This window comes from Mucilaginibacter sediminis, assembly GCF_051903035.1.
GTDB lineage: Bacteria > Bacteroidota > Bacteroidia > Sphingobacteriales > Sphingobacteriaceae > Mucilaginibacter.
Map to the genome: position 1 here is coordinate 2,996,753 of NZ_CP170602.1, position 57,671 is coordinate 3,054,423.

The 57,671-nt window shown below is 42.5% G+C and carries 52 protein-coding genes (2 of these 52 running past the window's edge); 20 read left to right on the forward strand and 32 right to left on the reverse strand.

Annotated features, from left to right (window positions below):
* Positions 1-437: the 5' portion of an autotransporter outer membrane beta-barrel domain-containing protein gene (locus tag ACFGVS_RS11870; RefSeq protein WP_439698774.1), read on the reverse strand. Its footprint begins 232 nt before the window's first position; 437 of the gene's 669 nt are visible here — the first part of the coding sequence; it begins with the start codon at positions 435-437; its stop codon lies off the left edge, out of view.
* Between the two features lie 137 nt (positions 438-574).
* On the reverse strand, positions 575-1,402 hold the full coding sequence (locus ACFGVS_RS11875; RefSeq protein WP_439698775.1) for an N-acetylmuramoyl-L-alanine amidase family protein: 828 nt from the start codon (positions 1,400-1,402) through the stop codon (positions 575-577).
* A 234-nt stretch (positions 1,403-1,636) separates the two neighbouring features.
* On the opposite strand from ACFGVS_RS11875, the gene ACFGVS_RS11880 reads away from it, so the two are divergent.
* The 7 genes from ACFGVS_RS11880 (at position 1,637) to ACFGVS_RS11910 (ending at position 10,079) form a co-directional block, all read left to right on the forward strand.
* A complete protein-coding gene (locus ACFGVS_RS11880; RefSeq protein ID WP_439698776.1) occupies positions 1,637-2,464 on the forward strand; it encodes an alpha/beta fold hydrolase in 828 nt (275 codons plus the stop codon).
* A 121-nt stretch (positions 2,465-2,585) separates the two neighbouring features.
* The gene (locus tag ACFGVS_RS11885) at positions 2,586-3,050 is read left to right on the forward strand and encodes a mobile mystery protein A (protein WP_274212253.1); all 465 of its coding nucleotides are present in this window, start codon (positions 2,586-2,588) and stop codon (positions 3,048-3,050) included.
* Positions 3,041-3,637, forward strand: coding sequence for a mobile mystery protein B (locus ACFGVS_RS11890; protein ID WP_439698777.1), 597 nt, complete (start codon positions 3,041-3,043; stop codon positions 3,635-3,637). The genes ACFGVS_RS11885 and ACFGVS_RS11890 overlap by 10 nt, the downstream gene beginning before the upstream one ends.
* Before the next feature lie 221 nt (positions 3,638-3,858).
* Positions 3,859-4,938 carry an L-rhamnose/proton symporter RhaT gene (gene rhaT / locus ACFGVS_RS11895; RefSeq protein ID WP_439698778.1) on the forward strand — a complete coding sequence of 360 codons (1,080 nt, stop codon included), beginning with the start codon at positions 3,859-3,861 and terminating at the stop codon, positions 4,936-4,938.
* Between the two features lie 159 nt (positions 4,939-5,097).
* The gene (locus ACFGVS_RS11900; protein WP_439698779.1) at positions 5,098-7,218 is read left to right on the forward strand and encodes a bifunctional aldolase/short-chain dehydrogenase; all 2,121 of its coding nucleotides are present in this window, start codon (positions 5,098-5,100) and stop codon (positions 7,216-7,218) included.
* A 193-nt stretch (positions 7,219-7,411) separates the two neighbouring features.
* On the forward strand, positions 7,412-8,686 hold the full coding sequence (locus tag ACFGVS_RS11905) for a sugar isomerase (protein WP_439698780.1): 1,275 nt from the start codon (positions 7,412-7,414) through the stop codon (positions 8,684-8,686).
* A 1-nt stretch (position 8,687) separates the two neighbouring features.
* A complete protein-coding gene (locus tag ACFGVS_RS11910; RefSeq protein WP_439698781.1) occupies positions 8,688-10,079 on the forward strand; it encodes an FGGY-family carbohydrate kinase in 1,392 nt (463 codons plus the stop codon).
* Positions 10,080-10,403: 324 nt separating this feature from the next.
* Here ACFGVS_RS11910 and ACFGVS_RS11915 read toward each other — a convergent pair whose 3' ends face one another.
* The 6 genes from ACFGVS_RS11915 to ACFGVS_RS11940 form a co-directional block, all read right to left on the reverse strand.
* On the reverse strand, positions 10,404-11,258 hold the full coding sequence (locus ACFGVS_RS11915; RefSeq protein WP_439698782.1) for an alpha/beta fold hydrolase: 855 nt from the start codon (positions 11,256-11,258) through the stop codon (positions 10,404-10,406).
* Positions 11,259-11,354: 96 nt separating this feature from the next.
* On the reverse strand, positions 11,355-12,197 hold the full coding sequence (locus tag ACFGVS_RS11920; RefSeq protein WP_439698783.1) for a ThuA domain-containing protein: 843 nt from the start codon (positions 12,195-12,197) through the stop codon (positions 11,355-11,357).
* Between the two features lie 505 nt (positions 12,198-12,702).
* A complete protein-coding gene (locus ACFGVS_RS11925) occupies positions 12,703-12,921 on the reverse strand; it encodes a hypothetical protein (protein WP_090651090.1) in 219 nt (72 codons plus the stop codon).
* A gap of 106 nt (positions 12,922-13,027) precedes the next feature.
* Positions 13,028-13,300 carry a YciI family protein gene (locus ACFGVS_RS11930; RefSeq protein WP_439698784.1) on the reverse strand — a complete coding sequence of 91 codons (273 nt, stop codon included), beginning with the start codon at positions 13,298-13,300 and terminating at the stop codon, positions 13,028-13,030.
* 21 nt (positions 13,301-13,321) lie between these two features.
* Entirely contained in the window at positions 13,322-13,693 is a 372-nt protein-coding gene (locus ACFGVS_RS11935; protein WP_439698785.1) for a VOC family protein, read from the reverse strand.
* Between the two features lie 49 nt (positions 13,694-13,742).
* On the reverse strand, positions 13,743-14,333 hold the full coding sequence (locus tag ACFGVS_RS11940) for a TetR/AcrR family transcriptional regulator (RefSeq protein ID WP_090651093.1): 591 nt from the start codon (positions 14,331-14,333) through the stop codon (positions 13,743-13,745).
* A 94-nt stretch (positions 14,334-14,427) separates the two neighbouring features.
* Here ACFGVS_RS11940 and ACFGVS_RS11945 point away from each other — a divergent pair, with 94 nt between their 5' ends.
* Positions 14,428-14,760, forward strand: a complete 333-nt coding sequence (locus ACFGVS_RS11945; protein ID WP_090651094.1) for a YnfA family protein — start codon at positions 14,428-14,430, stop codon at positions 14,758-14,760.
* Positions 14,761-15,405: 645 nt separating this feature from the next.
* Positions 15,406-17,640, forward strand: coding sequence for a tetratricopeptide repeat protein (locus ACFGVS_RS11950; RefSeq protein ID WP_439698786.1), 2,235 nt, complete (start codon positions 15,406-15,408; stop codon positions 17,638-17,640).
* Between the two features lie 117 nt (positions 17,641-17,757).
* Here the strand turns inward: ACFGVS_RS11950 and ACFGVS_RS11955 are convergent, their stop codons facing one another.
* A complete protein-coding gene (locus ACFGVS_RS11955; RefSeq protein WP_439698787.1) occupies positions 17,758-18,261 on the reverse strand; it encodes a lipocalin-like domain-containing protein in 504 nt (167 codons plus the stop codon).
* A gap of 151 nt (positions 18,262-18,412) precedes the next feature.
* Between ACFGVS_RS11955 and ACFGVS_RS11960 the strand changes: the two genes are divergently transcribed.
* Positions 18,413-19,252 (forward strand): AraC family transcriptional regulator, encoded by an 840-nt coding sequence (locus ACFGVS_RS11960; protein WP_439698788.1) that lies wholly within the window; start codon positions 18,413-18,415, stop codon positions 19,250-19,252.
* A 173-nt stretch (positions 19,253-19,425) separates the two neighbouring features.
* Here ACFGVS_RS11960 and ACFGVS_RS11965 read toward each other — a convergent pair whose 3' ends face one another.
* Complete coding sequence (locus tag ACFGVS_RS11965; RefSeq protein WP_090651098.1) at positions 19,426-19,788, reverse strand: helix-turn-helix domain-containing protein; 363 nt, start codon at positions 19,786-19,788, stop codon at positions 19,426-19,428.
* Positions 19,789-19,984: 196 nt separating this feature from the next.
* The gene (locus tag ACFGVS_RS11970; protein WP_439698789.1) at positions 19,985-20,296 is read right to left on the reverse strand and encodes a hypothetical protein; all 312 of its coding nucleotides are present in this window, start codon (positions 20,294-20,296) and stop codon (positions 19,985-19,987) included.
* 247 nt (positions 20,297-20,543) lie between these two features.
* Here ACFGVS_RS11970 and ACFGVS_RS11975 point away from each other — a divergent pair, with 247 nt between their 5' ends.
* A complete protein-coding gene (locus ACFGVS_RS11975) occupies positions 20,544-20,882 on the forward strand; it encodes a hypothetical protein (protein ID WP_090651100.1) in 339 nt (112 codons plus the stop codon).
* Between the two features lie 206 nt (positions 20,883-21,088).
* Here the strand turns inward: ACFGVS_RS11975 and ACFGVS_RS11980 are convergent, their stop codons facing one another.
* Positions 21,089-21,499 (reverse strand): hypothetical protein, encoded by a 411-nt coding sequence (locus ACFGVS_RS11980; RefSeq protein WP_439698790.1) that lies wholly within the window; start codon positions 21,497-21,499, stop codon positions 21,089-21,091.
* Between the two features lie 108 nt (positions 21,500-21,607).
* Complete coding sequence (locus ACFGVS_RS11985; RefSeq protein ID WP_274212236.1) at positions 21,608-21,802, reverse strand: hypothetical protein; 195 nt, start codon at positions 21,800-21,802, stop codon at positions 21,608-21,610.
* A gap of 192 nt (positions 21,803-21,994) precedes the next feature.
* Between ACFGVS_RS11985 and ACFGVS_RS11990 the strand changes: the two genes are divergently transcribed.
* Positions 21,995-22,696 (forward strand): S24 family peptidase, encoded by a 702-nt coding sequence (locus ACFGVS_RS11990; RefSeq protein WP_439698791.1) that lies wholly within the window; start codon positions 21,995-21,997, stop codon positions 22,694-22,696.
* A gap of 46 nt (positions 22,697-22,742) precedes the next feature.
* Here the strand turns inward: ACFGVS_RS11990 and ACFGVS_RS11995 are convergent, their stop codons facing one another.
* Positions 22,743-23,039, reverse strand: coding sequence for a hypothetical protein (locus ACFGVS_RS11995; RefSeq protein WP_274212234.1), 297 nt, complete (start codon positions 23,037-23,039; stop codon positions 22,743-22,745).
* A gap of 480 nt (positions 23,040-23,519) precedes the next feature.
* Between ACFGVS_RS11995 and ACFGVS_RS12000 the strand changes: the two genes are divergently transcribed.
* Positions 23,520-24,023 (forward strand): GNAT family N-acetyltransferase, encoded by a 504-nt coding sequence (locus ACFGVS_RS12000; protein WP_439698792.1) that lies wholly within the window; start codon positions 23,520-23,522, stop codon positions 24,021-24,023.
* Between the two features lie 241 nt (positions 24,024-24,264).
* Positions 24,265-24,609 (forward strand): hypothetical protein, encoded by a 345-nt coding sequence (locus tag ACFGVS_RS12005; RefSeq protein WP_439698793.1) that lies wholly within the window; start codon positions 24,265-24,267, stop codon positions 24,607-24,609.
* A gap of 68 nt (positions 24,610-24,677) precedes the next feature.
* On the opposite strand, the gene ACFGVS_RS12010 is transcribed toward ACFGVS_RS12005, so the two are convergent.
* From ACFGVS_RS12010 to ACFGVS_RS12035, 6 genes are all read right to left on the reverse strand, one after another.
* Positions 24,678-28,250 carry a gliding motility-associated C-terminal domain-containing protein gene (locus ACFGVS_RS12010; RefSeq protein WP_439698794.1) on the reverse strand — a complete coding sequence of 1,191 codons (3,573 nt, stop codon included), beginning with the start codon at positions 28,248-28,250 and terminating at the stop codon, positions 24,678-24,680.
* A gap of 281 nt (positions 28,251-28,531) precedes the next feature.
* Entirely contained in the window at positions 28,532-28,834 is a 303-nt protein-coding gene (locus ACFGVS_RS12015) for an RNA recognition motif domain-containing protein (protein WP_090651108.1), read from the reverse strand.
* Positions 28,835-28,989: 155 nt separating this feature from the next.
* Positions 28,990-29,583, reverse strand: a complete 594-nt coding sequence (locus ACFGVS_RS12020; protein WP_439698795.1) for a hypothetical protein — start codon at positions 29,581-29,583, stop codon at positions 28,990-28,992.
* Between the two features lie 193 nt (positions 29,584-29,776).
* On the reverse strand, positions 29,777-31,027 hold the full coding sequence (locus ACFGVS_RS12025) for a hypothetical protein (RefSeq protein ID WP_439698796.1): 1,251 nt from the start codon (positions 31,025-31,027) through the stop codon (positions 29,777-29,779).
* A 90-nt stretch (positions 31,028-31,117) separates the two neighbouring features.
* Positions 31,118-31,582: an RES family NAD+ phosphorylase gene (locus ACFGVS_RS12030; RefSeq protein WP_439698797.1), complete on the reverse strand. Its 465-nt coding sequence runs from the start codon at positions 31,580-31,582 to the stop codon at positions 31,118-31,120.
* Between the two features lie 134 nt (positions 31,583-31,716).
* Positions 31,717-32,220, reverse strand: coding sequence for an antitoxin Xre/MbcA/ParS toxin-binding domain-containing protein (locus tag ACFGVS_RS12035; protein ID WP_439698798.1), 504 nt, complete (start codon positions 32,218-32,220; stop codon positions 31,717-31,719).
* Positions 32,221-32,510: 290 nt separating this feature from the next.
* On the opposite strand from ACFGVS_RS12035, the gene ACFGVS_RS12040 reads away from it, so the two are divergent.
* From ACFGVS_RS12040 to ACFGVS_RS12050, 3 genes are all read left to right on the forward strand, one after another.
* Positions 32,511-32,969 (forward strand): hypothetical protein, encoded by a 459-nt coding sequence (locus ACFGVS_RS12040; protein WP_439698799.1) that lies wholly within the window; start codon positions 32,511-32,513, stop codon positions 32,967-32,969.
* Positions 32,970-33,114: 145 nt separating this feature from the next.
* Positions 33,115-34,371, forward strand: a complete 1,257-nt coding sequence (locus ACFGVS_RS12045) for a PBSX family phage terminase large subunit (protein WP_439698800.1) — start codon at positions 33,115-33,117, stop codon at positions 34,369-34,371.
* A 100-nt stretch (positions 34,372-34,471) separates the two neighbouring features.
* The gene (locus ACFGVS_RS12050) at positions 34,472-35,098 is read left to right on the forward strand and encodes a hypothetical protein (RefSeq protein WP_439698801.1); all 627 of its coding nucleotides are present in this window, start codon (positions 34,472-34,474) and stop codon (positions 35,096-35,098) included.
* A 77-nt stretch (positions 35,099-35,175) separates the two neighbouring features.
* On the opposite strand, the gene ACFGVS_RS12055 is transcribed toward ACFGVS_RS12050, so the two are convergent.
* The 8 genes from ACFGVS_RS12055 to ACFGVS_RS12090 form a co-directional block, all read right to left on the reverse strand.
* A complete protein-coding gene (locus tag ACFGVS_RS12055; protein WP_439698802.1) occupies positions 35,176-36,249 on the reverse strand; it encodes a glycoside hydrolase family 76 protein in 1,074 nt (357 codons plus the stop codon).
* A gap of 61 nt (positions 36,250-36,310) precedes the next feature.
* The gene (locus ACFGVS_RS12060) at positions 36,311-37,471 is read right to left on the reverse strand and encodes a glycoside hydrolase family 76 protein (RefSeq protein WP_090651134.1); all 1,161 of its coding nucleotides are present in this window, start codon (positions 37,469-37,471) and stop codon (positions 36,311-36,313) included.
* Positions 37,472-37,533: 62 nt separating this feature from the next.
* Positions 37,534-38,670 carry a SusE domain-containing protein gene (locus ACFGVS_RS12065; RefSeq protein WP_439698803.1) on the reverse strand — a complete coding sequence of 379 codons (1,137 nt, stop codon included), beginning with the start codon at positions 38,668-38,670 and terminating at the stop codon, positions 37,534-37,536.
* 41 nt (positions 38,671-38,711) lie between these two features.
* Positions 38,712-40,343 carry a RagB/SusD family nutrient uptake outer membrane protein gene (locus tag ACFGVS_RS12070; RefSeq protein WP_439698804.1) on the reverse strand — a complete coding sequence of 544 codons (1,632 nt, stop codon included), beginning with the start codon at positions 40,341-40,343 and terminating at the stop codon, positions 38,712-38,714.
* 10 nt (positions 40,344-40,353) lie between these two features.
* Positions 40,354-43,692, reverse strand: coding sequence for a TonB-dependent receptor (locus ACFGVS_RS12075; protein ID WP_439698805.1), 3,339 nt, complete (start codon positions 43,690-43,692; stop codon positions 40,354-40,356).
* Between the two features lie 259 nt (positions 43,693-43,951).
* Positions 43,952-44,908 carry a FecR family protein gene (locus tag ACFGVS_RS12080; protein ID WP_439698806.1) on the reverse strand — a complete coding sequence of 319 codons (957 nt, stop codon included), beginning with the start codon at positions 44,906-44,908 and terminating at the stop codon, positions 43,952-43,954.
* A gap of 128 nt (positions 44,909-45,036) precedes the next feature.
* Positions 45,037-46,752 (reverse strand): hypothetical protein, encoded by a 1,716-nt coding sequence (locus tag ACFGVS_RS12085; RefSeq protein WP_439698807.1) that lies wholly within the window; start codon positions 46,750-46,752, stop codon positions 45,037-45,039.
* 433 nt (positions 46,753-47,185) lie between these two features.
* Positions 47,186-47,815, reverse strand: a complete 630-nt coding sequence (locus tag ACFGVS_RS12090; protein ID WP_439698808.1) for an RNA polymerase sigma-70 factor — start codon at positions 47,813-47,815, stop codon at positions 47,186-47,188.
* A 120-nt stretch (positions 47,816-47,935) separates the two neighbouring features.
* Here ACFGVS_RS12090 and ACFGVS_RS12095 point away from each other — a divergent pair, with 120 nt between their 5' ends.
* Positions 47,936-49,240 carry a hypothetical protein gene (locus tag ACFGVS_RS12095; RefSeq protein WP_439698809.1) on the forward strand — a complete coding sequence of 435 codons (1,305 nt, stop codon included), beginning with the start codon at positions 47,936-47,938 and terminating at the stop codon, positions 49,238-49,240.
* 69 nt (positions 49,241-49,309) lie between these two features.
* On the opposite strand, the gene ACFGVS_RS12100 is transcribed toward ACFGVS_RS12095, so the two are convergent.
* The 4 genes from ACFGVS_RS12100 to ACFGVS_RS12115 form a co-directional block, all read right to left on the reverse strand.
* Positions 49,310-51,847: a phosphocholine-specific phospholipase C gene (locus ACFGVS_RS12100; protein WP_439698810.1), complete on the reverse strand. Its 2,538-nt coding sequence runs from the start codon at positions 51,845-51,847 to the stop codon at positions 49,310-49,312.
* A 131-nt stretch (positions 51,848-51,978) separates the two neighbouring features.
* A complete protein-coding gene (locus ACFGVS_RS12105) occupies positions 51,979-53,142 on the reverse strand; it encodes a TIGR03364 family FAD-dependent oxidoreductase (protein WP_439698811.1) in 1,164 nt (387 codons plus the stop codon).
* Positions 53,139-54,476, reverse strand: coding sequence for a DUF5690 family protein (locus ACFGVS_RS12110; protein ID WP_439698812.1), 1,338 nt, complete (start codon positions 54,474-54,476; stop codon positions 53,139-53,141). Before ACFGVS_RS12110 ends, ACFGVS_RS12105 begins: the two co-directional genes overlap by 4 nt.
* Positions 54,477-54,617: 141 nt before the next feature.
* Positions 54,618-55,196 carry a helix-turn-helix domain-containing protein gene (locus tag ACFGVS_RS12115; RefSeq protein ID WP_439698813.1) on the reverse strand — a complete coding sequence of 193 codons (579 nt, stop codon included), beginning with the start codon at positions 55,194-55,196 and terminating at the stop codon, positions 54,618-54,620.
* Between the two features lie 268 nt (positions 55,197-55,464).
* On the opposite strand from ACFGVS_RS12115, the gene ACFGVS_RS12120 reads away from it, so the two are divergent.
* Both ACFGVS_RS12120 and ACFGVS_RS12125 read left to right on the forward strand, forming a co-directional pair.
* Positions 55,465-56,049 carry a phosphonate degradation HD-domain oxygenase gene (locus ACFGVS_RS12120; protein WP_090651146.1) on the forward strand — a complete coding sequence of 195 codons (585 nt, stop codon included), beginning with the start codon at positions 55,465-55,467 and terminating at the stop codon, positions 56,047-56,049.
* Between the two features lie 180 nt (positions 56,050-56,229).
* On the forward strand, positions 56,230-57,671 hold the 5' end (the start) of the coding sequence (locus tag ACFGVS_RS12125; protein ID WP_439698814.1) for a SusC/RagA family TonB-linked outer membrane protein. The gene runs 1,837 nt beyond the window's last position; the window shows 1,442 of its 3,279 coding nt (coding positions 1-1,442); the start codon lies at positions 56,230-56,232; its stop codon lies beyond the right edge, outside the window.

Below are 57,671 nucleotides of genomic sequence, written 5' to 3' on the forward strand. Positions count from 1 at the left end.
GCAGCACCGGGATAATCGTAGGTATATTTTACATTGTATCGGCTATAGCCCAGGTATGGGCCTGCGCGTAAACCTAATTTGTCACCGTACATAAAGTACTTTCTGATAAATATCTGGGCGCCGTAATCATACTGATGGTGTGTTGACGGCGAACTGAATTCGCCATTGTCGACACTTAAATGATCATAGCTCAAATTGGCCCCTATATCCAGTTTATCGGCAATAAAATAGCTGTAATTGGGCCCTATACCAAAATTATTGTACTTGTTTTTGGTATTACTTGAGGTGCCGGTAGATGGATTGACGCTTACATTACTCGATTTTTGAGTGTTGAAAATCAAATTCACACCTAATGTTTGCGAACCTTTTTCGGTTTGAGCTTTTGAAATTTGAAAAGCCAGTAAAAATGCAGGGATTAAAAGAAGTACTTTTTTCATATTGTAATAATAGTTTATTGAGCATTTGAAACGGCTTTTATTTGCCTATATTTTGCCAATACAGCTATTATTAAATAAATATTTTTCGCGATAATATAAAATTATAACCTGCGTTTAAATTGATTCTGTTGCCAAAGTTACCTTCCCTCCAGGCTATCCCTGTACTCCTTAAGCGCCTTTAAAATCGAGGTAGCAATTGTGAACTGCCCGTCTTTTGAGTTCAGGTATTCTTCGTCGGCCGGATTATTGATAAAGCCTGTTTCAACCAGCACCGCCGGCATACCGCTTTGGGCCAGTACCAGTACACCCTGTTCCTTTACGCCAAAGGTATGGCGGCCATCTGCTTTTTTAACCTGGTGAATAATCATATCGCCAAAATGAATACTTTGCTTACGGTACTTTTGCTGAAAAGCGTTCAGCACAATGGTATTCACCACATTATCTTCGCCGTAACCATTGTATTTGTTTTTGTAGTCATCTTCAATAAAAATGGAAGCGTTCTCGCGCAATGCCTCACGCTGTTCCTGGCTGCGGTGAAAACCATAAACCAATACCAGGGTACCGTGCTCTTTGGCTCTTTTTTGGGGCGATGAATTACAATGGATAGAAATAAACAGGTTACCGTGGTTGCTGTTGGCTATTTCGGTGCGCCGGTGCAACTCAATAAAGGTATCTGTACTGCGGGTCATGATGGTTTTAACACCAAGCATTTCGTTATTTACCAAATCGCGCAGTTTTTTGGCTATGCTAAGGGCAATATCTTTTTCTTTTGAAGTAGCGCCATGCGCACCGGGGTCTTTACCCCCATGGCCGGCATCAATGATAAGTGTTTTAAACTTAAAGTGATTTGTAACCGGTTTTGATGCGCCGCCTTCTTGCCCGTATAAACTGTTAACAGAAAGTAAACCGAAGAAAAAACAAGCAAATACAAGTATACGCGTACTTTTTAGGTAGATGGAAAACATGAAGAATTTTGTATATAGGTACTTTAAATATTTTAACTATAAATGCCATAATTAAGATATTGTTTGGCGTACTTAGTTTAAATGTATGTTTAATTAAATTCCGCAAAGGTAGTATTAGTTAACATTTTAACGTTATTTGGGTTCAAAAAATGCCAAAATCACAAAGCGACAAGGAATGCAATAGATATCATGTTTAATTTTTATATTTATGTTTTACTAATTACCATTTGATATATGCCATTTAAAAAATTGTTGTTTGCCTTGTTCGTTTTCATCTTTTTTGTACAAACCAGTTATAGCCAGGAAAAACAAATACCTTATGGCGACAATGCATTGGTGGGCAAATATTACAACATACGTGGCATAAAGCTGTACACCGAAACATATGGCAGTGGCAAACCCTTGCTAATGATACATGGCAACGGCGATAAAATGAGCGCTTTCAAAAACAACATCCCATATTTTGCAAAAAAATATAAAGTTATAGCGGTTGATAGCCGTGCGCACGGCAAATCAACCGATGCAGCCGATTCGTTGAGTTTTGAGCAGATGGCCGATGATTTTGCTGCCCTGCTGGATGCGATGCATATCGATTCGGCTTACGTGGTTGGCTGGAGCGACGGCGGCATTAACGCGCTGGAACTTGCTATGCGCCATCCTGGTAAAGTTATAAAACTGGCGTCGACAGGTGCAAACCTTTGGCCCGATTCAACCGGGTTAATACCCAGCCTATGGAAAGATATGCAGAAAAACTACGCGGCACATAAAAATGAGGTTTGGAAAACTGCTAAAGAAAAAAACGACTGGAAAATATTCATGCTGGATTATGACCAGCCGAACATCAAATTAACCGAACTACACAAAATCAAATGCCCTTCGCTTATTATAGGCGGCGACCACGACCTTATCCCGGTTGAGCATACGGTAATCATTTCCCAAAATATCCCGAAATCCTATTTATGGATTGTACCCAACTCAGGTCATCCTACGCTACAGGAGCACGCAGATGATTTTAATAAACTGGTTGATGACTTTTTTGAACAGTCTTTTAATAAACGATAAAAATCAATTTTAAAAATATCAGCCTTAAGGCTGATAAATAATTATTTTTTTTAAGTCTATAGTCTGAAATAAGTTTGTTTATTTCAGACTATAGACTTAACTTTGTTTGGTAGTAAAGCGTATGAAAAACAAAAAACAACAGTTGGTTATTGAACAAATGGATAAAAAGCTTATCGTTTTTAAATCAGTTGAGAATGTTATTATACCGTCAAAAGGCTGGTTAAATGCTGTGCGGGTTTCCCTTAAAATGACTTTACAGCAATTGGGCAATCGTTTAAATATTACGGCACAAAGCGCAAATGACCTGGAAATGCGGGAAGCCCTGGGCACTATAAGCTTAAACCGCCTGCGGGAGGCTGCTAATGCTTTAGACATGAAATTGGTATATGGGATAATACCCAAGGATGGCTCTATCGAATTGATGATTGAAAAACGAGCTAAGGAACTTGCCAAAAAGATTGTGCTGCGAACATCTAATTCAATGAAACTGGAAGACCAGGAAAATTCGGGAGAAAGGATAGAGAAAGCTATAAACGAGAAAGCAGAAGAAATCAAAGCAGAGTTGCCCAAATATTTATGGGAATAAATTTCGAATACGAGGATGGGCAAACCCCTTTGGACGAAGAGGAAAAAGAGGGCTTGCTCATTACTACCATCACTACACGCGCAGAACTGGATGAGTTTGAGCAATTGAACATTCAAAAAGCTGTAGAGTGGACCTTAATCCGGAAATTCAAATCGGATAAAGTGTTAACGGAGGGGTTTATTAAAGAACTACATTACCGGATGTTTGGGGATACCTGGGCATGGGCAGGCAAATTCAGAAACACAAATAAAAACCTGGGAGTGGATTACTTTAAAGTGGGCGTAGAGCTTAGAAATCTATTAGATGACACAAGATTCTGGGTAGATAAAGCAATTTATCCACCAAACGAAATAGCCATCCGCTTTAAACATCGAATAGTTAGCATTCACTGTTTTGCAAACGGCAACGGCAGACATTCCAGATTATTAGGCGACATTATAATTGAACACCTTTTTAAGCTGCCGGTGTATTCATGGGGAAGTTCAAACCTAATAAAAGCAGACCAGAGTAGAAAATTTTACCTAACTGCCATAAGAGCCGCCGATAAAGGTGATATTGAACCGCTTATACGGTTTGCACGTTCTTAAGTCAATACCATTCTCCCAACTTCATTGAGGAAAGCATTAAAAAATTGATTTCGCGCCAAGATGCCAGGACGCTAAGATAAAACAAGCAAATCACTTTGCGTCTCTGCGTCTTTGCGCGAAAATCCTCTACATTGCCGCCCCGCCTAACTCATGACAGTCCATGACAGTTCCCGGATTACTATTGCCTACATTAGCTTTACCAATTTAAACCAGTTAAGAGTATGCAAATTATTTTTGGAGTTTTTTTCCATTTTATCGGCGGGTTCGCTTCGGGGAGTTTTTATATTCCCTACAAAAAAATTAAGGGCTGGGCCTGGGAAAGCTACTGGATAGTGGGTGGCATTTTTTCCTGGTTTATAGTTCCGCCGCTGGCCGCATGGTTAACCATACCCGGCTTTGCCAATATCATTAGCCATACCAGCACATCCGTTATCGGGTGGACTTACTTAATGGGCTTACTATGGGGCATTGGAGGGCTCACTTATGGCTTAGGGGTTCGATACCTTGGGGTATCACTGGGCAGTACTATTATATTGGGCCTTTGTTCGGTATTCGGCGCTTTAATACCATCAGTATATTATGACCTGGTTCCAAAAGCGGGCAAGGATACGTTTAGCATGATGCTGCATAACCAATGGGGGCAGCTTGTACTATTAGGCATATTGCTATGCGTTGCAGGTATAATTATATGCGGTAAAGCCGGCATGATGAAGGAGAAAGAGCTATCGTCCGATAAAACCATCGCCAACGAAAACAAAGACTACCGTTTTGGGCTGGGTATCCTGGTAGCTGTAGTATCGGGGGTGTTAAGCGCTTGCTTTAACTTTGGCATCGAAGCGGGTAAATCAATGGCCGATACCGCAAACCACCTTTGGCAGGCCGGGCATCCCGGGCAAGGTAACTTTCTGTACCAAAACAATGTAACGTACATTATTATATTATGGGGTGGTTTAACCACCAACTTTATCTGGTGCATGGTGCTAAACGCCCGCAACAAAACGTTTGGTAATTATACCGATAAAAAAACGCCGCTGCTTAAAAACTACCTGTTTGCGGCATTGGCCGGCACCACCTGGTTTTTACAGTTCTTTTTTTACGGTATGGGCGAAAGCAAAATGGGCAACGGGGCCAGTTCCTGGATTTTACACATGGCCTTCATTATCCTTATAGCCAACACCTGGGGCCTGATGCTGAAAGAATGGAAAGGCGTTAGCAAAAAAGCCTTTACCACGGTTATAGCCGGCATAGCGGTAATTATATTATCTGTGCTTGTGGTAGGCTACGGTAACTCGTTAAAATAATGACTGAATTAGTGAGTTAGTGAATTAGTGAGTTGAACGGCAACGCGGCTTTATCAATAATTGTTAAACAGTAAACATTCACTAACTCACTAATTCAATAAATCACTAACTCAATAATTCAACAATTCACTAATTCGATAATTCAATAATTAAATACATATGTCTGTCAAAACAACACAATTTAAGCACGTAAGCTACCTGTGGGATGATGCCAAAGCAGCCGAGCTCGCCGGCGACGAGGTAGCATTATTAATATACCGATCCAACTTATTAGGTGCCGATTTGCGGCTAACTAACTATGGGGGAGGCAACACTTCATGCAAAGTAATCTCCAAAGACCCTTTAACCGGCAATGATGTTGAAGTAATGTGGATTAAAGGATCGGGCGGCGACATTGGCACGTTGAAAAAAAGCGGTTTGGCAGCCCTCTATGTCGACCGGCTGCGCAGCCTTAAAAATGTGTACCGCGGTGTGGCGTATGAAGACGAAATGGTTGAATTGTTTAACCATTGCATTTACGACCTTGCCTCCAAAGCCCCCTCTATAGATACTCCCTTGCACGGCTTTTTACCCTTCGCGCATATCGACCACCTGCACCCCGACGCGGCTATTGCAATCGCGGCAGCAAAAGATGGTAAAAAAATAACGCAGGAACTTTTTGGCGGCACCATAGGCTGGGTAGAGTGGAAAAAACCAGGCTTTGAGCTGGGCCTGCAATTAAAACAATGCCTTGATGAAAATCCCGGCATCCGTGGCATCATGTTAGGTTCGCACGGTTTATTTACCTGGGGCGATACGGCTTATGAAAGCTACGTGAACACATTAGAAGTAATTGAGCGTTGTGCCGAATACCTGGAAGAAAACTATGGCAAAAAAGCCCCTGTTTTTGGTGGTCAAAAAATTGAAAGCCTGGACGAAGCCGGCCGAAAAAAGCAGGCTGCCGCTATTGCCCCTATCCTGCGCGGTTTTTGCTCGAGCGAACGTCACATGGTGGGTCATTTTACCGATGATGCCCGCGTGCTGGAGTTTATCAACTCCAATGATCTTGACCGTTTGGCGCCTTTAGGCACCAGCTGCCCTGACCACTTTTTGCGTACAAAGATTAGTCCGCTGGTATTGGATCTTACACCGGGCGAAGATTTGAGCGACGTTAAAGCTTTACAGGAGCGCCTGACACCTGCGTTTGAAGCCTACCGCCAAATGTATACCGATTATTACAACACCTGCAAGCACCAAAACAGTCCTGCTATCAGGGATACCAACCCGGTAATTATCCTGTATCCGGGTGTTGGCCTATTCTCTTTCTCGAAAGATAAACAAACCGCCCGTGTCGCTGCTGAGTTTTATACCAACGCCATCAATGTAATGAAGGGCGCCGAGGCGATATCAGAATATACTTCGCTGCCTCGCCAGGAAGCATTTGACATTGAATACTGGTTGTTGGAAGAAGCCAAGCTACAACGCATGCCAAAACCAAAGGCTTTATCGGGCAAAATCGCCTTAATAACCGGCAGTGCCGGCGGTATAGGCAAAGCCATAGCCAAAAAATTTGTTGACGAAGGCGCGGTTGTGATACTGAACGACATGAACGCCGAACGTTTGGAAAGTGCAGGCGAAGAATTTAAAAAACTGTACGGCAAAGACTCGTTTGCCACTGCTGTGCTTGACGTTACCAACAGCGAACAAATTGATTCGGCTTTAGCAGTTGCCGCCCTGGCTTTTGGCGGGGTGGATATTGTGATCAACAACGCCGGCCTGTCTATTTCAAAATCTATTGCCGATCATACCGATAAGGATTGGGACTTATTGTACGATGTTTTGGTAAAAGGCCAGTTCTTTATTACCCAGGCCGCCGTAGCCACCATGAAAAAGCAAGCTATTGGTGGTGATATCATCAACATTGTGAGCAAAAACGCCTTGGTAAGCGGACCAAACAACGCAGGCTATGGCTCTGCCAAGGCTGCGCAACTACACCTGAGCCGCTTAAACGCTGCTGAGTTAGGCACCGATCACATTCGTGTAAACGTAGTTAACCCGGATGCAGTTATCAGTGATAGCAACATCTGGGCTGGCGGCTGGGCCGAGGGACGTGCAAAAGCTTACGGCATCACCGTAGCCGAACTGCCTGCCTACTACGCTAAACGTACCTTATTAAACGAGGTAATTTTACCAGCGGATATTGCCAACGCCTGCTTCGCCTTTACCGGCGGCCTGCTCAACAAATCAACCGGCAACGTGTTGAATGTTGATGGTGGGGTGGCAATGGCGTTTGTTCGTTAAGCAAATGGTTCATAGATCATGGTTCATGGTCTTTAGAGAACTATGTCATTGCGAGCGATAGCGTGGCAACCTCGTCGCCAAATGCATTCCGGCCATGCAATCGGCACATGTATGGCTACGAGGTTGCTTCGTCGTTCCTCCTCGCAATGACATAGTTTAGTTTACAAGAGAAGAAAATTATAACCGATAAACAATGCAATTAGAGAAGAGCATAATCGAAGAATATAATCATCAGCACAAAACAGCGCACCAACGCAAATTTGATTTTATTGCTGCTGATGTAACCGAATTGGATACAATCCTGAAAAAACTGGTTGATTTTAACATAGCTATCCCAAGCTGGGCTTTAGGTACCGGTGGTACACGCTTTGGCCGTTTCTCTGGCGGTGGCGAACCACGCAGCCTGGAAGAAAAAATTGAAGATGTGGGTTTAATTCATGCATTAAACCGCAGCAGCAATTCAATTTCACTGCACATTCCCTGGGATATCCCTAAAAATGCGGATGCTATAAAAGCACACGCTGCACAGCTGGGGCTGCATTTTGATGCGGTTAACTCCAATACTTTCCAGGACCAGGCAACGCAGGAGCTGAGCTATAAATATGGCTCGCTACACCACGTAGATAAAGCCGTGCGTAAGCAAGCCATTGCCCACAATATCGAAGTTATTAAGTATGGTGTCGAGTTGGATTCAAAAGCTTTATCGGTTTGGTTATCTGACGGATCGAATTTCCCGGGGCAACTAAACATGCGTGGCGCTTTTGAGCGTACGCTGGAAAGTTTACAGGAAATTTATGAAGCCCTGCCAGCCGATTGGAAGGTTTGGGTTGAATACAAACCATACGAGCCCAATTTTTATTCAACTACCATTGGCGATTGGGGCCAATCCTACCTGCTGTCGTCCAAATTAGGCAGCAAGGCACAAACCCTGGTCGATTTGGGGCACCATTTGGGCAGCACCAATATTGAGCAAATTGTTTCTTTATTGCTGATGGAAGGTAAGCTGGCCGGTTTCCACTTTAACGACTCTAAATATGGCGACGATGACCTTACCGTCGGCAGCATCAATCCATACCAGTTGTTCCTGATATTTAACGAACTGGTAGAGGGTATGGATGCCCGCGGCATGAACCATGCAACAGCCATTGGCTGGATGATTGATGCATCGCATAACGTGAAAGACCCTATCGAGGATCTGATCCAATCGGTAGAAGCCATTAAAATTGCCTACGCACAGGCCTTATTAGTTGATGTAACTGCGCTAAAACAAGCCCAGCAAGATAATGATGTAGTTAAAGCGCAGGAAATATTGCAGCATGCTTACCGTACTGATGTACGCTCGTTATTAGCTGAGGCTCGTTTACGCGCCGGCGGAGCTTTGGATCCTCTTGCCTTGTACAGGGCACAGGCGGTACGTAGCCAATTGATTAAAGAACGCGGGGCAAAAGCTGTATCAACCGGATTATAATATGGCGCAAATACCTGTTATAGCTGTTTTTGATGTGGGTAAAACCAACAAGAAGCTGTTCCTGTTCGATGAAAACTACAAGATAGTTTTTGAACGCACAGCCCGCTTCACCGAAACCCACGACGAAGATGGCGACCCATGCGAAAATCTCGATAGCCTGCGCCTATCAGTATTTGATTCGCTGCGCGAGATTTTCAAGCATAAAGAATTTGACCTGAAGGCGGTTAACTTTTCTACCTACGGCGCAAGCTTTGTTTATGTAGATGAAGATGGCACCCCGCTAACCCCATTGTATAATTACCTTAAACCATATCCGCCAGAGTTGAGCAGGCAGTTTTACCAAACCTATGGCGATGAAGCCCGGTTTGCGCGTGAAACTGCCTCGCCGGTTTTGGGCAACCTCAACTCGGGTTTGCAATTGTACCGGCTTAAATACCAGCAACCGGAGGTCTTTAAAAAAATTAAGTACGCCCTGCACCTGCCCCAATACATGAGCTACCTGTTAAGCGGCCAAATGGTTACCGATTTAACCAGCATAGGCTGCCATACTGCCCTTTGGGATTTTGCTGCAAATGACTACCACAAATGGGTAAAAGATGAGGCCGTACTGCCTAAAATGGCACCACTAAAGCCTGCTGATAGTGTACTGCCATCAGTATTTCCGGGTACTACTTTTTGTGTGGGTGTTGGCCTGCATGATAGCTCGGCGGCGCTTATCCCCTACCTGGTAAGTTTTAACATGCCCTTTGTGCTCATATCAACCGGCACATGGTCTATTAGTTTAAACCCATTTAACCAAACACCCCTTACGGCTGATGAGCTAAAAAACGACTGCCTTAACTACCTGCAATACAAAGGCAACCCGGTAAAAGCATCGCGCCTGTTTACAGGGTACGAATATGAACAACAGGTAAAACGAATAGCAGATCACTTTAACCGTGATGTTATTATTTACCGTACCATTAATTACGATACAGCGATTGCAGCAAAGCTAAACCTGCGTAACAATGCCTTAACGAACAGCAAGCAAGATGGAGAACTGCAAAAGTCGGTTTTTGAACAGCGGGATTTAAATGATTTTGCCGATGATATTGAAGCCTATCACCAATTGATGATAGATATTGTTAACCAGCAAAGCATATCAACTAACTACGTACTGCAAGGCTGTAAAGTGCAAAGGATTTTTGTAGATGGCGGTTTTAGTAAAAACAGCGTATTCATGCACCTGCTGGCGCTGGCCTACCCCCAACTGGAGGTTTACGCCGCATCAATGGCCCAGGCTACCGCTGTTGGCACGGCTTTGGCTATCCATTCATGCTGGAATAGTAAAACGCTGCCGCATGATTTGATTGAGCTGAAGTATTATTCGGGTGTGCAAAATGAAGTTGCTTAGAAAAGAATCAAGAGGTTAGAATCAAGACAAACAATTTTTTTTACCTCCGTGCCTGTCATTCCGAGGAATGAAGTATCTATTATACATCGTGCATCCTCCGATTGCAAGTTTGTGAATAGATGCTTAGTTTCTACGTATGACATACCAATTTCCCTGTCATCCTGAGGTACGAAGGATCTATTAGCTGTGCGCAACCGATAGAAAAATTCGCGAATAGATGCTTCGTACCTCAGCATGACAGTCCTTTATTTTTGAATGTAATTTCCCCTTCAGAATTTCGCGAAATTTTACAACTCAGCGTGACAAGTGGAGGGAATGTTGTTTTTAAATCTCTTTCACCAATTCAACAATATCCCCCACAACCCCGGCATCTTTAATAATCCTTTCGTGCCCAAGTCCAAAATATTCGTGCGTAACAATATCCGGGTTAAAGGTCAAAAACTCCTGCAGATAATCATATGGCGATACTTTATCTTCCTTATCAAAAGCCAGCCAATGTTTTAGCGCCCCGGTTATGTGCTTATTGTTGATATCAAAGTAAGAAGCATCCAGTTCAAAAAGTTCCCTAAAACTTTCAAAAAACTTTTCCTGTGCCGATACCGGTACTTCGGCGGCATTCATGGTGGCTTTAAAGTTTTCTTTTAGTTTAATTAACGGGGCAATGCTGATCTGCAGGGCTGGTTTAATATTAGTTTCGTTTATGGCTATAACATTGGCCATAGCGCCCAACGAATGGCCTATCATAACATCCGGTGCGCCATATCGGCTAATAATAGCCTCGGCAGCTTTTGCAAATAATATCAGGTTGGATAGTTCTCCTTCCGAACTGCCATTGCCCGGCGCATCAAAGACGATGATCTGGATATCGTCAATTGCTTTTAACCCGGCTATCACCTCATCAAAATCAATGGCCTTTGAACCCCAGCCATGGGTTATCAAAACCTTTTTACTACCGTTGCCCCAAATAAAACCATTAAAGTTTAATACCAATTTTGCAAAATGCGGATCATCAACCGGCAATGTAAACTTTTGGGCTTCATCTAACAATTGCTGTTGCTGTAACCTTGGCGACATTTTGGGCGAATAGCAGATGAGTTGCCAAAGCATTTCGGTTAAATTAACATCTTCTTTATTTTCTAAAGCGAGGATGTGGCGGTGCAATAGTTTTAGTTTTTTCATGAAGTGGGTAGCATGCTCAGAAAGCGAATGTAATAAAAGTGCTGCGGTGATCAGCGTCCTGAAAAGGTTAAACTTCCGCTTTAGGAGACCGAGAAGCTACTTCCCTCGGCCCAGCCACAACAAACTATTAATAAGCAACTGGTTTTGTGTATCGTTATCAAAGGTGTAAGATAAGGTACGGTCGGTGCCCCCGTCATAGTCCATATCATTATGGCCAATATTGAAGTAAACCATGCGGTATTTTTTGTTTGTCCATACAACAGGATAATAGCCGCTGTGCCAAATCTCATGTGGTTTAGGACCATTACCCAGCGGGAAACTGGTTGAATCCACGGATAATAAAATATCGATATCCGGATTTTTACGCAAATCATGCTCCCAGCGATACCACTCGTTGGGTTGTGTTTTAAAAGTTACCGGTATGCCTTTGGTTACCGGGTGTTTGGTATCCTCAACCCTTAAAATAGCGGGTGTAGGGTGCCATGTATTGCTTGCATACTGCCCAGATCCCAGGAACTCGTTGTGATACCAGTTCCAGTTTTGAGGATAATCTGATGGTGTAAGCGCAAAGGCCGAGAAATGAAACCCCATCCAGCAGCCGCCGTTTTTCATATATTGTTCAAACGCGGCACGTTGCGCAGGATCATCCGGCCGGGTATCTAAAAACAGTACTACCTGGTATTTTGCCAGGAAAGCAGCATTCATATTGCTCCAATTGCTGGTAGAATCGTAGGTAAAATTGTATTTTTTACCCATTTCGGGGAAACGTTTATTGGCCTCGTGCATAAAACTGATGTGTGCCTTATCGTTACGGCCGGTATAAAAAGCTATTACTTTAAAAGGCTTGTTCTTTTGCGCGTGTGCCGCATAAAAACCAAGGCAAAATATACAAAGCACAGTTGCCTGTACAGCAAGTTTCGACATACTGCGGATAGTCATGGTTGATGTGTTGGTTTACTACCATAAAACTAATCATTTTATTTAAAATGAACAGACGCCTGCATACTAAGATTTAAAGTAGCCATGCATCAAACCGGTGAAATCTGGTACAATCGCTAAAATATAAAACAAAAAAACAGCCGCTGCATTACTGCTGGCGGCTGCCCCTAAGCTATTGTCCCTGATTACATAACTTATTGTTCAAAAGTATCCTATCTGTATGTTAAAACAATCAGGAATATTACGGATTTACCATGCGGGTTTTACGGTTTTATAACCGGGGAATTTACGTGCAAACACGGATACACCAAATAAAAATGCCTGGCTTTCCGGGCAACCAGGCATGGGATATTAAATATAGGTTTACGGGTTAGTATCTTAGTTACAAGATACTAATTTTTCAATAAAAATCAATTATCATAAGTAAAAAGAAAATATATTTTTAATTATAGTTAATTAATCATCTCCAAATTACCCAAAAAGGGTTATTAAAGCATAATATTAACTATAAACCAAAATAATCGTCGATACGTTTGCCTATTATTTGCAGGGGAATTTTATGATTGCCAAAGCGATGCTCAACCACCTCCCAGCAATCGGCGCCAACCTTAGTTATGGTATGAAATGAAGAGTGGTTAAAGACGCTAAAAACTGTAGTTTTTCCTATAGCCGACTGTATAACCTTATAGGTTCTTTGATCAACTTTTAATTCAAATGACTCCATTGTATAGTTTACCAAAACTATCACCGGCAGCGTTCATATGCAAGTGTAATTACCCCGTGTTTTAACCCATAGCACAATAGGTGTTTTAACGGGGTGCCAGGATAGATTAAAAAGGCATGGCCCGCACCAGCTTTAAAATATTTTGCTTTACCGCCGGGTCATTATCAATAATTTGCTCCAATTCCATGTCAGATGCTACATGTACAATCACAAAATTACGCGCCTGGTTCCAAAAGTTGCCGCTGAGCAAAACTTTCCCGGCGTTTTTAAGGTGCTGGTAGTAAATAATTCGCTCGGCCATGCAGGTATCATTAACCTGTTTTTCTTCAAAAAACAACATTACATGGTGCGGGTTCTTATAGGCTGATGCTGGTGTCATAAATGATGAATCGCTTTTTTATTAAATATTATTACAGGCCACCTCGGTAAGTATATTGCCAGGAGCATTAAAATAAAACCCATAGCCGCCGCGCATACTGGCCGGGGCCTGCCCTACTTCAAACCCTTCTTTCGAAAGCCGGTTATGTATCGCTGTCACCTTTTCCCGGCTATCTACAAAAAAACCAATATGAAATGCATCCGGAAATACAGAATTGCCGCCGCGGTTAAAACTATTGGCCATTAATACCAGCGTAAATCCATCGGTTCCCTGCAATATGGCAATCTGGTTGTCTCCCTTTTTGCTGGTACATTCAAAATCAAAATATTGCTCAAAAAAAGCGCAGCTGGCGGTAACATCGGTAACAGGCAGGTTGATATGGTTAAGTTTCATAGGTATTTAGCTTCTTTTTTTGAATATTCTTTTTTAACAAGTCAATTTTTTAGGGCTTAAGCGCTTTTAAAACCAATTGAAGCGTTTGCAACATCAACTCGTCGCTCAGTTTAAAAGTGCTGTTTACATAGGTACGCCCCTGGAAATGGAATTTTATCAGTTGATATAAAGGTGCAAAAGCAATTGACCAGTACACCTCAAACGGCAGCGAAACAAGCTGTTTCTTTTTGATAGCATTTTGCATAAACGGTCCCAACACCGATCCGAAGTTTTTTGTGATGGTTTTAGTTGCCTCTTCATAATACTGGGTATAACGCATAATTTCGATAAACTCCATCTCGAGGGGGAAGTTTATAAAATATGCCATACGGTTGCGCCATTGTATTTGTAATCCTTCGGCAAAATCCATTTCCGGGCTAAAATCTTTAAAGCTGTAATCCATCATTTTGCCGGCAACTTCTATACCCAATTGAACTATTAAATCGTCTTTATCTTTATAATAAATGTAAATGGTAGCCGGCGACACACCCGCAGCCTTAGCAAGTTTATTTACACCAAAACCGTCAACACCATGTTCAACTATCATTTCTATAGCTTTTTGGCGTATCAATAACTCCTTGTTTTCATCGCGCGGTCTCATACAACAAATATAAGTGAGCGTTCGCTTATTTAAAAATATATTTTTCTTTTTTCCAAATATCAAAATCCCTATTCAAAAACTATTATTTTGCACTATGAACATCCTGCGTTCCCTTGTAGTTTTCGTACTTGCCGGTTTATGCGAAATTGGCGGCGGCTATCTTATCTGGCAATGGTTAAAACAAGATAAACCACTTTGGTATGGTATTTTGGGCGGCATTATACTGGCGGGATACGGTATAGTGGCAACATGGCAATCGGCTGGCTTCGGCCGGGTTTATGCTGCCTATGGTGGTATTTTTATACTAATGGCGCTGATATGGGCCTGGCGGGTTGATGGGTTTAAGCCCGACAAGTATGACATAATTGGCGCCATGATAGCTTTGGCAGGCGCCTGTATTATAATTTTCACACCACGCGCTAAATAAATACCGGCAACACCTTTCAAAACACCGGCAGCATACTTTAAGCTGATTAAATTAACGGCATACGGTACTTGTTGGCCGTCAAAAAAAATATTTCATACAAAATGCAACCAACAGGCAAACAAACCTTGGTTTGATTTGTACTACAGTTAAATTTTAATTTTTATTTAAATCATAAAGAAATAATCACTACCTTAGTATTATCATACTAAATGTTAATAATTATGGAAAAATTAATAATATTGAGAATGTTTTTTTGCTTCCCGTTATTCGGGTTGCTATTGCCGGACGCGGGCATTTTACTGACAAAAAACACTGGCAGCATACCTTTAAGCCACATTGGTATCGAAATCGGGCTCATTTTTTGCATCCTGATTTGTACTGCTATAATCAGTTATGGTAAAAAAAGAGGTCAAATATTGGAAGAGTAATACAAAATAAGCCTCTTTGTCCTTAAAAACTACCGGCATCAATTTGGTACAGTCCACGCCGCACAGCTACAAATGGGGCTATTATGCCCCAAATTTCCTCCCCACTTTATTTCCATGGGTATTTTAGCATGAATTTTAATGAATCGGCTTTCGGTATGGCCTTTGCTCTACCGATATCGGTATTTTTGTCGATATTTGATTAGCAGCCATTTCTTAAATGAAAAAAGTCCTATTCCTCTTACTTTTACCTATTACTACATTTGCCCAAACGGCCGGCACCTATATTCAAAACGGAAACGCCAGGGCTAATGAAAAAGATTATAAGGCGGCTGTTCAGAATTTCACCCGTGCCATCGAATTAAACGATAAAAGCAGCGATGCCTATTTTTATCGCGCAAATGCAAACGGCAACCTCCGTGATTTTAAATCGGCCATTGCCGATTACGCCAAAACCGTTGAATTAAAGCCGGATTTTACAACCGCTTATTTTTATAAAGCCAACGCCGAAAGTAATATACAAGACTACCAGGCTGCCATCGACGATTTTAACAAGGCAATTGCATTAGGACCAAAAACGGCCGAAATGTTCCTCTATCGCGGCAACGCAAAATCCAATCTGAAGGACTATGCCGGCGCCATTGCCGATTTTACAATAGCGTTACAGCTATCGCCCGATAAGGCCGAAATTTACGAATACCGCGGCCTTGCTAAAAACAACAAAGGAAACTATGCTGCTGCCATTGACGATTATGATATCGCTATTAAATTAAATCCTAAAAAAAGCGCCGTTTATGGGTACCGGGCCGGCGCAAAAGCCAGCATAGGCGATCAAAACGGAGCCGTGACCGATTATACAACGGCCATCAGCATGAACCCTCAAAATGCCGAGGCCTACTTGTATCGCGCAAACGCCAAAGCCAATTTACAGGATTTTAAAGGGGCTATTGAAGATTATAAAATAGCCGCATCTATAAACCCCGAGCTCAAAAACGTTTTTCTTTACCTGGCCAATGCCCAAAGCAAAATGGGCGACAACAAAGGTGCGCTTGATTATTTTAATAAATCAATTGAACAACACCCCCGGTTTGGGCTGCTATACCTTTACCGCGGTGTTGTTGAAAGCAACATGAAAAATTATACCGCCGCTATGGATGACTTTGACAAATCGATTTTGCTGGGTAACAAGACTGCCGAAACCTACCAAAGCCGCTCATACGCAAAGCTATCTGCAGGCGATGCTTCGGGAGCTAAGCTGGATGCAGATACCGCCATAGCTATTGACCCTAAAAATATTAATGGCTACATAAGCCGCAGCAAAGCAAAACTGGCCATGAAGGATACAACCGGCGTAATGGCCGACCTGGCCCTGGCAATAACAATTAACGGCAAAAGCGACGAAGCCTACCTGGTGCGCGGCGATACCCACCGCGATCTTGGCGATATGACAGCCGCCATAAATGATTATACAAAAGCCATACAGGTAAACCCCAATTACACCTACGCCTATTTAAACCGCGCTATTGAAAAGGATAAAATGAATGATAAAAATGGCGCGGTAAAGGATTTTGAAAAACTAATAAACATAGCGCCTAAAAAAGAAGAAGCTTACGTACGCCTGGGCAAGGTGACTGATTTTTATAAATATACAACTAACGGCGTACAGCTATTTACAGCGGCCATTGCCTTAAACCCGGCCAACTCGAATTTTTACCTGCACCGTGGCGAGGCCAAAGCAGCTGCCGGCGATATTGCCGGCGCCATGGCCGATTATGATACCGGCCTGGCCAAAGATCCAAAAAACACAGCCATATTGCTTAAACGCGGGTTGGTTAAGGCCGGCAAGGAGGATTATACGGGCGCCATGGCCGATTTTAATACATCGTTAAAAATCGATTCTATATCTGATGCTGCCGCGTTACCTTATCAAAACAGGGGTTATATAGAAACCAAGCAGGGCAACTATAAAGCCGCGATGAAAGATCTTGATAAGGCAGTTTCTATATTTTCAAACGAGGAAACATTTTTATTCAGGGGCGATTTAAAACTCATTTTAAAAGATTATACCGGCGCCGCCGATGATTATCATAACGCGGTTTATATTAACCCTGCTTATGTAAAGGCACTGGCACATAGCGGTATTGCCAAAAGTTACCTGGGCGATGCACAAGGCGTTACCGACGATTTTACAGCAGCCTTAAAAGCCGACCCAAACAACGCAGATACCTATGCCGACCGTGCCGCGGCCAAAGTAAATTTAAAAGATGCCGCCGGTGCCGCTGCTGATTGTAACCAGGCCATACGGCTTAACCCTAAACATGCCCGCGCCTACCTGCAACGTGGCCTGGCCAAAATAGCCCTTAACGACAAGGCTGGCGCCTGCGCCGACATGAACAAAGCAGCCGAATTTGGATCGAAAGACGCGCCTGCTATTATAGCTAAATATTGCAAATAGTTCATGGTTGATGGTTCATTGTTGATGGCAAAAGTTTAAGATAATATCAATTTGCAAGGCTTGAATTGACTTCGGCCTGAAGCTCAAAATAAAAAAGAATGGCTTTTAACCCATTTATTACAGCCTGCGCCAGGCAACCTCGGCAATAACAGCCTGCCCGCCCTGGGTAGTGTGCGTTACCACATATTTAATTTGATTGCCGGTATAAGTGTATGAGCGTTTTTGTACAGTACCCTCCCAATTAGGGAACGATGCATGGACTATGTTAAAAACAATGGTTTTGCTTTTTTCATCAACCAAATACCTGCCGAAATGCGCATTACTGCCCTGTACAATTGCCGCGTTCTCTTCAGGCGTACCTTTATTTTTATCGCCCGATGCAACCTGCGGCCGCAATACTTTATAAATCTGGATGGCGTAGTTTCCCCGAGCATCAAATATCAGCAACCCCTGCGGGTTATCGCCATAAGGATGCACCTTGCTGCCATCCGGGTAAATGTTATCAACAGATACAAGCGTCCAGGTACCTGTTAACTCTTCGGTTAAGGGCTTCTTATTTTCCTGGGCGTACAGGTTAATTGCTGCAAAAACCACCAGCAGCATAAATGTTATTTTTTTCATGATTTTTGTTAATTTTTGTCTCTTAATTTTCTACTTGTATAGCTCAAATGTTTCCGTAGTACATCTAAATTCATTCTGATGATGCAAAATTATACAGACATTGGTATGCATCTCCTGTAAGTTTTTTCACTAATTCTGTATTTTTGAATTGATGAAAAAAGAGAATTTATATCGTCCGTTTGAAATTGATTTTAAGGTATTGGAGCATTTCCCCAAAGCAACAAGGAGCAACAACTTTTTTGAGCTGATATATATTGTAGAAGGTACGGGCGTGCAGTTCATCAATAAAAACAAGTTCAATTATCGTAAGGGAAATTTGTTTTTATTAACCCCACAGGATACACATTCTTTTGAAATAAATACGGTAACCAAATTCTTTTTCCTGCGGTTTAATGAATACTACGTACAAGGTAATGCATCAAAAGATAAAGCGCTGATACAAAGGATGGAATATATCCTGCAAAATGCAAGCCACCGGCCGGGCTGTATTTTAAAAAACAAAGTTGATAAGCCCTTTATAGCCAGTTTGGTTGAAAACATTATCCAGGAACAAACAAATCAACAAATTTATTGCGATACCATTATTACCCAGATAGTGAATACCATTATCACGATAGTTGCCCGCAATATAGCACTGAAACTTCCTAAAAACATTAAGGAAAACACCGGCGAAACGGTATTGGAGATTTTGCATTACATACAGGAAAACATATTCGACCCCAAAAAGCTAAGGGCCGAAAACCTGGGGCGGCACTTTGGCATCTCGTTAAGCTACCTGGGCCGTTATTTTAAGAAACAAACCGGCGATACGTTACAGCAGTACATTTCAATGTATAAAATAAGACTGATTGAAATGAGGTTGCTACACAGCGATATGCGTATAAACGAAATTGTTAACGAGCTCAATTTTGCCGACGAAAGCCATCTTAACAAAATATTCAAAAAATATAAAGGCCTGAGCCCCACCGAGTACAAAAAGCAATTTTGCTGATAATGTATAGAAGCTAAAAGCAGAATGCACAAAGCTTAAAGCTAACTCATTGATTTCTATTTAATAAAAGAACAAATGTGAATTAATTAGGAGATCTTATATACTACAGAATATAAAATAAAAAAGCCGGGCATCTTCACGAAGCCCGGCCACTATATTTTTAATTTTACTTATTAACCCGCTTTTCTATCATTGCCCTGCAGTTGTTGGCGCAATTCTTTTAGCTCCATTTCATAAGCGCGCATCCTGGCCTGAAGAATATCTACTTCGGTACGCATCATTTGTATTTCGGTAATTAGCTTGGCCGACTCGGGTTTATTGATTTTTTTTTCGCCTGTGCCAAGGATGAGCCATTCGGGCGAGTATTTAAGCTGAAAACAAAGTTTACGAATAAGGTAATAACTGATGTCCTGTTTTTTGTTTACCACCTTGCTGATAAAACCCTGGTCGACACCAATAGCAGTGGCCAGGCCCATTTGGCCGCCATGCTCCTGTACAATTACTTTTAGCCGTTTTATGATTGCTTCGTCAGACATATTATGCCTGCAATAATAAACAATTTGTTCATTAGTTTATTGGTTCACTGGTTCATTAGTTTATTGGTTCATTGGTTCACTGGTTCGTTGGAACGCGGGTATAGTGAACAAATGGCTTTTGGGCTGAATGCCTTCTATCTATCTTGCAACCCCGCCAGAAAAGACCAACGAACTAATGAACCAATGAACGAACAAATTAATGAACTTCTACCGTGCGCAGTAATTCGCTAAGATGTTTATTGTAGGTGGTAATACTTATCCGGCCCGATTTATAATCACCAGTAAATTTATGAAGTTGTTGTTCGATATTTACGGGTGCAGCAGTTTTATTGAGGGCATTATTTAACCTATCCAGCTTTTGGCCAAGGCTTTGCATCAGCAGCAATGGTTCAACATCGCTGGTTTGATGTAGTATTTTATTTACTTTACGGCGCTGTTGTTTATCAAAATGTAATATTAAAAATACAGCAGCCGATCCCAGGATTACGAAAAAGTAAAAAGCGTCCATAACATTAAAATAAATTTGAATACTGCTATTAATACGCTTAATTGAAACTATTGGTTTCGGATTATTTAATAAAAGTTATTAACAGGTTAATGAATGGTTAATTAAAGGCCCGGCTTTTGACACTTTTAATTGTTTTATTACGCTGTAATTTAGCCCGGGTGCTTTTAAAATTTGATTTAAAAGCAGTACTTTGTATCGTACTTAATATGGCGAAAACAAAACACCATTTTAAAACGCTTATAACGATATGAAACCAGGAGATAAGGTAATTTGCATTAACGATAAGATAGATCCCGAAAAAAGCGAAGAGATACGCCGCGATTTTGAGATTTGGATAACCCGGGATAAGGAATATACCATTCGCGAGATACTGGATAATAATGGCATTGTCACCGGCGTATTACTGGAAGAAGTACACAATTTCCCCAAATTTTTTAAACTGATAAATCGTTTCCAGGAGCCCGCATTTGCCCAGTGGCGTTTCCGCAAACTCAATTATGCCAGCCAGCCGGCAGAGGCACTAAGCGAAGTAGAGGAATTGATAGAGCAACTGGAAAAAGAACAACAACAGGTAAAAGTAAAATAAGCCCGCAGAAATCACCTATTTCTGGTGATCAAATTATTAAACCGGAAGCGAATTGATGGCAGTTAAAATCAGCACGATAAATGTTTAACATGCTGATTTTAATTCATTTTTTGGTGCACACTGAAGAATAAACCTCGATAATAGCGTACCGTATTCAAACCGGTTGATGCCATTTTCAATATGTATATAATTCCAAATGGCATAAATCAATCATAGGTACCAGCAGCCTCTGTTTCTACAAGTTGAGTAAGTATAGCTTTTAATGTTGCTTCGCGCGCCCATTGTTGCTCAACGCCCGAAGCATCTTCCTGGTACCATTTAAGCGGGCTGTTAATTTCAATACGGGCTTTGTAAACAAAGTTTTTTGTGGGGTGCATTTTGCTGCCTTCATAGCTGTTCAGATTCTCGGTCTTAATTATTTTTGCAAAATCACGGGCCCTTACATCCAGCAGCAAACATTCATCCAGCGAGTTCTTAAAATCCTGTTTATCCTCCAGCCATAAAATCAAGGCATCATCGGTAAGCTCGTGATCGGCAATAGCTATTCGGCTATAATCATAATCAACAGATATGATCATCCACCATAGCTGGTCTTTTAGTTTTTGTGTAATTTTCATTTTTTGATAGTTTATTGGTTCACTGGTTCATTAGTTCATTGGTTATTATGCCGTTATCGTGTAAACTATTGCAACTTTGCTAACTGCAAACCGGCAACGGCAAGCTGCTTAACGGAAAGCGGGCAGCCAGCCGGGGTTGTATTTTTGAATGGCAATAATTTCTTTGCTTAGCTTTTGGCAGGCGGCCAGGTAAGCCTGGTAACGCAGCAGCGGCTCGGGCAAATCGATATTATCATTATTGGAGTCTGGTGAAAATACCACTGTTGTATTTGGTTGATTTAGTGCTGAGTAGGCAATGTGCATATGTGTAGATTTTGGTTTATTTTAGATTTTCTGTAATTAATCGATTAAATATTTCTGTATTACATTTCTGTAAATTCCATGTAATTAAATTTGTTTTTAATTTAATTTGTCTTAAATTAGCAAAAGAGAACACGACAAATATAAAGAATTATCTTTAATATAATCAAGAAAAATCTGTAAAAAATATTCACTATGGATGATGCATTAAAACCAAACAAAATCAAAACCATTCGCCCGGAGACGCTGGAGTTTATTATATTATATACTCAATTGAAGGGGAAAGCGTTTGCAGGAAACGCGCAACTTGCAGAAGCGTTAGGTTTTAACTCGCCCAGTTCCATCACCGAAATTGTAAAGAGCAGGCAAAATATCGACCCGGATAAATTCAGGATTTTTAAAGAAAAATACAAAGAGTTTATATCAGGCGAACATAAGATCATAAATAAAGAAAAAAATACAGAAAATAAAGCAAAGGAAGGCATTCCAATGTATGAAATTATTGCAACCGCCTCGGGTGTCGAGGTCTATAATGATATAAATGATTCCCAACCTGTTGGGCGTATGAACTTTCCGGGTATCGAGGATTGCGATTTTGCATTGCCCGTTTGGGGGCACTCCATGTACCCGTACCTGGAGAATGGCTGTTGGGTAGCCTTAAAAATTATTCACGATAAGAAAATATTACCCGGCGAGGTATATTACATTGAATGGGGCGATTATCGCATGTATAAAAGGCTGCTGGCCGGCGATAAGCCGGATGAAGTGATAGCACACTCAGATAATACTACCGAGATGGTTGGCAACCGCCTGAAGTACGCCCCCTTCCCTATCAACGTTGCTGATATCAAAAAGCTTTGCCTGGTAAAAGACATTCATAAAAAACATAATCATTAATAGGAAAATAATATATATGCAGATTTTGGGTATGCAGATATTGCATTCAAGCTATTGGAGCGCTCATCCTGAAAATGATACAGTCGAGATCTGTTTTCACGCTCTCAACCAGTTCGTCAACTTCGGCCTGGGATAGGCCTTCCCTGAAGTCGTTCCGGCTGGTATCACTCAAATATTGCAGGTAAGGGGCAATCATAAGGTTGTGCTTTTTATTTAAACGATTGCCATCGTAAGCCACCATTTTAAACATCTTATCAAGGTGCGCAAAATAGTTGCGCTTAGTTAAGCCCTCTATATCAGCCGATTCCCTTTTTATTTGTTTCAAAAATTCTTCGGGAATCATATTTTATTATTTACCTTTAATGCCCGCTATTTATATACCCCGGCAAAGATATAAACAAACGGACTACTACCCTGCAATAATCGATTTATATTGCACCGGTATTTGTATTAAAATAAAAGCTTAAACCCTTATAAAATTCCTAAAAGTTGTATAACAATTTAATAAGCACTTCGTTTATCTAATATAGCAACACATTATGGCAAGCAGGGCATCACAATTTATCTCCCACCAACTCAGCGTTGGCAGTGCCTTGCAAAACATTCTCTTTTACGGAATGCTGGCTTTTTTAGTTTGCCTGGTAATAGCACAACTGCAAACTAAGCATGCACATGCCCGGCACCGATCAATTTCAAAATAAAACAACAACTATCATTTGCGTGGCGATGGCAATTATCCACTGTAAATTTATTGTGGTGTTTATTCCATATAAGTGTATTAATTTTAATTTCACAAATTAATCTGCCATGCTTAACTTTAATTATGCTTATCAGGCTCGCTACCTTTAATGACATTCCTTTTATAATGCAGCTTATTGCCGGCGTTATCCCGGGCATGATAGCTTCGGGCAACCTTCAGTGGGACAATGCCTACCCCAATACCGGCGTTTTCACCGATGATATAGCACAGGGTTGCCTTTGGGTAGCCGAAATAGATAACCTTATTGCCGGCGTTGCCGCCATAACCACCAACCAGGAGCCCGAATACGCTCAGGCAGGCTGGGATATTACCGAAACTGCAATTGTTACCCACAGGCTTGCAGTACTCCCCCGGTATCGTGGCCGGGGTATAGCCGCCGCTTTATTACAACAGGCCGAACTGGAAGCGATTAGCCGCGGTATAAAAACACTACGAATTGATACCAACATGCATAACCAGGCTACACAAAAGCTATTCCCTAAATTAGGATACATTTTTGCCGGAGAAATTAACCTGGGTTTCAGGCCGGGGCTAACATTTTATTGCTACGAAAAAAGGCTTGATTAAAGCATTTGTTGTCACGTAAAAAATTACCGGCAAACGCCAATAAATACCGGAATTATCGGCTATAAACCACTTAATAACTGGCGTTTGCCAAATAGTTATTAACATTTGACCAATTTATTAACACATATTAAACATTCATACACAATAGCCATATATTTATTTCAGCCAATGCCACAGCTAATACTCCAAAGCCGGGCAAACTAAATTATAAACGAAGAGAAGAATAAAGATGGATCCTGTAATGTCGCTTTTAATTAGTGGTATCGTTGCCGCAATTATTTTAGTAATGTTTAACAAACAACAAGTTAGTAAAGTAAGTAACAACATTTATACAGATGATGTGCAACAGCTTTACCTGCTTACCGCTGCCGAATATAAAATCAACGCGTTGGAAAATCAGCAACAGCTTAGGCAGGGTACACCAGAAAACAAATCCACCGTTTTGTCAGACATCGAATTTGACATAGCACAACTGACCCAAGCCTTTAACGAAGGTAAAATTCAGTTAAATGAGCTAAATAGCAAACTCGATAACTTATTGGATAAATTCGGCGTTGATAGTGCCGAATTATCGCAGGCCTGCTAATTTACTTTACCCAAATAAAAAACGACTTGCTTTAAGCAGCGGGCTGTGTTTATTTTGCTTTTATCCTGTTATCTTATAACAACTACATACCCGGATAATTTCGCGTGCCCTTTTTGGGGCTCGATGATATAATAGTACGTTCCGGATGGCACAATACCGTTATTGTAATTCCCGTTCCAGGCCTGTTTATAATCTACCGATCTGAATACCGAAATACCATGACGGTTAAACACGTTTACTATGCATCCCGGATAATTTGCCAGCGCCGGTATGCTCCAGGTATCATTACGGCCATCGCCATTGGGCGTAAATGCATTGGGTATAACTATCGGCGCTATGATACAACCAGCTTCGGGCTTAAGGCTTATATCGATGATGTTTGATTGGGCCGGCGTGGGGGCAACACATTTGCCATACGTAGTCATAACACAATACACCTGGTCGCCATCAGCTAACATCTTAGTAGTATAAGTATCGCTGTTGCTTACCGGCGCGCTATTTAAATACCATAAGTACGTTGGCACACCGCTACCGGTTTGATAGTTTGCCGGTGTAGGTGTAAAAGTTATTTCTTTACCCTGGCATACAGGCATAGGCACTGATGCCGCTATAATAACCGTACTCACCTGAACAGGATCGGCAATAATATTTGCAACTTCAGATACCGGTGAGGAAACAGGTGTGCAACCATCGCTATTTACAACCACGCACGTTACTTTATCGCCCCCGGCCAACGTACTGGTGGCATACACACTGCCCGGATTATTAATTTGCTGCCCGTTTACCATCCATAGGTAAGTTGGGTTATTGCCCGCGTTAGTGGCCGTGGCGGTGAAAAAAAGCGCAGCTCCCGAACACGAGCCAACTGTCCCGTTCGGATTAATACTAACAGTTGGCAAAATAACCGGTTTTATCAGCACTTTAATTATGTTTGATTGAACAGGTGCAGGCGCAACACATTTACCATACGTAGTCATAAGGCAATATACCTCGTCACCGTCGGTAAGGCTATTAGTGGTATAAGTATCGGCACTGCCAACCAGAGCGCCATTCAAATACCAAACATAGGTAGGTAAGCCTTCAGATGTTTGATAATTGGCAGGCAACGGGGTAAAAGTAACCGTGCTGGCTGCACATATGGGTATAGCAACCGATGAACTAATGGTTACGGTACTTACCTGTACCGGTGTTATAATAATATTTGCCGGTGCCGATACCTGTGAAACAATTGGTGTGCAGCCATCATTGTTGATAACCACACAAGTTATCCTGTCGCCGTTGGCCAAGGTATTAGTGGTATAAGTTTTGCCGGCGTTGTTAACAACCGGCAAGCCGTTTAAAAGCCATTGATAAGTTGGATTAAGGCCTTCATTTACTGCTATAGCCGTAAACACAAAACTACCGCCCGAGCAGCCGCTAATGTCACCTGTCTTATCAATACTTACCGTTGGGGGGGCGGCGTCGGGCTTATAAGATACCCTGAGTGTATTTGACGTAGCTGGTGCACTGCAAAGCAAGTCCGCAGCCGTTACGGTACAGGTAACTGCGTCATTGGCCTGTAAAGTACTACTGTTGAAAACTGCGTTATCGGTTCCTGCATTTGCCCCGTTTACCTGCCATTGATATGCAGGATTGGCACCTGCATTGGCTGCCGTAGCATTAAAAGATACTAACTGACCGGCACACGGTATATTAACCTGGTTGATGACAACCGTTGGCGTTGCCGCGGGGTTAACTTTTATGGTAAAAGTAACCGGTTTACCGGCACACATTGAGCCTGTGGCAGAATTTGGTGTAACCGTTACAGTGGCGATTAAAGGCAGACTGGTTTTATTAATAGCTGTAAAAGATATATTTCCTGTACCGCCAGCCGGCAGGCCAATGGCCGGGTTATTATTTGTCCAGCTATAAACATCGCCGGTACCCGTAAAAACTATGGGCGAAGTTACCGCGCCTTCGCAATAAGGCTGCGGGTTTATAACCGGCTCAACTACTGGTAATTTATTTACCTGGGCGGTAAGCGGCACATTAACATTTTCTGCACCAACTGATGATAATATCAAATTGCCTGCATGTGTTGCGGCAGTCAGATTTTCTTTTAATTTCAGATAAAGTGTTATGGGCTTAACTTTATTGCTCTGCAATACCAGGAACATAAAATCATTATAACCCGCCGCAGGACTTGCGGAAACCTGGAAACCGGCCGGAGGCGCAACATCTATATTTGCAGTTAAATTTGTACCCTCAACCGTAAACTGCAAGTAAGGTGAAGGTGAGCCCTCGCAAATATTTATATCACCGGTTACTGCCGAAGCCGTAATGTTGCCCACAAATTCCCCTACTTCAATGTTTAGCGTAAAGCTGCTGCTCCCTCCGGCGTTGTAAGCTGTAACAACATAATCGGTAGCTGGCCATATCACTGTTGGCGTTCCAGTTATAATGCCCGTTTTAGGATCAAACACCAAACCTGTTGGCAGCGCCTTATCAATAGTGTAGCCAGTAGTTATTACTTTTTTTAAATAATTGCCGTCAAATTCAGATACAATCAAATTCCCATCGGGGCCCAAAGTTATGCCTGCCGGGCTACTAAAATAAACACCTGTTCCAACCCCACTCTGGGTGCCCCTTGGCCCTCCGCCTGCAATGGTAGTAACCACCTGGTCGGGGGTTATTTTCCTTATTGTACCATTACCCCGGTCGGCTACGTACAGGTTTCCAGATTTATCAATTGTGATACCGGTTGGGAAAGCAAACTTTGCTGCTGTACCCGTACCGTCGCCGGCACCAAATGTACCGCTGCCTGCAAAAGTTGTTACATCGCCAAAAGGGCTTACTTTTCTTATAACATTGCCTCCTTGTTCGGCAACATATAGGTTGCCTGCGGCATCAACCGCAATCCCTGCAGGCTGTTTAAAGCTTGCTGTATTGTATTTTCCATCCACGGTGGCTGCTGCACCGCTGCCCACAAACGTATATACATAGCCTGTAGGCGAAATTTTACGAATAAGGTTACTACCGTCAGATACATAAAGGGTGCCGGCAGCATCTATAGCTATGGCGTTCGGGTTTATAATACTGGCCGCTGTACCTTGTCCATCCTTGGGCCTTCCAATTAGCAAGCCGCCGGCAAATACGCTAATCGTTCCATCAGGTACTATCTTTAATATGTTATGCTTAGCATAATTAGCAACATACAAATTACCTGCCGCGTCCCTGGCAATACCATACGGAAGGTTAAATTTGGGCGAAGCAAAATTTGGCCCTCCCGGAATTCCGTCAGGCGCAAGGGTTGATACTATACCATCTGGCGTAATTTTACGGATACGGTAATTGTCGGCATCGGCAAGGTAAATATTGCCTTCGGCATCAGTCGTCATTCCATACGGCTCTGTAAACTGTGCCTGGTTGGCGTTGCCATCCTGCGCACCATGTAAACCGGTGCCGGCCAGCACATCGGTTTGGCCGTAAATGGTCGCAGGCACCTCGCCGCCGGTATTAGTTGGCTTCAACGCCGTTATAACCGTATTAATCTTGTAAACATTTGGTGTTGGATAACTGATATCCGGGGCCTGGCCAAAAGATATGATTGCCGTAAATAACAGCAAAACTAAAATAGCCGATACTTTTACAGACGCCTGCACTTGTTTAGGCTAATTTGTAAAACAACCAAAGCACTAAGGGCTTATAAGTGCCAAATTTAAAAGATTTGTATAGGTTAGGCATATAATATAATTTAAATATGAAAGCCAAAGAAATTGGTATTATAAGTAATACTAAATTAGGCATTTATCTATCAGATAATCAAATTTAAAACCTTGCATTTAAACAAGAAAAACAGGGCGGGCTTAACCCCAATTTTCGGACGCAAAAAAGCCGGACATAGCCCGGCTCATATCTAAAAAAAGAATAAATTTTAAAGCTCTTAGTTGCGCCTGAAACCGCCTTTGCCTCCGCCAGTGTTGCCACCGCCGTTAAAACCAGGCCCTTTGTCTTCGGCTATGTTAACTGTAATCCTGCGTCCATAATAACTTGCGCCATTCATACACCTTATCGCTTCCTTCGCTTCGTTATCGTTCACCATCTCTACAAACCCAAAACCCTTACTCTCTTTTGTTTCGCGGTCTTTAATGATCCTGAGCGATTTAACCGGCCCAAAATCACCAAAAACTGCTGTTAATTCGGCCTCATCTACTTCTAAAGGAAGCCCTGCAATAAATACTTTCATCAATGTCTTTAAAATTTGCATAAAGGTACAAAAAATAAGGGGTATTTTACCCGCTACCTTTGTAAATAGCTTGGTTGCAACGGCTTTTTTACCTTTAAATTACGCAAGCAATATTAACTCACAATATAAATAAAGGCTATTAAAAGAAATGATAATTATTTAAGCTGGAGCTCGAAACTGCCTTCTACCCGATAAAATGGCGAGTTTTCTTTATCGTCTTTGGCCAAAAAGGTAAAGAATGTACCTTTTGCTATCATATTATCCTTGTTGTATTTATCAATAGTTATCTTGCCCGAATCATCCTTGCCAACAAATTTGGTTAGCGTGTATTGCAGCAGTGGCTTTTTTTCATCAACCGTAAACAAAAACTGGCTACCGGCAACCTTGCTATTAATATTGGCGGAGGCAAAACCTTCTGAGCTTATTCCAAAACTCATGGTATGCGCCTTGTTGATGGCTGTAATGCCAAAATACTTGTTATCGCCGTTATGTACGTTGATGAATGCTATCGAATCTGTTGCGGCATCAAAAGTATAGGTAGAATCCTCTATGGTTACTTTTAATGTTCCCTTTCCGGCCAAAAAATTACCCGGGTTATTAATAATACCTAAGGCTGTGCTATCAGCAGCCGTTGCCGGTTTGGCAGTCTCCATATCCTTAACACTCTCATCTTTCTGACATGATGAAACCACCACCGAGATAAGTAAAGCATATAAAACAAACCATTTAGTAAACCGGATGCTATTCATTAGGTTATTTGATGCATAAAGCTAACAATAAAAATTCTAAAAATTTATCAACCGGAATTAATTTAGTAAATATTTAACTTTTTTTAACGCCCATATGATACATAAACACCGCTACGATATTATTTTTCGGAATATTATAAATTATGCCCATATTTAACTAACAAACACCCTTAAAAAGCTTTGGGGTGGGGCGTTAAAAAACTTCGCCTACATTAATGAACAATCCCCTGGAACCCTGCCTGCCGAAGCCATAATCAATGGCGATATTTGTTTTTGATACTTTATTAAGCTTGATACGCAAGCCCGGTCCATAGCCAGGTTGTGGTGCCTGCAATCCAGTACCTGGCCCGGCAGAAAACGACTGGCCATTTACAAACAATACACCGCCCAATAAACCGTTACGGATAATTTTAAACCGATACTCCCCTTCAAGATATATCATCTGGGCGCCGCGAAAACGGCCCTGGATATAGCCACGACCGGTAGTAAAATTTTGATCGTTGGCGGTTGAAGGCAATTCCAGGTAAGCCGGCCGGCCATTAAGTATCAGCCAGTTGTATGACCATATGGCAAAAACATTTTCTGAATTGCCGGGTAAATGATAGTACTTTCTGATATCAATAATAAGCGAACGCCAGGGCCTTGTGCTACCCAAAAAAGTAAAATTATCCCGGTAGGTTATTGCTGTATAAAAACCCCGCGCCGGGTTTATAGAATTATCGCGGCTATCAAATAGTGCATTAAATGTTAAACCGGTTGATATAGCGCGCGGTACCGGGCCATATTTTTCATAATCGGATACGCCGCCATTTAACTGGCCTTTTTCCTGCATGTTCCAGCGGTCGTCAAAAATATAGCCCAGGCCGGCAAAAAAGTTGCCGCCAATATTACGCAAAACCGTTTCATTAATCCTGAAAAAAGAGAAATCAAGCGGATTTTCGTTTACCATGTTTGAATGGCTGCCTAAACCAAAGGTGCTCTGTGGGTATTTAAAATACCTTAAATCGCTGATAATATTAAATTGGTTATTCTTTGTCCAGATGCTGGCCAGCAGTGGTACAATAACTTGTTTTTTTTGAGTATAGGCCGGGTTTATGGTGATGGTAGAGATGCGGGCCTTTGGCGCTGTGCGAAAAGCAATGTTGCCGGATATGGTAGCCGCCAGGGATGTTTGCAATGTGTAGCCGAAAGCCGGCAAAATAGAAAGTACAGGTTTTGTGCCGATGGAATCGACTTTTGCATTTTTATCGGCCTTAACAAAAACTGAGCTGATAACGTCGATAATATCCTTTTCATTGGCCGTATCAGCCGGAGCGGCAACAATAGTATCTTTAAGCTTGGAGTGCCCAAGCGGAATATACCTTTTATCCTGCGCGTATAATACCGAGCAACCAAACAGCAGGACAATGAGCGCAAAACTAAAAGTGAATATTTTGCCAGGCATTATTATTTGGCATTTTAAAGTTTGGTAAAATTACAAGTATAGCATAATTATACCATTTACCTATTTATATCAATTTAAATACCAGGGCTTTTATTGCGCCTTCAACCTTGGGTCGAAAGTAAATTTGTTTACGCTGCGAATTTTTATTTTTTCAAAATCCGGGTGGGCCGGGTTAAGCAGGTAATTATATTCCAGGTCAATAATTGCCGATGGTACTTTTAAAATCGCGGTTTCCATTTTATGCAGCCATTCATCGCCCAGCTGTTGGGTAATGGGGTAATTAATCACCTTGGCCCATTGTTCGTTGAGTTTGGTAAGTTGGCTGATCGTTATTTCGGCAATGGGTAGTTTATCCGGAACCTCGATAATGATCACCGAAAAATTGCCGCTTTGTAATGATGTACCTACCGAATGGGCAAGTTTTTCCAAACAGGAAAGCGCCAGGGAACCACCCGTGTAAATAACATACTGGCCCGCCGAGTTCCATCGCCCGTCGATACCCGACCCTTTGCGGTCATAGGCATATTTGGTTTGGCTTATGCGGTAGGTGAGCAAGTTTAATTATTGAATTATCGATTTACTGAATTATTGATTTACTGAATTGTTAATTATTGATTTAGTCGGATTATCTAAATTTGAGGCAACCATGCAAAATCAGTAATTCACTAAATCGATAATTCTATAATTAATTAAGCCAAAACCCCGTAATCAATACGGATAAGCTGGGCTATCACAATGTTGATACCGGTGATGGTATCGAGCAAATCAAAGGGGATGGCATCAATGCCGGGGTTGTAATGCTTTAACCAGCTTTTAAATTCATCAAGCGTGCCAAAGGTATCAAGGCCTTTATTAAAAAGTTCAAAAAGCTGGATAATGTGCTCGCTCAGGCCCTGGTTTAAATCCCTTGAACCCTGGATGTGTTTACGCAGGGTTGGCTCGGTGATATCAAGCCATTTGGCAACATCAATTTGCGTTGCGCCCGTAACACGAATTAAATCGGTGAGGGCGGCAGATTGCAAACCGTGTTTTATGGCACCAAGCTTGGCCAGTGGCGATTTAAAATAAGTTTCGTAAGGCACAAACAAATCATGTAACATAAATGCCGATGCATCATGTTCAGGTATTACATACGGTTTTGAAGGCACCTGCTTGGCGCTTGTTGTGGTATACTGCCCTTTTACTGATTTCATACACAAATGTAATTATTTTCTTTTTAAAAAGAAAATAATTTAGTTCACTTTAGTTCATTGGTTCACTGGTTCATTAGTTCATTGGTAAACGCGGGCGTAACGAATACAGGGCTTTAAACTCTCGCTGCCGAACTCCCTGCCTGTTATACCACCAGACAGGACCAATGAACTAATGAACCAGTGAACCAATGAACTTATTTACTAATTATTTTGCTAATTTTTTTGGTAAATTAAAAAATAATCCTTACATTTGATTCTACTTTATGCCAATCGGCATTTTAAACATAACAATGAAAACTTCTTATAAATTCAAAAACGCCCAACAGTTGGGCGAGTTGATAGACGATTATTTTTTATACATTAAAGGAGAGTATGAATTAACGCAGCCAAAAGGACGATCAGCAAAATCAATTCAGAAAATTTATAGCCGTGAACCAGAATTCCCTACCATTAGCAGCCTGGCTTTATTCCTGGGATTTGATAGTATGAAAGACTTTAAGCAATATGAAGGGATGCGACACTATTCAAAGTTTTTCAATCATGCCAGGCTGCGTATTGAAGCCGCATACCAGCAATTACTTTTTGAAAAACCAACCGCTACCATATTCGCACTGAAAAGCATGGGCTGGAATGACAAGCCAGGAGCAACTAAAACATCAACCGAAACCCACAAAACCCTCAAAGTCGAGATGACCAGCACCGGCCCGAAACCTGCATCTACCGAAAAGGAAGTGGATGTTTTAATTTGAGGATTTTTCGAATTTGAAAATTTGAGGATTTGAAAATTTGAAAATTTGAAAATTGATTGCCTGCCATTCAATGACCAATGACAGCACAGCGAAATGACCAATGACTAATGACAGCGAAGCGAAATGACCAATGACAGCGAAGCAAATGACTAATGACCAATTAACCAATGACCCCAAATTTGAAGTATCTATCCTGTTTGGGCAAAATTACAATACCGATGCCCATGTTGTGGTAAACCAGGGCGGCACAAGCTCGGGTAAAACCTACGCCATTGGGCAGGTGCTGTTTTGTATAGCTTGCCAGGCGCCAAAACAGGTTATAACCATAGTAGGCCAGGATATTCCCAACTTAAAAGCAGGCGTGCTGCGCGATGCGTTAAGTATTTACAATAGCTCGGTTGTGTTACAAACAGCGGTAAAAAGCTATAATAAAAGCGACCGGATATTTGAGTTCCATAACGGCACTTTAATCGAATTTAAAAGCTATGCCGATCCGCAGGACGCAAAATCGGGCAAGCGCGATTACCTGTTTATAAACGAAGCCAATGGCATAAGCTACGCGGTTTATGCCGAGCTGGCCTTGCGCACCCGCAAACGTATTTATATAGATTATAACCCCAACAGCACCTTTTGGGTACATGAACAGGTAATAGGCAGGCCGGGAGTGCAAACCATCATATCCGATCACAGACATAACCCCTTTTTGGATGATACTGTCAGGGCCAAAATAGAATCGTTAAAAACCGAGGATATCGAATTATGGAAAGTGTATGCCCGGGGCCTTACCGGTAAAATATCCGGGCTCATATTCCCCAACTGGTATGTTTGCGAACAAATTCCGCCCGAAGCCAGGTTAATTGCCACCGGCCTGGATTTTGGTTTTACCAACGACCCAACCGCCTGCCTGCAGGTTTACCTGCAAAACGGCGAACTATGGATACATGAATTGATATACCAAACCGGGCTCACCAATACCGATATAGCCACCAGGCTGAAAGCCGAAGGCGTAAGCCTTAAAACCGAAATTATTGCCGATAGCGCCGAGCCAAAATCGATAGAAGAATTTAAGCGCATGGGCTGGTACATCACCGGGGCAAAAAAGGGTGCCGATAGCATCAATAATTCTATTGACATACTTAAACGGTATAAAATAAACGTAACCCGCGCCAGCGTCAACCTGCGTAAGGAGCTCGACCGCTATAAATGGCGTGTTGACCGCAGCGGCAAAACCATCAATGAAGCTGTAGATTCCTACAACCACTTGATAGATGCCCTTAGATATGTGGCTTTAAATAAACTGGCAATAAACAACCGCGACAACAAATTAAGATCGAGGCTGCCGTATAACCCTAAAATAACCAGCCGCAGCATGTTTGATGAACTAATCGGCTCACGTTTTTAACCGACCATTAAAACACCTCCTTCAGGGGGCTAACCAATAACACTATCCCTGTAAATTAACCAATCAAAAACTCCCCCTTCAGGGGGCCGGGGGGCTCATTATGATAGAAAAAACACTAAAAACAACTACGGGCAAACTGCCCATCAAAATCCCCACTCAATTAAGCGATGTCACGCTTGGGCAAATGATGGCCATGCAGGCCAAACCAAACTTAAATGATATTGAAGCCATCAGCATTTTATCGGGCATACCCGTCAGCGAGCTTCAGCAGGTAAAAGATGCCAATGATTTTCTTGTTTTTACTGATAGCGTACTGGCATTGGCTTACCAGATCAAATATCTGTACAACAGCGACGTGATACCCAAACAGATTAGTTTCCTGCTGCCCGGCGAAAACCGGCCAAAAACGGTAAAGGTGTTAGATAACTTATCGGTTGAGCCGGCAGGCGCTTTTATGGCCGCACGGGAAATTATTGCCGATGAGGTAAACAACCACATTAAAAAATTTGGCGAAGAGGACTGGAAAGAAAACTTTAACCCATCATTAAACGCCTGTTGCCAGGTACTGGCCCACTATTTTTATTGCCGGGCAACAGGCAAACCCTATAACGAATACCAGGCCGAAGAATTTAGCAACCATATAAAAAACATGCGGGTAACGGAGGCACTGCCCATCTCTATCCTTCAACAGGAAGTGCGGGAACTAAAAGATAATAAAAAATCGTGACCATGAAGTGGACGCAAAATAACACATGTCCATTTTTATTAAAAAAATGAACATGTGTTGAACATAGTTTGCTGTAACTATAATTTCAGATTATCCAGCCGGGAATAAATCTCGAGCATAGCGGCCTGGTCTATCAATGATTTTACCTTTTTAGGGCCTAAAAGGTTTTGATCATCTTTTTCCTGGGCCCAGATACGGTTGGCATCGTTTATCATGAACTGCAATTGGGCTTTGTTTTTGTCCACTTTATACAATTCAATGTATCCCCTAAGCAGTACGGCGTTAAACCAGTAGTTGCCCGGTAAGCGGCCGTTCGGGTAAAAATGTTGTTCGGCAGCTTTGGCCACATTTTGTGCATCATTGAGATACCTTTTGTTTCTGGTAATATTATATAGCATCACACCCGATTGAAGCATTGTCCCTGCATTGTAAGTATAATAAGCCGAATCCACTTTCATCGATGGTACCCTCACTGCGTCGTAATAAACGCCATTAGATGATAACAAATGTTTTTTTGCCCAATTGTAAGTTACGATTGCGGTATCCAAATAGGCTTTTTGATGGGTAGCCTGGTATAATTGCAACGCCACCAATATAGCCGGACCATTAGAACAGGTGTTTTTCCCTTTTTTATCGCCCTCTACCCAATAAAAGCCACCGCCACCAACCATATCATGGCCCGATAACAGGAAGCGATAAATCATCTGAGAAGTTTCCAGGTAATCCTTTTTATGATTGCGCGCATAGGCATCCATCAAGGCGATGGCAATCCATTCGTTATCATCATAAAAACGTGAATCAACTTCTTCTTTAACTACCATAGCCTGGTAAGCCGGCACCGGCTGCCTGGCAGAATAGTACTGATCAATAGCTTTCATAACGGGAGCTATGTGATTTTTTGAAGGGTTGCCAGCCTCCATTTCATTAGCGGCCTGCACCATTGCGCACAGGGGCCACAAAAAGGAGTGATTACCTTTATTGGCCGCACTATCATTGGTTTCGAAGTACAGATTTGCCTTGGCATCGTAAAACCCATCATAGACGTTTTTATTAATGATGGCAATACGTTCTTTATAACTGGCAGTAGTTTGAGCGGTAGCATTCAAAACTATTGCCAGGCAAAAGCTGATGGTTAATATTATGTTTTTCATAGGTATATGCAGGGTGATAGAAAATATCTTCCGGTATGAATTCCGGAAGATATTTTCAAAATTAAAACTTACCATCGGCTTTTAAGGCTGCGGCAGCTTCTATCATCATTACGCCACTTAATTGTGTGGTTAAATCTGTGGTGCCCGATGGCAGGCTTTTCCAGTCGGGACTTACAAAAAGCGCCGGCCGGCTAATGCCTTTGGTGTATAAAGTTTGGGCATTAAATTTCAAAAATTTAACAAAGGCATCCCTGTCGGTCGAGCTTACAGCCGGCTCTTCAATCAGCAAAGTAAGATACCTCACCAAAATACCTTTAAACAACCCTCCGTCGCCCTGTCCTTCTGATTTCAGTAAACCACCCGGCGAAATATCCGTGTCATTAATGGTAGCTTTGGCATTGCGTACGGCGTCGGCAAGGTAATCGGCATTATTAGTCACATGGTAAAGTTCAAGCGCGGCCCCCATATAAACACCCTGATTATAGGTGAATTTATTCTTGCTGATTTGCCCGTCGTGGTTTCCATTAATGCCATCCCAAATTATCCCGTTCGAAGGGTCAACCAGGGTGGCGTTCAGCCAGGTGTAAAGACTTTTTGCTATTGTAAGGTCCGCATCGTTCTTTTTTAAAGCATACAAACGGCAGGCAAATATAATAGCGGGCGCGTTGGCGGGGGTATTCTTATAATCCAGCTGCGATTTGCGCCAGGCTATACCACCGCCCTGGTTGGTGTTTTGGCCGGTTTTAATATCCGTCCAAAGGGTATTTGCTGCATCCAGGTAATCGTTATCATTGGTAGCCTCATAAGCCCGCAGGCTTGCAAGCGCCAGCCACTCCATATCGTCATAATATTCGTTTTGATATTTATTACCGTTGGTAACGCGGGTACCATTTAACAACGATTTCATTCGTTGTTTATAAACGTCGTTTTTGGTACGTAAAAAGGCATCGGTAAAAATATCCAGCGTATGTGCCTGGGGCCAGTAGTTATAATTGGTATTACCTGCGTTATTTTGCACAAAATAATTTCCATTTGCCGATAGATAGGTGCTGTAAGTTTTTTCCTGCAATGAGTCGGCAGTAGCAGCATATTTATAATCAACGGTTGCCGTTTTATTGTTAGGATAAAGCGGAAAAGGCTTATCCTTTAAGCATGATGTGAGCACAAGCGGTATCAATGCTGCAAATGCCCATTTCTGTATATGTTGGGTTATGATCTTCATAAATTTTATTTTAAATTCTGTACCGGTAAAATGATGCCGATACAGAATTGATGGTTTATTTATTACTTAACGGTAACAACATGGGTATATGCAGGTACGTCTGCGCTCCAGATAATTTTAATATCCGCTTTACCATTATCGGCACGGTGATCAAATTTAAAGCAGTAATCATATTGCGAATTGTTAACCGGCACCATATAATAATAGGATGCGGCAGTGGTTGCGGTAGCCGGGCTGTTATCTGAATTGGTACTGCCATAGTACTGCGTTGATGTTGTTCCTGCAGCATCTTTAAGCGTAAACATAAACTTGTAACGCTCATCCCTGCCCCATGATTCCTGGTGGAAAACGATGGATGCGTTATCAATTTCCCAACTGCTGCCACCAACGTATGGCAGGTTAAACCAGATTTTATTATCAGCAGCAAACCATAAACCTACCGATACAACTTCTGTCATCGATGCCGATGCTGTAGTAAAATCAACCACTACCCGCTCAACTTTGGTAGCGCCTGCAATGGTAGTGCTGCCATCCTTTAATAGTTTAACGCCATCAATAGAATAAGTTGCTGGTGTCCCTGTGTTGCGTTCGGCAAAATGAAGTGTTCCTGCTTTTAATGAAGTATATGCTTCAAAAACGCCGGTTGATATTTGTTTTAAATGTATGGCCTTGCTTAAGTCATCACCACCTTCGGTTGCTGTTCCTGTAATATACAAATCGGCAGGAATTTCGCTAAATCCAGGCGCGCGCTGCACTTCAATAGTGCGCGATAAACTACTTTTTTGTACGTTGATCCCTTTTGACGACATTACCGTCCATTTTAATTTACCGGTTTCCTGCGGTTGGATACCTGCCAGATCGGCAATTTTGTTCAGGTCTTTAAAAGAGATGGTTAGCTTGTTGTATAAGCCATTGCCATCAGATGGCATGGTATAAATCGGCTTGGAAAAATCGCCGGTTGTTTTATCAAATGCTACTTCATACATCACCAGGCCATTATCTTCGGCCTGTGCCTGCTCCCATTCAAACGATGCCGAACCGGAAGCTGGCTCAAGTTTTATGAATTTGTTATCAACAGGCGCAAAAAAGTTTTTTACTGCCGATACCTGCGTGTGGTTAAGGGTTTTATCCTTTTTACAGCCAGATACAATTATTAATGCCAATATGCCTGCCATCAGGCAGAAAGTAATTTTTTTCATGATCTTAATTGATTATAATTTCTTTATAAATAATTATTGAACTACCAACCTGGATTTTGTGTAAGATTTGGATCCACAGCACGTTCGTCTCTCGGAACCGGCCATAAATAGGCTTTGCTTTTATCAAAACTGCGCAAATCGGCCCTGATGTATCCGTTATCTACAGAAGCCGGCCCGAATTTGGCACCATGCGACCAGCCGTTTAATACTACTTCGGCAGTTTTCCACCGGCGGATATCAAAAATGCGTAAGCCTTCCATAGCCAACTCGGTACGACGCTCGTTTCGAACAATGGTACGCAGATCGGCCTGGGGAGCGCCACTGAAAGTAAGCGCGGCGGGGTCGGTAAAACCGGCACGGCTCCTTAAAGCTTTGATAGTTTTATCCCATACGCCGCCATCCAACTGGCCCAATTCATTTTTAGCTTCAGCATACATAAGTAAAACATCAGCATAACGAATGAGGATAAGGTTTAAACCCGACTGGAAATTTACGGCAGATGTAGGGTCGTAATATTTGCGGATGTAATAACCTGTTGGCGAACTCACTTTACCGGGTGCATATTCATCCAGTTTATCCGTACCAGGATCAGATCCGGGTTTGGTATAAATGGTTTGGGTACTGCCATCCGGTTTTTTCCATTTGTATAAGTTATAAACTACCGTATTAGTCATCCTCGGATCGCGGTTTACGTACGGATTGTTCTCGTCGTAGCCAGATCCTGCGTCGGTAATCTTTTTACCATTGGCCATCAGGTAGCTATCAACCAGTTCCTGTGTTGGGGCAAGGGCATTAAGGCGGGCACCAACTGCAAGTGGGGCAAAATCAAAAAACTGGCTGTATGTTTTAATAAGCGGTACAAATTCAAGGTCGAGGATTACTTCGCTGTTATACTCGTTTTGCGGTAAAAACACGCCTTCGTACGATGGGAACAGGCTATAGGTGCCATTGCTGTTATCATTTATCAACTTTTCGCAGGTTGTTGCTATATCCTGCCAGCGGCTGTCATAAAGATAAACCCTTGCTTTAAGCGCAATGGCAGCGCCTTTGGTAATACGCCCCCTGTCTGCAGCGGCATAAGCTGTGTTTACCGGTAATGCAGCGGCTGCATCGTCCAGTTCCTTCAATACAAAATCAATCACCTGCGCTTTTGGCGTACGGGCAATGGTTTTGGCATCGGCTATCGAAATATCCTTATCAAACAACGGTACATCGCCAAACCAGGTAGCCAGCTGAAAATAATGATAAGCACGAATAAATTTAGCCTCGGCCTTCATGCGGGCTTTAAGGGCGGCGTCCATTGAGGTTACCCTGTCCACATTCTCTAAAAAAATATTACAGGTTTTGATACCTGAATAATGATATTGCCATTCCTCTTTAATACGCCCCAGCGAAGGATCATAAGTTCCGGCTGCAAGTGACGCCACTCCATTGGCGTCGCCGCGGCCATTGTACGCATTGTCGGATGCGCCTTCATTGTAAAAGAAATAATCTGAGCGAAACATTTGCGAATACGCGGTATTTAATACGCTGTTCGCTTTTTCGGTAGTTGTCCAGAAGTTGATATCGGTAAATTTATTTACCGGTGCCAGATCGAGCTTTTTACAGGCTGAAACCATAACAGTTAACAGGGCTATAAAAAACACGGTTCTATATGTCGTTAATTTCTTCATCTATAATAAATTATAATGTTACATCAATACCAAACCCATAATATATCGGCGTTGGATAGGCCCTGCCGCTATTAGCACCCCGAGCCTGTACATTACCATCAAACTCCGTCGACTCAGGGTCAAGGAATTTTATGCCCGAAAAGGTGAGGATGTTTTGACCTGAAACGTAAGCCCTTACTTTATGAGTGCCTATGGCCTTAGCTACGCTTTGCGGTAACGAATAACCCAGCGTTACGTTTTTAACGCGCAGGTACGAACCATCAAAAATGTACATATCAGATCCGCGCCTGAAATTATTGGTATTTGATTGACTGCCGGCAGCTGCCAGACGCGGATAACGGGCATCAGGATTTTGAGGTGTCCAGTAGTCCAGTTGGTGCTGATAGATCACCTGCGAATAGTTGAAATGGAAGGGCTCAACTTGTTCGCCACGAACAAACATGCTGCGTTTGCCTACGCCCTGCATAAACAGGTTGAAGTCAAAGCCCTTGTAAGTTACGTTATAGGTAAAGCCAAATGTTAAACGCGGGAAACCATTGCCTAAAACAAACCTGTCGTTATCATCAATAACCCCATCCTTGTTAACGTCCACGTAACGGTTATCGCCCGGCGAAACAGTTAAACCGGCAGGTTTTGGCCCGTTAACAATATCGTTAAGGTTTTGGAAATAGCCATCGCGTTTTAAACCAACGTATGAGCCAATCGGCAGGCCAACTTTGTTAATAACCTGCAATTCGTCGTAGGTTTTAATCTGATCGCCACCTTCAAGCGATAATACTTTATTTTTAGTATCGGCTACGTCAAATGAAAACGAATGGTTAAAGTTTTTGCCTGATAAGCGGTAGTTAACAGTCAGTTCCCATCCCCTGTTTTGCACCTTACCGGCGTTATAATCGGGCAGTCCGGCGCCAAACACACCTGGCACTATTGGTGGCAGCAAAATATCCTTTGTTACTTTATTAAAATAATCGGCAGATATGGTTAGGGTGTTTTTTAAAAAGCCCGCATCTATACCCGCATTAAATGTGGCAGCACGCTCCCAGCGAATATCCGGATTGGCAAATGATATGGCTGCGCCGCCAACGCCGGCATTATTAAAGCCATAAGCATTCTGGAATGGGCCGTAAGTACGTTGATATTGGTAATCGCCAACGTTCTGGTTACCCAAAATACCGTATGATGCGCGCAACTTTAAATCGCCATAGTTATCGCGGTAGCTTTGCATAAAATTCTCTTCGGTAACGCGGTAACCTACCGATCCCGATGGGAAGAAAGCGTTGCGGTTTTTTGTATTAAACTTTGATGAGGCGTCTATCCTGAAATCAAACTCACCATATATCTTATTCTGATAATTATAACTTGCTCTTCCAAAAGCAGAGTTCAAACTCGTTTCTGTGGTGTTATTATTGGTGTTTGACGATGCAGGGTCAATTATGGTACCTGTTGTAGGCGTACCCAACTCTGGGTCGGTATATTTCAGGTAAAGGCTGTTGCCCTGGTTAGTTGTCGATTCATTGGCCACTCCCACCAGCACATCTACGTTATGCGATTTATTGAATGTTTTGGTATACTGTGCAATTACCTGTGTATTTAAAAACAGGTTCTTGTTGTTCTCATCATTCGTATTCCTATCTGCACCGTATGTACCTTTCGGGAAATAATCAACTTCTATCACCCTGCCAAACATGTGGTTTGATAATAGCGTACCCCCGAAAACACCTTTCAACTTAAAGTCTTTGGTAATGGCCAACTCGGCATTTAAATTACCGAAAATGTTGTCGTTGTCACGCTTGCGGTAGCCGCCTGCTTCTAAAATCCCAAGTGGGTTAAATTCTGTTAATACATCATTGGTCAAATACCGTCCCTGGTCGTCTTTAATTTTATAATAAGTTGGCGTTCTGCCGGCATCAACTATAAGGGTTGATGTGTTGTAAGAATGCTCTTTAATTTCGGTACGCGAATAAGACAGGATACTGGTCAGTTTCAATTTACCATATTCGGTGCTCAGGTTCATGCGGTAATTGTAACGGCGCAAGCCATAGTTAGGTCCAACAAGGTTACTCCGTTGATCTGTCACTCCGGCCGAAACCAGGTATGATGATGAGGAATTACCACCAGTTAGCGCCAGGTTATGGTTTTGCAGCACGGCATTTTTTAAAATGGCATCTAAAAACCATTGCTGATCGCCTGCCTGTTGAAAATTTCGGATATCCTGCGGGCTGTAAATTGGCTGCAAACCTGCATTTACCACGGCCTCGTTCCTAAGGATGGCGTTTTCATAGCTGTGAACTGGCTTATAACCCACATGTGGTTCCTGTACACCGCCCTGCCCGTTGTAGGTAAGCTGGGTGTTGGAGTTCTTCTTTCCCTTTTTGGTAGTAACCAATATCACACCATTTGCCGATCGTGAACCGTAAATGGCCGCGCTGCCGGCGTCTTTCAAAACTGAGACACTTTCAATATCCTGCGGATTAAGCAGGTTAATGTCACCGCCGGTAATACCATCTATAACTACCAGCGGGCTGTTATCGCCTAAAGTACTTACACCACGAATGTTAATGTTTTGATAAGCACCAGGCTCGGAGTTAGTTTGCTGGATGATAAGATTGGGCGATGTGCCCTGCAAAGCCTGTGTTAAATTTACGGATGGTTTGCCTTCAATAGCTTTTGATGAGATCTGATCGACCGCGCCTATAATATTGGCCCGTTTTTGTGTGCCATAACCAATCACAACTACTTCGTTTAATGAAGTACGCTCGGGCGATAGCTGCACGTTAAAGGTAGTTTGATTATTTACCGGCACGTCCTTTGGTGTGTAACCAATAAAGCTGAATACCAGTACATCGTCGCTGCCTACGTTAGGCAAAGTAAAAGTTCCGTCTACACCGGTAATGGTGCCGGTGGTAGTTCCTTTTATTTTGACGCCAACGCCAGGAAATGGCTGACCTGTTTCGTCGGTTACTTTACCTGTAATTTTAATGGGGACCGGCGGGGCCTGCTGTATGCCGCCTGTGCTGCTTTCTACCTCGGCTTTTTCATCAATAACAATTACGTCATCAATAATTTTATAGCTAAGGTTAAATGGAGTTAACACCTTATTAAGCACAGTTTTGATGCTTTCATTTTTGGCATTCAAAGTTACCCTGAAATCCGGCTTTAGCACATTATCCGCATAGGCAAATTTAATATGTTTATCGGCCGAGATCTTATCGAGTGCGTCGGTAAGCCTTGCGTTCTTGAGCTTCAGCGTAACCGAAATCTCCAAAAAGCGTTGGCCAAATGAATCATTTGCTACCGCCGAAAGGCACATGAAGCAAACAACAAAGCAGGCGAGCGAGGTAAATTTCATTAATATTAATACATAACGAACTACTCCATTTGAAAATAGAGATATATTCATAGATTTGAGATAATTAAAGTGTTTGAAATTGAGTGCTTTGTTCTGAATTGGACCTCGAAACGTTGCACTTATTAATACGCTGCATTTTAGTAACCCTGTTCAAATCCCTTTGATCAGGGTTTTTTGTATGTATTTATGTTGTCATGCTCTTCTATTTAGGTTAGCTAATAATTGGTTATATTTTGGATGAATTGGTTTATTTTATTGGTTAACAGCCTTTGCCTTTAAGACGGTAGCCGCCCTTATCCTGTATGGCTTTACCTTTAACAATTTTTGATAAAACCTTCATTACGGTTTCTAACGATTTATTGGTCAGGTCGGCTGTTATTGAACATCTCACAAGATTGATATCTACGTCAACTTTAACATTGAAGCGATGCTCAATTGTACTTATAACCTCCGGCAGTGGCATCCGTTTAAATACCAGGTCGCCGTTTTTCCACCTAACCAATATATCAACGTCAACCATTTGGGTTTTAACGACCTGGTTATTATCCTTGTTAAAAATTACTTCCTGGGCAGGAGTTAAGAAAACGGTTTGCGATTTTTTGGCATTGTTAGCCGCCGCTATTACCCCTACCTTACCGCTCAACACATCTACCTTCACAAAATGATCTTCGGGATAGGCTTTTATATTGAAACTTGTACCCAACACCTGGGTGCGTACAGCGCCGGTATGAATAATGAATGATTGATGATCATCATGCGCTACATCTAAAAAAGCTTCACCTGTTAAAGTGATCTCACGGCGGTCGCCACGGAATTTATCGGGATAAGTAAGTTTACTGCCGCCGTTGAGCCATATCTTGGTTCCATCGGCAAGGGTTATATTAACAATTTTGCCGTTGGCCGCTGCAATTTGCCTGGTAGTTATTGGCGAAACGTAATCAAGTATATTATTGCGGTATATATAAGCCGACAAGCACAAGCCTGCCAGTAGCGAAGCCGCTACCAGCCATTGTTTTTTAAAGGTTTTGATTTTGCCGCCGTCAATTTGCGCGGTAATGCGGCCATATACTTTGTCGCTGTTAAATTCAACACCATGATCGTTTGCTTCGGGTAATTTTCCCAAATCCAAATCATCAAAATACCGATTTACGATTTCCTCCTGCAAAGATTGATCTTTCGCAGAAACTTGTTTTCTCCTGAAATTAAACTTTCTCATGGTTTATATATGCAGGATGCATTGAACATGTCCTACCCCCCAAAGCAGCTGAATTTTTTTTTGAGAAATTTATTTCAACGTGTAAAAATCTAACTACAACAAGTCAAAGTGCCGCCTATTATCACATCTTATTCCATAAAAACCGAACCTGTTGGCACAACATCCGCGTGCGAGAACGAGCGAAGAAAGCCCGATTTATATTCGGCCAGGTTTTGTTTGTGATTTTGCGCTTTAATGCTCTGGTACAAACCCAGTAACGACCAGCCATTGCCAGGGTTGCGCACCAGGTCGGCCCGGTAAACCTGCTCCGCCCGGATATTATCATCGTTTTTTAAAAGGTAAGCTCCTAAAAATTGCCTGGCGGGGATGGGCCATTGGGCAGGCTCGGAGTAAATCATGTGATCTTCAACCGCTACGGCTTTGTTAAAGCTGGCTATACCGCTTTCATATTTATTTTGTGCCAATAAAATCGCACCTTCCAATATATTTTCGGCTATGGTAGCGCCTTCAAACGGTGTATTAAAAGGGATATCTCTTATTTTTAATACCGGGGCATTAATTTTATCACGTATTAACCCCAGCTGGCTATTTGCAGAATCCGGCCTACCGGTATAAATAAAGGCCAGTCCTTTTGCAAAATCATGGAGTACTTGCGCGTAAGTCCAATCGGCGGCCGGCGGGTTATTATCCTTCAATATTTCCTCCCATTTACCAAGGCGTACCATCGTGAGCACGGGCATCATATATAAATACTGAGCATAACTATCTGTAGTTGTTGGCTTAACGCTATTGCGGCAACGCAGGGCAACTTCCCGCGCCTTTTCGTACATCCCTCCGCTAAAGGCGCAGTAGGTTTCTACAGCGTACACATGAGGGATTGACTTGGCAAGGGATAGATTCTTCACCATCGAGGCATACAAAATGGAACTTTTGCCCGACTTTTCGTTGGCATCTACCCCCTGAAAATATAGCCCGTTCCGTTGATAAACATGGCTTGCCATATGTACCATGTGCCCTACCGCCGGGAAAAGCCGCTTTAAGGCTTCGGCACTGAACATAGCCGTTTCGGGGTTATGGGATGCTTCTGTAAGATGAATATAATAATGCAACGCGGCCGGGTTATCCGGTTTTGCTTTCAATACGCCTTTACATAAATCCACCAGTTCGGGCGTCCATTCTTTGGCCAGTCCATCAGTAGTCCAAAAATCCCAGGGATGTATCAGCATCATGGCATCTATATATAACATTTTTATGTCCGCGTCATCAGGATATGCCGATACCAGTTCCCGCATGCCTTGCGCATAAGCCTTTTCATCATAATTAGTATGATCTTTTACCAACGGGTATCTCAGGTTCATGACACTGATAAGTGCTTTTTCTTTCTCAGACGCGCTACCGGCAGTTGTATTTAACCGTTTTAAAACGCCGGATAGCGCTTGCGGCACTTTATAAAGGAGAACCGCGTTATAGTAAGGCCCCATAGTTAAAGCCTGGCCCCAATAAGTCATTGGCGAAGCCGGGTCAAACCGGGCAGCTTCTTTAAATGATGCCAGCGCTTCCTTCATATGATAGCTATAATACATGGTTAAGCCCTGGTTAAAATAAAACTGAGCGCTATCGTTATGGGTTGATATGGAGTAGCTATAATCGCCCCGTCCGGGTAGTCTTATCATGTATTTTCCATCGGCCGCAGTATCGATATTGGTGGCAGCAAATGATCCACAGGTAACCGGGTAGCTTTTCTTTATAGTTTTTTCACCGGTTGAATTATGCAAATTGAACGCAAGCAAACAGGTCCCCGTTAATATAACAGGGAACACCACAAAAAGCGATACCTTTTTCATTGTAGTTTTTTTAACAGACGTGAACTATAAACAGGCAACCGGTAAAGTTTGTAATTGGAGGCCGATAAAAAGCCGGGCTGCTATCGGTACTAACAAATTTAAATAATAGTTTTTAAATACCCGCCGGATGAATAATCCCTACCAGGGCAAACGCATCTAATTGGGTTAACACAACTTAACACATTTCAAATAAAATACCAATAAGTACCTAATAATCAATTTATTATATTTTATCATGGTTAACACTAAACTGATAGCACAATTTAGGTGCATCCAAATATTTGTGCCTGTTGCTGGCCAATAAAAGTCCCTTCGGTACCTCTATCATTTAACCATTATCAGGCAATAAAACAAAGTATCGTTTGATGCATATATCTTCCCGACGACATAAACTCATTCCATTAGCTATTTAGATGTGTCTGCGCTATAACCTCTACCGCATCATATAAACCATTAACAGGGCAACAACCGATGGCAGGTAATCTGTTAACCCGGTACGCAGATAGCGCAAGGCAATGGTCATCTGATTTTCGACGGTTTTGATAGAGATATTTAGCCGAGAGGCTATTTCTTTGTTGGATAGATATTCTTTACGGCTTAGCGTAAAAATCTGGCGGCATTTTTCGGGCAACAGGGCCACATTGTTTTCAAGCAGCTGGCTGATGTCGCTCTGTAACAGTTTACTATCTGCCGTATATTTTTCAATCAGCTCTTCAACAACTTCCAAATCAAGCGTGGCTTTCTTGGTGCGGATATAATATATAACGCGATGACGGATGGCCACTTTCAGGTATGATTCGAGCGAGGTGATGTTGAGCTGGCTACGTTTTGTCCATAAATCAATAAACAATTCCTGCACCAGGTCTTCGCAAACATCGCGGTCGCGAAAAAGGTTGTAAGCAGCGTGGAATAGCTTAGCCGAATATCTTTTGTACAGCAATTCAAATGCCTCACGGTCATCCAGCCTTAGTAAATCTAACAATTTAGCATCGGGCCACATTTGATATTCCTCTCCTGGAAGCATAAAATGGACGGTAAAACGGTTTCTGAATTGGACAGACATAATTACAAGATTATTTTTAAATAAAAAATTCTTTTTTGTTTCAGGCAATTTCGCGGGCAGCCAAATGACATATCTGTCACTTTTAAATTACTTTTGGGTTGCACGCTATTTTATATCACTATGACTAAAAAACACTACCCTTTGTTCTTGTTGATGATGCTGATTTTCGGCATGATGCAGGTAAAAGCCCAAACCAGTTTAAATGATATCAAAGCCACCCTCCAATCGCCATATTTTGAAAAGCTGTACTCCAACACCTATTATAGCCTTTTGGACAGGATGAGGAAAGATGGCTTTTTACCCGAATCATTAACCGGCGCTTACGAGGGTATGTATTGCCGTACAACCGGCGCGATGGTATCATTGCTGATAGAAACCAGCCGCTTAAAGGAGGCCGAATTAAACATTAAATGTGTGCTTGATGCCACCACCCAAAACGATATGGAGCGCATACCACATGTTATAGGGATAAAGGATAATAAATATACAATCATCAGCGATGAGCACCAGATTGACGGACAGGCGCACGTACTGCTGGCCTGGGCAAGGCTGGCACTTAAACGGGGCCACACAAATTTTGAAGATAAAACCTGGCCGCTGGTAAGTACGATTATGAAACGTACCTGCGACCGTACATTTTTTCAGCATGGCTGGTGGTCGGTTGAACCAGGCCTGATACGCAATATCTCGTTTGAACATTCAAGGGAAGGCCGACGCTGGGATGTTTGGGATTTACTTACCCAAAGTTTTGTTGGCGCAGCTTTGAATGATATGGCGACCGTAGCCGAACGCCGCAGCGAAACCAAGCTGGCTGCGGACTGGCGTAAAAAAATGGAGATACTGCAACAAGGCATCCGTAAAAACCTGACCACGGTACGTAACAGCGATACCACTTACCTTGAAATGCGGCTGCCCGATTCAAACGGGGGCATACCCTATTTAGGGATGGGTTGGGTAACCCTATCGCCAGTTGCCGCGCAATGGGAAGGTTTAAACCACCAGGTGATGCACAACACGGTAAAAGCTATGCAACAGGGAATGCTTAAAAAAACAAACGGCTTGGCCTGGATGCCCACCGATAGTTACCCGGACGGAACAGTATCTAACGAAATTATTGGCAAAGGACAAGCCTGGGAAATGGAATTTGCCCGTACAGAAAAAGATTACAACCGGATAAAAGCAATCCTGGACCTGATAAAAATTGTTAATGCCCCCAAACCAGTGTACATGGAAGGCGGCTGGCTTGACGGCAACGGCCATAAACAATCTGAAAAGATAAGTGATACCGACCTTGCAGCTATGAACAACGCGGTATGGAAAACCAAAGATGCCGGTAATGGCGAACAATGTGCCTGGTGGTGCTGGGCCATGGCACGCCTTAGGGTTGCCGCTGGCCTGCCTGCCGAACCTGCGAGAGTTAAATAAACCCGCTAATAAAAAAGCCCGACAACTTAACAAAGTTCCCGGGCTAAAAATAAACGTACAAATGAATCTTTAAACCATTTTGCCCATCAATGGGTCGCTAAAGCTATGTTTACCACTTTCCACCCGGCCGGCATATCTTTTTTCGAAAGCGTGCGACCCGGTTACTTTTATGCTGAAATCATACCAGCCATGGCTTTTGGAAAGGTCAAGAACTAACGTGCTTTGGCCTTTTTTATTTACTACAACTCTTTGATTATTGGTTTTATAACCATGATCGGTTACTTGCATATTATAGGTCTCATCGTGGCTTAAATTGGCCATTTTCAGCACGATGTTAGCTTGCTGATAATCGCAGGTTACATCCAGCAACGGATCGGCCGCGGTACCCTTGTATTCGCGATAAAAACCATTTGGTCCGTACACGCGCAGGTGGTATTCGCCATTTTCAAATTCATGTAAAGGCCAAACATCTGCAAGGCTATCACCAGCGGTTAGCGCGTATGCCCAGGTACGCAAAGGCTCCATTTTTTGCGGATCTCTGAAACTGGCGTATTTGCCAGGGGCATATACATTGAACGGCGAGCCCAAAGCTTTATCGCCAAATAACTGTTTGCTCGCATTAAATTTTATCCCGAATGATTTTTTATCGGCACTTAATTTCCCATCAGCATATAACTGGTATGGCAACGCTGATGATGGCTTAATACCTTTTTCCTGTTGCGGTATGTAAGGTGACGCATGCGGAGTTTTGTTAACCAGCGCTATCTCTTCAGCAGTCAGCAACTTATAATCATTTGGCAGTTTTTTAAATTGCGCTTTATGGATGCCTTCTAAAAACATCTCTCTGGCTACAAATTCGGGGTTAGGAATAGTTTCGCCATTGTACGGACGGAAGGTGGTTGAAAGATCGCCACAAACCGTACGGCGCCAGTTGCTTATATTAGGTTCAACAACCTTTTTGCCGGTTTTATGACTCAGGAATTTTTCTAAAAACCGCAGGGTTGATGTATGGTCAAAAACCTCCGAATTTACCCAACCTCCCCTACTCCAGGGCGATGCGATAACTAATGGCACACGGAAGCCAAGGCCAATAGGACTTTCGCGATCAAAAACTTCGGGGAAGTTGTTTCGTGCTTTTTCCTGCTCGTAGGTTACAAACTCAACGCTGGTATCAATCCCTTCCGATACCTTGCCTGTTCCTGCTTTATGCGGATGCGGGGCCGTAAAAGGTGGCACATGGTCAAAATAACCATCATTTTCATCGTATGCTAAAATAAAAATGGTCTTTTTCCAAACCTCGGGGTTTTGGGTTAATATATCCATTACTTCGGATACATACCAGGCACCATACCAGGCCGAGCTTGGATGATCAGAAAAATGCTCGGGCGCCGATAGCCAGGAAACCGTTGGCAAATGACCGTCTTTTACATCTTCCCTAAACTGATGCAGCACATCACCTTTGGGCACCAACAACTCACGCTCGGTGCCACCATCATTATATTTTAACGGACTTAAAGTGCGGTAATGCGGATCATTGGTATTGGTTACAAAACCTTTTTGGTGAAGGTTTTTTTCGCGTTGTGATAATGTGGCAAACTTACCCGGATCAAGGCTGGCCATGTCTTTTTTTACATTCTCCAGGTCGCGACGTTTTTGTTTAAGCTGTTTTTTTAAGTGATCGATATGCGCATCGCCCACTGGTAAAGCGGCAATTTGCTTTTCAATAGCATCTATTTCCCCGGGTAAATCTGTTGATTGTTTTTGCAGGTGGGCTATGTGCCTATCATACAATTTAATATTATACTGGCCAAAAAACTCCAGTGGATTATCCTGGAAGTTGGATAGCCAGGGGTCTTCCTCGCCAACCAAACCGGTATCTATGGCAATCTCGTTTTGGTAGTGTTTCCAGGAGATGTTATGGTCTTCCAAACGCTCGGGGAATGTGCCCCAGTTGAGCGTGCCGTAATCCATATCATCATTCCAAACGTGGGCTAAGGAATTTTCATGCTGCTCGGCGCGGATGGTGCCCGTAAAAAAGAAAAGCCTGTTGGGATTTGTACCCGTTAAGGCCGAACAAAAATTCTGGTCGCAAACGGTAAAGGCATCGGCAAGGGCGTAATAAAAAGGAATATCCTCGCGGCTGTGGAAACCCATTGTTAAAGGCATATCCGAGTATTCTTTAATACTGTTGCGTTTAACGTTCAGCCATTGATCAAACTTACCATCGTTGCGGGCATTTACCTGGTTGGCCCAGGAATGCGGCAACGAACTCATCCACGTGGCTTTGGTGTTTTTAATATCCAGGTGAAAAGGCGCATAAGTTTCGCCTGTATGGTTTGATTGCAGCCAAACTTTGTTTTTATTGGGCAGATCGATAGCCCTCGGATCGTTATAACCACGCACACCTTTCAGCATCCCGTAGGTATGATCGAACGAGCGGTTTTCCTGCATCAGGATCACGATGTGTTCTGCATCAAGGTAAGTGCTGCCGGGTGCAGGGTTAATGGCCATGGCCTTTTGAATAGATTCGGGCAAAAGGCTTGTTAAGCCGGCGGCCCCGGTTAGCAAAGCCGCTTTTTTAAGAAAATCCCGTCTTGAATCGAGCATAATTATTAGGTTGTATGTTATACGTTGTACGTGAAATGTTAAATATTGTATGGTATACCATCTATGGACTATAGACGATGGACCATAGATGATGCACTATCGTCCATGGACTATGGTCCATCAACTATGATCTACCTGGCGGCAATCACCTGCTCGCACAGGCCTAATGAAAGGGTCATCCCGTTACCGCCAAGGCCATTAATAATAGTTACACCCGGCTCCACGTCAACAATAAGTTCGGTTGCACCATTGGTCATCTTTGGTAGTATTCCGTGCCATGATTGCAGCAATTGCCAGTTTTTAAAATTAGCAAAAGTATGTAAGTAGCCTGTAATCATTTCATTAATAAACACTTTGTCAAATGGATCATGCACCAGGCCATATTCGTGCGAATCGCCGATGGTTAGTTCGCCATTGCCGTTTTGGGAAGCCATTACATGGATGCCCCATTTCAAATGTGTAGCGTATTGTTCCTGGTAACGTGCGCGCAAGGCCGGTAGCGAAGCAGCAACCTGGAAGCCGGGATAATGTATCATAGATAAGCCGCCACAAAGCGATGGCCCAATGCGCCAGCCATCAGGCTGGCTCACCAGCCGCATCATTTGCAGCTTGCATTTGGTAATATCTGTTTGCGCAAATAACTCCGGATAAAGCGTTTCAAAATCGGCACCACTGCAAACGTAAATTTCATCTGCCTCCCAGGTGCTTTTTCCCGAATATACTTTTGGATGCTCAATACGGCTGATAGCGGTATTCCAATGGAATTCGACGCCATATTTATCGGCCAGGTATGCTGCCACCTGCCCAACAGCTTCCCGAGATTCGATGATCATTTCTTCACCGCTCCATAAAGCGCCTTTTAAACCATCGGTATTAATTGCCGGTGATTTTACAAATGCCTCGCCTGGGCTTAGCAACGCGCAATCACGATGGGCCTGGTTGGCTTCTACATATTCCTTTATCACCTGTAGTTCATCATCATGGTAAGCCAGGTGCAGGGAGCCAACTTCATCATGCCATATTTTAGCCTCGGTACAAATGGTTTTCCAGATGCTGCGCGAAAGCATGGCCCGCTCATACAGGGGCCCTGTAGCCTGCCCAATTGGCCATATCATCCCAAAATTGCGGATGGATGCACCAACCGCACGTTCATTGCGTTCAAATACGGTTACCTTATACCCACGCAAAGCCAGCGCCCGCGAAGTAGCCAGGCCAACTATGCCCGCGCCTATTACTATAACAGAGCCCCCCTGCCCCCTGAAGGGGGAGTTTTTTGAAGTATTATTTTCACTCATTTTATTGTTGTCATTAAGTCATCACCCACTGTGTTGTTTTGACTTTTGAATTTTGAATTTTGACTTGATTTAGCGCTTTGTAAAAAATACAGCAGCGATAATACACCACATATGCCGCCTACAATCGCCACTATCATTACGCCTTCTTTAAAAAAAGTGCCCCAGCTGATGGTAGGGCGGCCAAGCTCTTTTATAAACAAAATACTTACACTACCCAGGTAACCCATCGAATCGGCTATGTACATGATAAACCCTACATTGCTGCGGTAATTAAAGGTAGCTATCATCCTATCGAAAAAGATGGCGTTATAGGGTACATAACCCATATAAAGGCCAAGGCCGGCCATGGTCATCCAGGTTACAGGGCCAATTATTTTAAGCGAGAAAAGTAAGGTGGCGCCACCTACCAATACGCATCCCCCTATGATAAACAGGTGAATAATACTAAACGCCCTTAAATTCTTTTTAACCAATATCAGCAAGCTAATACCTACCAGTACGATTACCGAGATTATAGAATCAATTCCTGTATAAATACTATTGCTTTTTATGCCAAGGTCGGCCCATATTTCCACCTCAAAATTATCGCGTACATCGCGCATAATGGTCAGCAATACATAAATGATAATGGTGAGGATAATACCGGGCAAAAAGCGCATCAAAAAAGCTTTACGTTCGGCAGCGTTCATAGGGCTGCGCTCGGCCCGCAGGCTGATATCCTCGGGCGTTGGAGCGGGCATTAACTCCATAAAAAAAACAAATAATAAAAGGGGTAAAACAAAAATGGCACCTGTTAAAAAAGGCATATGAAATTCGTTTACATGAAATGCGGTAAGCAGCGTGCGCCCCACCGTTTTTACAAAACCCGATGCAAATATGAGGCTGATAGATAATACAGCCGCCATAAACTCGGTAGACCGGCGCCCCTCCAGGTAACCGAAAACAAGTCCCCATATCAACCCTAAGGGAAAACCGTTAATAAAAAGGAAAACGATGTTCCATGGCGCAGGGACAAAAGCGAAACAAAGCAATGCCCCCCATGCTATGCCAATTAATGTTAATATATATCTACCCCTGTTTTTGGCATTTACCTCGGCAATAAACCTGATGCCGTAAAATTTACTGAAAGTGTAACCCACTACCTGCGCTATAACCAGCCAAACCTTATAATCAATATGCAGGTACTGCTGCCCGGTAAAAGTACCGGCGGCAAAAGCTTTGCGGAACGCGTACATAGATGTATACAAGCCAAAAGCCGAAACAGCCGCCATTACCGATAGCAGCGAATAAGGCCATTTGGCAACTTTGCCCCTTAACTGTTCTATCAGCCTCATACCCGTCATTGGTTAATCAATGTAAAATTTCAAATGTTTAGCAATACTAAACTTATTTCATTAATGACAAACTAAGTTTATGTTAAGGTTTAGTTAATATCAATTCTCAAATCTTCAAATTCTCAAATTTTCAAATCAACCCTATTTCTTTTCCTCAAAAAAATAAACAACCAGCATGCTTGCTGTGGTAGTACCCGGATTTTTAGGTGTATGCGGTAGGCGGCCATCAAACAGCATCGAATCACCCTGGTTTAGCAGCACCTTATAGTCATCAAAATAATACTCTACGTCGCCGCTTAAAATATATTTGTATTCAAAGGCTTCGGTGGTAACCATTGGCCGCGATGAACCGGGCATCAGATCAAGCACCACGATATCAACCGTTGACCGGTTGATGGATTGTGTAAATATCCTATGGTAATGAAAGCCCGATGCATGCTCCTTTTCAAAATGCTCATACTCGTCTTTACGTTTAATAAGCACAGGAAAATAATTACTTTTCGACCGGATATCTTTAAAAAATTCGTTCATATCTATCTCAAGCGCTTTAATAATATCTATTAATACAATAAGCGATGGTATGGTACGGCTATTTTCAATTTGCGATATCAGTCCCTTACTTACATTAGCGCGTATGGCCAGTTCCTGTACGGTTATATTTTTTTCGCGGCGGCGTTCTTTTATCCGGTTACTGATTTGTATCAGTATATCTTGTTCCATTTTGTTTAGTATTGGTAAACACTCGCAAAGTAAAAAAAAATGTCAAGCCCCCCAACCCCCTGAAGGGGGAGTTTTTGATTTGCATGGTGCTTTGCCCCCATTATTATAATAAACTCGGCTGTTCACTTTTTGGTATCTTATACATAAAACAGATAAAAAACGTATCATTCAAAATGTTCCCCCTTCAGGGGGTTAGGGGGCTTTTTTCACAAACATTTAATAATATAGTAACCTCAATCGGCTTAATTTGCACTAAAAACCTACCAACATGACTTATTCTGCTTATGACCCACAGGCTGTGGTGAACGAAATATTTTCACTATATGAAAAATATGGCGACGAAGATTATATAGGCGAACCTGTTTCACAATTGGAGCATATGTCGCAGGCTGCTGCCCTGGCTAAAGCCGAAGGCTTTGACGACGAAGTAGTATTGGCCGCTTTTTTTCATGACATTGGCCATTTATGTGCCGAGGCCGGGGAAGCCGAAAGCATGGATGGCATGGGCAATGTAGACCATGAACAAATTGGCGCCGATTTTTTACTGGAACGCGGTTTTTCCGAAAGGGTTGCCAACCTGGTACAGGGCCATGTAATTGCCAAAAGATACCTCACTTTTAAATACCCGGAATACTATAACCGCCTGTCGGACGCCAGTAAAGCTACCCTTAATTTCCAGGGCGGAGTAATGACTGCTGATGAAGCCGCCAACTTTGAACTAAACCCTGATTCTGAGCTAATTATAAGACTCAGGTACTGGGACGATATGGCTAAAGAAATGAATACGCCTGTTGATAATATCGACTATTTGAAAGGTATTGCACTTGCTCATTTACAACAGGTTAACCCTTAATGGCCATGTGTTAATTTTCCATAAAGAAGATGTGATATTTTCGTTACAAAAACTACCTGCTTAACACAGGGTAAACAAAAGCTTAAGTATAGCTTAATACTAAATTGGTTTACTAATAATAAACAAAGTTTAGCATTGCTGTATGAAAAAACTACATGTTTCACCCTTAAATTTTAGCAGATGAATAAGTTTTACCAGAGACTAAAAACCGTTATTACGGTTTTGTTATTTTGTATTGCGCCATCTATATTATTAGCTCAAAGCAAAATAAGCGGTACAGTTACCGACGAGAACCACTTACCAGTACCCGGTGTAAGTGTACGCATTAAAGAACAAAACAAAGGTACGGTTACCGATATTGAGGGCCGTTACATTATTTCGGCAAGTGCAGGTCAAACACTTACATTTTCGTTTATTGGCTACACCCCACAAAACATTGTGGTTGCCGATAAAAATGTAATTAATGTAAGCTTAAACGGCGACAACAAGGTATTAAATGAGGTAGTTGTTACAGCCCTTGGTATTAAAAAAGAAACCAGGCGCATTGGTTACGCTATACAAACTGTACAAGGCGACGCCTTAACAACTGCCCGCGATCCTAACCCGATCACAGGCTTAATAGGTAAAGTTGCCGGCGTATCTGTTGGCCCATCTGCCGAGTTATTAGGTAACCCTAACGTACTGATCAGGGGTAGCCAGGTATCATTATATGTTGTTGATGGTTTCCCTATCAATACAGATACTTATAACATTAGCCCTGATGATATTGAAACTTACACCGTATTAAAAGGCCCTGCCGCCGCTGCACTTTACGGTAGCCGCGCACAATATGGTGCCATTTTAATCACCACAAAAAAAGGTGCCAAAAACAAAAAAGGTTTAACTGTTGATATCAACAGCAGTACTGTATTAAACAGTGGTTTCCTTGCTTTCCCACGTACTCAAAATTCTTTCGGGCCGGGCGAAAACACCTTTTACGAATTTGTTGATGGTAAAGGTGGTGCACCAGGCGGTGTAGACGGCGACTACGATGTTTGGGGCCCTTATTTTAACGGCCAGTTAATTCCGCAATATGATAGCCCTATTGTTAACGGTGTGCGCCAGGGAACGCCCTGGACAGCACGAGGTAAAGACAACCTGAAAAACTTTTTGAAAGTAGGTTCGCAAACCAATAATAACGTTGCATTAGGCGTTGTTGGAGACACTTACACAACTCGTTTTTCGGTTTCACAGCAACACCAAACCAGCTACATTCCATCGCAATATCTGAATATCGCTAATGCCAATTTATACGCGTCATTTACGCCAACTCCTAAATTGACTTTTGAGGGTAACGTTGATTTCAACAGGCAATCAACAGATAACTTCCCAGACGTTCAATATGGTCCTAATAGTATCATTTATAACATCTCGATATGGACAGGTGCAGATTGGGATATCAACGCACCAGACATTAAAGCCATTTGGCAACCTGGTAAAGTTGGTGTTCAATCGCAATTTGAGGAGTATCAGCGTTACCATAACCCATATTTGTTAACTCAAAAATGGACCCGTGGCCATTACAAAAATGACACTTACGGTTACCTGGGTGGAACTTACAAATTCAATGATAATTTGAATTT

Coding starts and splice junctions, on each gene's coding strand:
- ACFGVS_RS12085 (WP_439698807.1), bottom strand. CDS start 46,752: ATGAAAAAGGTATCGCTTTTTGTGGTGTTCCCTGTTATATTAACGGGG.
- ACFGVS_RS12045 (WP_439698800.1), top strand. CDS start 33,115: ATGACTAATGACCAATTAACCAATGACCCCAAATTTGAAGTATCTATC.
- ACFGVS_RS12100 (WP_439698810.1), bottom strand. CDS start 51,847: ATGCTCGATTCAAGACGGGATTTTCTTAAAAAAGCGGCTTTGCTAACC.
- ACFGVS_RS11970 (WP_439698789.1), bottom strand. CDS start 20,296: ATGGACGCTTTTTACTTTTTCGTAATCCTGGGATCGGCTGCTGTATTT.
- ACFGVS_RS11880 (WP_439698776.1), top strand. CDS start 1,637: ATGCCATTTAAAAAATTGTTGTTTGCCTTGTTCGTTTTCATCTTTTTT.
- ACFGVS_RS12000 (WP_439698792.1), top strand. CDS start 23,520: ATGCTTATCAGGCTCGCTACCTTTAATGACATTCCTTTTATAATGCAG.
- ACFGVS_RS11955 (WP_439698787.1), bottom strand. CDS start 18,261: ATGAAAAAAATAACATTTATGCTGCTGGTGGTTTTTGCAGCAATTAAC.
- ACFGVS_RS12005 (WP_439698793.1), top strand. CDS start 24,265: ATGTCGCTTTTAATTAGTGGTATCGTTGCCGCAATTATTTTAGTAATG.
- ACFGVS_RS11915 (WP_439698782.1), bottom strand. CDS start 11,258: ATGAAAAAACTAAAACTATTGCACCGCCACATCCTCGCTTTAGAAAAT.
- ACFGVS_RS11910 (WP_439698781.1), top strand. CDS start 8,688: ATGGCGCAAATACCTGTTATAGCTGTTTTTGATGTGGGTAAAACCAAC.
- ACFGVS_RS12115 (WP_439698813.1), bottom strand. CDS start 55,196: ATGGAACAAGATATACTGATACAAATCAGTAACCGGATAAAAGAACGC.
- ACFGVS_RS11900 (WP_439698779.1), top strand. CDS start 5,098: ATGTCTGTCAAAACAACACAATTTAAGCACGTAAGCTACCTGTGGGAT.
- ACFGVS_RS12080 (WP_439698806.1), bottom strand. CDS start 44,908: ATGAGAAAGTTTAATTTCAGGAGAAAACAAGTTTCTGCGAAAGATCAA.
- ACFGVS_RS11935 (WP_439698785.1), bottom strand. CDS start 13,693: ATGAAACTTAACCATATCAACCTGCCTGTTACCGATGTTACCGCCAGC.
- ACFGVS_RS11950 (WP_439698786.1), top strand. CDS start 15,406: ATGAAAAAAGTCCTATTCCTCTTACTTTTACCTATTACTACATTTGCC.
- ACFGVS_RS12020 (WP_439698795.1), bottom strand. CDS start 29,583: ATGAATAGCATCCGGTTTACTAAATGGTTTGTTTTATATGCTTTACTT.
- ACFGVS_RS12060 (WP_090651134.1), bottom strand. CDS start 37,471: ATGAAGATCATAACCCAACATATACAGAAATGGGCATTTGCAGCATTG.
- ACFGVS_RS11960 (WP_439698788.1), top strand. CDS start 18,413: ATGAAAAAAGAGAATTTATATCGTCCGTTTGAAATTGATTTTAAGGTA.
- ACFGVS_RS12105 (WP_439698811.1), bottom strand. CDS start 53,142: ATGAGTGAAAATAATACTTCAAAAAACTCCCCCTTCAGGGGGCAGGGG.
- ACFGVS_RS11965 (WP_090651098.1), bottom strand. CDS start 19,788: ATGTCTGACGAAGCAATCATAAAACGGCTAAAAGTAATTGTACAGGAG.
- ACFGVS_RS11945 (WP_090651094.1), top strand. CDS start 14,428: ATGAACATCCTGCGTTCCCTTGTAGTTTTCGTACTTGCCGGTTTATGC.
- ACFGVS_RS12095 (WP_439698809.1), top strand. CDS start 47,936: ATGACTAAAAAACACTACCCTTTGTTCTTGTTGATGATGCTGATTTTC.
- ACFGVS_RS11995 (WP_274212234.1), bottom strand. CDS start 23,039: ATGATTCCCGAAGAATTTTTGAAACAAATAAAAAGGGAATCGGCTGAT.
- ACFGVS_RS12015 (WP_090651108.1), bottom strand. CDS start 28,834: ATGAAAGTATTTATTGCAGGGCTTCCTTTAGAAGTAGATGAGGCCGAA.
- ACFGVS_RS11885 (WP_274212253.1), top strand. CDS start 2,586: ATGAAAAACAAAAAACAACAGTTGGTTATTGAACAAATGGATAAAAAG.
- ACFGVS_RS12035 (WP_439698798.1), bottom strand. CDS start 32,220: ATGAAATCAGTAAAAGGGCAGTATACCACAACAAGCGCCAAGCAGGTG.
- rhaT (WP_439698778.1), top strand. CDS start 3,859: ATGCAAATTATTTTTGGAGTTTTTTTCCATTTTATCGGCGGGTTCGCT.
- ACFGVS_RS11920 (WP_439698783.1), bottom strand. CDS start 12,197: ATGACTATCCGCAGTATGTCGAAACTTGCTGTACAGGCAACTGTGCTT.
- ACFGVS_RS12070 (WP_439698804.1), bottom strand. CDS start 40,343: ATGAAGAAATTAACGACATATAGAACCGTGTTTTTTATAGCCCTGTTA.
- ACFGVS_RS12025 (WP_439698796.1), bottom strand. CDS start 31,027: ATGCCTGGCAAAATATTCACTTTTAGTTTTGCGCTCATTGTCCTGCTG.
- ACFGVS_RS11940 (WP_090651093.1), bottom strand. CDS start 14,333: ATGAGACCGCGCGATGAAAACAAGGAGTTATTGATACGCCAAAAAGCT.
- ACFGVS_RS11905 (WP_439698780.1), top strand. CDS start 7,412: ATGCAATTAGAGAAGAGCATAATCGAAGAATATAATCATCAGCACAAA.
- ACFGVS_RS11890 (WP_439698777.1), top strand. CDS start 3,041: ATGGGAATAAATTTCGAATACGAGGATGGGCAAACCCCTTTGGACGAA.
- ACFGVS_RS11985 (WP_274212236.1), bottom strand. CDS start 21,802: ATGCACATTGCCTACTCAGCACTAAATCAACCAAATACAACAGTGGTA.
- ACFGVS_RS11990 (WP_439698791.1), top strand. CDS start 21,995: ATGGATGATGCATTAAAACCAAACAAAATCAAAACCATTCGCCCGGAG.
- ACFGVS_RS11925 (WP_090651090.1), bottom strand. CDS start 12,921: ATGGAGTCATTTGAATTAAAAGTTGATCAAAGAACCTATAAGGTTATA.
- ACFGVS_RS12050 (WP_439698801.1), top strand. CDS start 34,472: ATGATAGAAAAAACACTAAAAACAACTACGGGCAAACTGCCCATCAAA.
- ACFGVS_RS11930 (WP_439698784.1), bottom strand. CDS start 13,300: ATGACACCAGCATCAGCCTATAAGAACCCGCACCATGTAATGTTGTTT.
- ACFGVS_RS12120 (WP_090651146.1), top strand. CDS start 55,465: ATGACTTATTCTGCTTATGACCCACAGGCTGTGGTGAACGAAATATTT.
- ACFGVS_RS12075 (WP_439698805.1), bottom strand. CDS start 43,692: ATGAAATTTACCTCGCTCGCCTGCTTTGTTGTTTGCTTCATGTGCCTT.
- ACFGVS_RS12090 (WP_439698808.1), bottom strand. CDS start 47,815: ATGTCTGTCCAATTCAGAAACCGTTTTACCGTCCATTTTATGCTTCCA.
- ACFGVS_RS12055 (WP_439698802.1), bottom strand. CDS start 36,249: ATGAAAAACATAATATTAACCATCAGCTTTTGCCTGGCAATAGTTTTG.
- ACFGVS_RS12065 (WP_439698803.1), bottom strand. CDS start 38,670: ATGAAAAAAATTACTTTCTGCCTGATGGCAGGCATATTGGCATTAATA.
- ACFGVS_RS12110 (WP_439698812.1), bottom strand. CDS start 54,476: ATGAGGCTGATAGAACAGTTAAGGGGCAAAGTTGCCAAATGGCCTTAT.
- ACFGVS_RS11980 (WP_439698790.1), bottom strand. CDS start 21,499: ATGAAAATTACACAAAAACTAAAAGACCAGCTATGGTGGATGATCATA.
- ACFGVS_RS11875 (WP_439698775.1), bottom strand. CDS start 1,402: ATGTTTTCCATCTACCTAAAAAGTACGCGTATACTTGTATTTGCTTGT.
- ACFGVS_RS11975 (WP_090651100.1), top strand. CDS start 20,544: ATGAAACCAGGAGATAAGGTAATTTGCATTAACGATAAGATAGATCCC.
- ACFGVS_RS12040 (WP_439698799.1), top strand. CDS start 32,511: ATGAAAACTTCTTATAAATTCAAAAACGCCCAACAGTTGGGCGAGTTG.